This window comes from Chitinophaga sp. GbtcB8 (assembly GCF_019091455.1).
In the GTDB taxonomy this organism is placed as follows: Bacteria; Bacteroidota; Bacteroidia; order Chitinophagales; family Chitinophagaceae; genus Chitinophaga.
Map to the genome: position 1 here is coordinate 1 of NZ_JAGXJN010000019.1, position 57671 is coordinate 57671.

Annotated in this window: 39 protein-coding genes and 6 tRNA genes; 18 read left to right on the forward strand and 27 right to left on the reverse strand. The window is 48.4% G+C overall.

Annotated features, from left to right (window positions below; translation table 11 throughout):
- Both KVT36_RS17180 and KVT36_RS17185 read right to left on the reverse strand, forming a co-directional pair.
- On the reverse strand, positions 1–194 hold a 194-nt coding region (locus tag KVT36_RS17180; protein ID WP_305858578.1), incomplete at its 3' end, for a GTP-binding protein.
- Between the two features lie 21 nt (positions 195–215).
- Positions 216–593, reverse strand: a complete 378-nt coding sequence (locus KVT36_RS17185; protein ID WP_217604704.1) for a MerC domain-containing protein — start codon at positions 591–593, stop codon at positions 216–218.
- 237 nt (positions 594–830) lie between these two features.
- Between KVT36_RS17185 and KVT36_RS17190 the strand changes: the two genes are divergently transcribed.
- Both KVT36_RS17190 and KVT36_RS17195 read left to right on the forward strand, forming a co-directional pair.
- Positions 831–1457, forward strand: coding sequence for an SCO family protein (locus KVT36_RS17190; RefSeq protein ID WP_217604705.1), 627 nt, complete (start codon positions 831–833; stop codon positions 1455–1457).
- Positions 1458–1483: 26 nt separating this feature from the next.
- On the forward strand, positions 1484–1912 hold the full coding sequence (locus KVT36_RS17195; RefSeq protein ID WP_217604706.1) for a Fur family transcriptional regulator: 429 nt from the start codon (positions 1484–1486) through the stop codon (positions 1910–1912).
- 48 nt (positions 1913–1960) lie between these two features.
- On the opposite strand, the gene KVT36_RS17200 is transcribed toward KVT36_RS17195, so the two are convergent.
- Positions 1961–3688 carry a M3 family oligoendopeptidase gene (locus KVT36_RS17200; RefSeq protein WP_217604707.1) on the reverse strand — a complete coding sequence of 576 codons (1728 nt, stop codon included), beginning with the start codon at positions 3686–3688 and terminating at the stop codon, positions 1961–1963.
- Between the two features lie 248 nt (positions 3689–3936).
- Here KVT36_RS17200 and KVT36_RS33010 point away from each other — a divergent pair, with 248 nt between their 5' ends.
- A complete protein-coding gene (locus KVT36_RS33010; RefSeq protein ID WP_256449969.1) occupies positions 3937–4059 on the forward strand; it encodes a hypothetical protein in 123 nt (40 codons plus the stop codon).
- A 244-nt stretch (positions 4060–4303) separates the two neighbouring features.
- Here the strand turns inward: KVT36_RS33010 and KVT36_RS17205 are convergent, their stop codons facing one another.
- Together KVT36_RS17205 and KVT36_RS17210 are read right to left on the reverse strand one after the other, a co-directional pair.
- A complete protein-coding gene (locus KVT36_RS17205) occupies positions 4304–4957 on the reverse strand; it encodes a DUF5606 domain-containing protein (protein WP_217604708.1) in 654 nt (217 codons plus the stop codon).
- A 68-nt stretch (positions 4958–5025) separates the two neighbouring features.
- On the reverse strand, positions 5026–7584 hold the full coding sequence (locus tag KVT36_RS17210) for a lamin tail domain-containing protein (protein WP_217604709.1): 2559 nt from the start codon (positions 7582–7584) through the stop codon (positions 5026–5028).
- 153 nt (positions 7585–7737) lie between these two features.
- Between KVT36_RS17210 and KVT36_RS17215 the strand changes: the two genes are divergently transcribed.
- Both KVT36_RS17215 and KVT36_RS17220 read left to right on the forward strand, forming a co-directional pair.
- Positions 7738–8727 (forward strand): aspartate-semialdehyde dehydrogenase, encoded by a 990-nt coding sequence (locus KVT36_RS17215; RefSeq protein WP_217604710.1) that lies wholly within the window; start codon positions 7738–7740, stop codon positions 8725–8727.
- Positions 8728–9039: 312 nt separating this feature from the next.
- Positions 9040–9291 carry a hypothetical protein gene (locus KVT36_RS17220; protein WP_089906746.1) on the forward strand — a complete coding sequence of 84 codons (252 nt, stop codon included), beginning with the start codon at positions 9040–9042 and terminating at the stop codon, positions 9289–9291.
- A gap of 109 nt (positions 9292–9400) precedes the next feature.
- On the opposite strand, the gene KVT36_RS17225 is transcribed toward KVT36_RS17220, so the two are convergent.
- The 4 genes from KVT36_RS17225 to uvrB form a co-directional block, all read right to left on the reverse strand.
- Positions 9401–10063, reverse strand: coding sequence for a DUF2461 domain-containing protein (locus KVT36_RS17225; RefSeq protein ID WP_217604711.1), 663 nt, complete (start codon positions 10061–10063; stop codon positions 9401–9403).
- Positions 10064–10220: 157 nt separating this feature from the next.
- A complete protein-coding gene (locus KVT36_RS17230; protein WP_217604712.1) occupies positions 10221–11312 on the reverse strand; it encodes a porin in 1092 nt (363 codons plus the stop codon).
- A gap of 357 nt (positions 11313–11669) precedes the next feature.
- Positions 11670–13055, reverse strand: a complete 1386-nt coding sequence (locus tag KVT36_RS17235) for an ammonium transporter (protein WP_217604713.1) — start codon at positions 13053–13055, stop codon at positions 11670–11672.
- A 432-nt stretch (positions 13056–13487) separates the two neighbouring features.
- Positions 13488–15539, reverse strand: coding sequence for an excinuclease ABC subunit UvrB (uvrB, locus tag KVT36_RS17240; protein WP_254640061.1), 2052 nt, complete (start codon positions 15537–15539; stop codon positions 13488–13490).
- A gap of 106 nt (positions 15540–15645) precedes the next feature.
- Here uvrB and KVT36_RS33015 point away from each other — a divergent pair, with 106 nt between their 5' ends.
- Positions 15646–15777 (forward strand): hypothetical protein, encoded by a 132-nt coding sequence (locus tag KVT36_RS33015; RefSeq protein WP_256449970.1) that lies wholly within the window; start codon positions 15646–15648, stop codon positions 15775–15777.
- Positions 15778–15793: 16 nt separating this feature from the next.
- On the forward strand, positions 15794–16597 hold the full coding sequence (locus KVT36_RS17245; protein ID WP_217604714.1) for a S1/P1 nuclease: 804 nt from the start codon (positions 15794–15796) through the stop codon (positions 16595–16597).
- Positions 16598–16718: 121 nt separating this feature from the next.
- Here the strand turns inward: KVT36_RS17245 and KVT36_RS17250 are convergent, their stop codons facing one another.
- The 4 genes from KVT36_RS17250 to KVT36_RS17265 form a co-directional block, all read right to left on the reverse strand.
- On the reverse strand, positions 16719–17642 hold the full coding sequence (locus KVT36_RS17250; RefSeq protein ID WP_217604715.1) for a PfkB family carbohydrate kinase: 924 nt from the start codon (positions 17640–17642) through the stop codon (positions 16719–16721).
- 639 nt (positions 17643–18281) lie between these two features.
- Complete coding sequence (locus tag KVT36_RS17255; protein ID WP_217604716.1) at positions 18282–20306, reverse strand: OmpA family protein; 2025 nt, start codon at positions 20304–20306, stop codon at positions 18282–18284.
- 18 nt (positions 20307–20324) lie between these two features.
- A complete protein-coding gene (locus KVT36_RS17260) occupies positions 20325–21332 on the reverse strand; it encodes a PorP/SprF family type IX secretion system membrane protein (RefSeq protein ID WP_217604717.1) in 1008 nt (335 codons plus the stop codon).
- A gap of 70 nt (positions 21333–21402) precedes the next feature.
- A complete protein-coding gene (locus tag KVT36_RS17265; protein WP_217604718.1) occupies positions 21403–31680 on the reverse strand; it encodes a gliding motility-associated C-terminal domain-containing protein in 10278 nt (3425 codons plus the stop codon).
- 820 nt (positions 31681–32500) lie between these two features.
- On the opposite strand from KVT36_RS17265, the gene KVT36_RS17270 reads away from it, so the two are divergent.
- From KVT36_RS17270 to KVT36_RS17290, 5 genes are all read left to right on the forward strand, one after another.
- Entirely contained in the window at positions 32501–35065 is a 2565-nt protein-coding gene (locus tag KVT36_RS17270; protein WP_217604719.1) for a hypothetical protein, read from the forward strand.
- 47 nt (positions 35066–35112) lie between these two features.
- Positions 35113–36021: a transglutaminase-like domain-containing protein gene (locus KVT36_RS17275; RefSeq protein ID WP_217604720.1), complete on the forward strand. Its 909-nt coding sequence runs from the start codon at positions 35113–35115 to the stop codon at positions 36019–36021.
- A 64-nt stretch (positions 36022–36085) separates the two neighbouring features.
- Positions 36086–37939 (forward strand): chloride channel protein, encoded by a 1854-nt coding sequence (locus tag KVT36_RS17280; protein WP_217604721.1) that lies wholly within the window; start codon positions 36086–36088, stop codon positions 37937–37939.
- A gap of 80 nt (positions 37940–38019) precedes the next feature.
- Positions 38020–38625, forward strand: a complete 606-nt coding sequence (locus KVT36_RS17285; protein ID WP_217604722.1) for an NAD(P)H-dependent oxidoreductase — start codon at positions 38020–38022, stop codon at positions 38623–38625.
- 38 nt (positions 38626–38663) lie between these two features.
- Complete coding sequence (locus tag KVT36_RS17290) at positions 38664–40601, forward strand: monovalent cation:proton antiporter-2 (CPA2) family protein (RefSeq protein ID WP_217604723.1); 1938 nt, start codon at positions 38664–38666, stop codon at positions 40599–40601.
- A gap of 20 nt (positions 40602–40621) precedes the next feature.
- Here KVT36_RS17290 and KVT36_RS17295 read toward each other — a convergent pair whose 3' ends face one another.
- Positions 40622–40912: a hypothetical protein gene (locus KVT36_RS17295; protein ID WP_217604724.1), complete on the reverse strand. Its 291-nt coding sequence runs from the start codon at positions 40910–40912 to the stop codon at positions 40622–40624.
- 57 nt (positions 40913–40969) lie between these two features.
- Here KVT36_RS17295 and KVT36_RS17300 point away from each other — a divergent pair, with 57 nt between their 5' ends.
- A complete protein-coding gene (locus tag KVT36_RS17300) occupies positions 40970–41518 on the forward strand; it encodes a cupin domain-containing protein (RefSeq protein ID WP_217604725.1) in 549 nt (182 codons plus the stop codon).
- Positions 41519–41522: 4 nt separating this feature from the next.
- On the opposite strand, the gene uxuA is transcribed toward KVT36_RS17300, so the two are convergent.
- On the reverse strand, positions 41523–42686 hold the full coding sequence (gene uxuA / locus KVT36_RS17305; RefSeq protein WP_217604726.1) for a mannonate dehydratase: 1164 nt from the start codon (positions 42684–42686) through the stop codon (positions 41523–41525).
- A gap of 83 nt (positions 42687–42769) precedes the next feature.
- On the opposite strand from uxuA, the gene KVT36_RS17310 reads away from it, so the two are divergent.
- The 3 genes from KVT36_RS17310 (at position 42770) to KVT36_RS17320 (ending at position 46304) form a co-directional block, all read left to right on the forward strand.
- Positions 42770–44029 carry an ectonucleotide pyrophosphatase/phosphodiesterase gene (locus KVT36_RS17310; protein WP_217604727.1) on the forward strand — a complete coding sequence of 420 codons (1260 nt, stop codon included), beginning with the start codon at positions 42770–42772 and terminating at the stop codon, positions 44027–44029.
- Between the two features lie 69 nt (positions 44030–44098).
- Positions 44099–45727, forward strand: coding sequence for a RagB/SusD family nutrient uptake outer membrane protein (locus tag KVT36_RS17315; protein ID WP_217604728.1), 1629 nt, complete (start codon positions 44099–44101; stop codon positions 45725–45727).
- A gap of 163 nt (positions 45728–45890) precedes the next feature.
- A complete protein-coding gene (locus KVT36_RS17320) occupies positions 45891–46304 on the forward strand; it encodes a hypothetical protein (protein ID WP_217604729.1) in 414 nt (137 codons plus the stop codon).
- Positions 46305–46378: 74 nt separating this feature from the next.
- Here the strand turns inward: KVT36_RS17320 and KVT36_RS17325 are convergent, their stop codons facing one another.
- The 9 genes from KVT36_RS17325 to KVT36_RS17365 form a co-directional block, all read right to left on the reverse strand.
- On the reverse strand, positions 46379–47479 hold the full coding sequence (locus KVT36_RS17325; RefSeq protein ID WP_217604730.1) for a slipin family protein: 1101 nt from the start codon (positions 47477–47479) through the stop codon (positions 46379–46381).
- Positions 47480–48165: 686 nt separating this feature from the next.
- A complete protein-coding gene (locus KVT36_RS17330) occupies positions 48166–48651 on the reverse strand; it encodes a ribonuclease H-like YkuK family protein (RefSeq protein ID WP_089906768.1) in 486 nt (161 codons plus the stop codon).
- A gap of 23 nt (positions 48652–48674) precedes the next feature.
- A tRNA-Phe gene (locus KVT36_RS17335) sits at positions 48675–48746 on the reverse strand.
- Between the two features lie 15 nt (positions 48747–48761).
- Positions 48762–48833: transfer RNA gene (locus KVT36_RS17340), tRNA-Asn, on the reverse strand.
- Between the two features lie 64 nt (positions 48834–48897).
- Positions 48898–48972, reverse strand: a tRNA-Lys gene (locus tag KVT36_RS17345).
- Between the two features lie 123 nt (positions 48973–49095).
- Positions 49096–49167, reverse strand: a tRNA-Ile gene (locus KVT36_RS17350).
- 10 nt (positions 49168–49177) lie between these two features.
- Positions 49178–49250 (reverse strand) — tRNA-Ile (locus tag KVT36_RS17355).
- Positions 49251–49274: 24 nt separating this feature from the next.
- Positions 49275–49346 (reverse strand) — tRNA-Asp (locus tag KVT36_RS17360).
- A 492-nt stretch (positions 49347–49838) separates the two neighbouring features.
- Positions 49839–50567, reverse strand: a complete 729-nt coding sequence (locus KVT36_RS17365; RefSeq protein ID WP_254640062.1) for a phytanoyl-CoA dioxygenase family protein — start codon at positions 50565–50567, stop codon at positions 49839–49841.
- Between the two features lie 244 nt (positions 50568–50811).
- Between KVT36_RS17365 and KVT36_RS17370 the strand changes: the two genes are divergently transcribed.
- Positions 50812–51573 (forward strand): murein L,D-transpeptidase catalytic domain family protein, encoded by a 762-nt coding sequence (locus KVT36_RS17370; protein ID WP_217604731.1) that lies wholly within the window; start codon positions 50812–50814, stop codon positions 51571–51573.
- A gap of 78 nt (positions 51574–51651) precedes the next feature.
- Here the strand turns inward: KVT36_RS17370 and KVT36_RS17375 are convergent, their stop codons facing one another.
- The 3 genes from KVT36_RS17375 to KVT36_RS17385 all read right to left on the reverse strand — a co-directional run bounded on the left by KVT36_RS17375 (position 51652) and on the right by KVT36_RS17385 (position 55111).
- Positions 51652–53277: a murein L,D-transpeptidase gene (locus KVT36_RS17375; protein ID WP_217604732.1), complete on the reverse strand. Its 1626-nt coding sequence runs from the start codon at positions 53275–53277 to the stop codon at positions 51652–51654.
- A 2-nt stretch (positions 53278–53279) separates the two neighbouring features.
- A complete protein-coding gene (locus tag KVT36_RS17380) occupies positions 53280–53744 on the reverse strand; it encodes a hypothetical protein (protein ID WP_217604733.1) in 465 nt (154 codons plus the stop codon).
- Positions 53745–53920: 176 nt separating this feature from the next.
- On the reverse strand, positions 53921–55111 hold the full coding sequence (locus tag KVT36_RS17385) for a DUF5009 domain-containing protein (RefSeq protein ID WP_217604734.1): 1191 nt from the start codon (positions 55109–55111) through the stop codon (positions 53921–53923).
- Between the two features lie 127 nt (positions 55112–55238).
- Between KVT36_RS17385 and KVT36_RS17390 the strand changes: the two genes are divergently transcribed.
- Positions 55239–57536: a GH92 family glycosyl hydrolase gene (locus KVT36_RS17390; RefSeq protein WP_217604735.1), complete on the forward strand. Its 2298-nt coding sequence runs from the start codon at positions 55239–55241 to the stop codon at positions 57534–57536.
- Positions 57537–57671: the final 135 nt, after the last annotated feature.

The following is a 57671-nucleotide window of genomic DNA, read 5'->3' on the forward strand; positions in this document are numbered from 1 at the left end:
TCCACCAGCTGCCCCTCCGTAGGGTGTAATACCTGTTCATTTTTTACCAGCTGTGCATCTATATTCCCTTCGCTCTTGTCATTCACTATAACGGCTACAGGTAAATGTTCGCGGTTAGCCAGCACATGGTTAAGCAGCGTGGTTTTACCGGCGCCTAAAAAGCCGCTCAGTACCGTCACGGGTAATTTTTTCATGGCAATATGTGTGTGGGTGTATTAATGCCTGCACTTATGCAGGTTCCATATGTGTGCAATGATGATGAGTAAAGCGCCTGCTGTAATAACAATGGGCTTCCATACCGGCGGCATTGCATAGTGCCCCAGCAGCAGGCCTGCAAAACCAGCCAGGAACAATAACAGCGGCAGCAGCTGCCGGTGCTGGTGGCGGTATCCCCTGAACAATGCCAGGCATCCGATCGCAAACGTGCAGGCCATTAACCCATACTCCAGCTTTTCATTTTCCAGCAGGTGGGAACCCAGCAATGGTAGCAGGGTAATCAGCACCGGCAGCAGCGCACAGTGTATGGCACAAAGCAAAGAGGCGCCAATACCCAGCACATCCAGGTTCAATTTTCGCAATAACTTCTCAGGCATATCATTCAAATTATACCACGGGCAAAAGCTTCTCTACAGCGGCCCACAGCGGGCCGTAATCAATTTTAATGTTAACCGCACTTCTCTTTCACTACTCCGGCAAAGCTACATATTTATTTGCAACATTGTTGCAAATAAATTCCCGGTGTTATTTTTTACCGGCTGAACGGCCGGTTTACACCCTCCCGGAATGGATGTTTTTGTTGTACCTTTGCATACATTAAAGCGGGGATATTTATGTCAAAAAAGGCCGTATTCTTAATAACTTTCTTTGTGCTGCTTAGTGCAGCTTTCCTAACCTATGCCGGCTACGTGATCATGGATGAAACAGGCAGTTTTTTCGGGAAGGAGAAATTACCGGTGCTGGGTAGCCCCGGCCATGTGGTAGGCGGTTTTTCTTTTACCAACCAGGAAGGCAAAACTATTACCAGTAAAGATGTAATGGGTAAAATATATGTATCAGAGTATTTTTTTACTACCTGTACCGGCATTTGCCCCAAGATGAACAAGAACATGGAAAAGGTGTATGCCAGGTACAAGGATAATCCAAACTTCCTCATTCTTTCCCATACGGTAGATCCGGAGCATGATAGTGTGCCGGTGCTGAAAGCCTATGCTATTAAACATGGTGCAGATGCCCGCAACTGGTGGTTTATGACCGGTACCAAAAAAGAGTTGTATAAGCTGGCGCGCCAGGGTTATATGCTGGATGATGGTACCTATGCCGGTGAAGAAGATTTTGTGCATACCCAGTGGTTTGCCCTGGTGGATGGTGAAGGCCGGGTACGGGGCTTGTATGAAGGAACAAAAGTGACCGACGTGGATAAACTGATCAATGACATTGACCGGTTAATGAAAGAGTAGTTGTTGTAATTTAATTTTTCATCATCATGAAAAATACGAAAGACCAGATCAGCGATATATTACGAAGCAGCCATTTGAGCGTAACAGATACCCGGGTAAAAATACTGGAGCTGTTCATGAAAAGCAATGGTGCGCTTGAACACAGTGATTTTGAGAAAAAGCTGGCGGGGCAAGCCTTTGACCGGGTTACTATTTACCGTACCCTGCAGGCTTTTATTGATAAAGGTATTATTCATAAGATCCCTACTACGGATACCAGTGTACAGTATGCCCTGTGCAGGTCAGAATGTTCCGCAGAAGACCATCACGATCATCATGTGCATTTCAAATGTGAAGAATGTGGTAATACGCTTTGCCTGGATGACACAGACATTCCTGCTATTCAATTACCCAAAGGATATGCAGCGCATAATATAGAAGTAGTGGTAAGCGGGGTGTGTAAGCACTGTAAATAATGTGCAAATGAATGATACCATTCATTTGCACATTAGCATATCAGCACATTAACTAATTGTAATTGCATCCAGCTCTTTCTGCACAAAATCCGCCAGCTCTTTCACATAAGCGGGTGAAAAATCAAAACGGATACCGGCCGCTTTATACAGCTCCGGTAAGGTGCGGGTGCCACCCAGGCTTAACGCTTTCACATAATTGTCCAGGGCCTGCTGCTTATTCTCCTTATACTGTTTCCACATAGCAATAGCCCCTAACTGCGCAATACCGTATTCAATATAATAGAAAGGCACTTCAAACAGGTGCAGCTGCTTTTGCCAGGTAATAGCGCGATAGTCTTCCAAACCGCTCCAATCCACCATGCTGGTGGCAAACTCATTCAGGATATTTACCCAGGCTGCCGTACGTTCTGCTACGGTATGCTGCGGATGTTCATATACCCAGTGCTGGAATTTATCAATGGTTGCTATCCATGGGAAAATGATGATGGCGCGTTCCAGCTGCTGTACTTTAGCACGGCGCAGCTCTTCTTTATCATAAAAGAAAATATCCCAGTGGTCCATGGTGAACAGCTCCATGCTCATGCTGGCCACTTCGGCAATTTCCATCGGGTATTCCTTAAATGCGCTTAACGGTAAATAATGGCTCAGGAAAGAATGTACTGCATGGCCGCCTTCGTGCACCATGGTGGTCAGGTCTTTCATTTGCCCGGCAGCATTCATGAAAATAAAGGGTACACCGGTTTCTGCCAGCGGGCAGTTATAACCACCAGGGGCTTTGCCTTTGCGGCTTTCCAGGTCCAGCCGGCCCATTTGCTGCATTACGCGCAGGCAGTTGCCAAAGAAAGGTCCCAGCTCATCAAAACAGGCAATGGCTTTATTAATCAGCTCAGTACCGGTTTGGAAAGGTTCCAGCGGTTTGGTGCCAGCTGCTTCTGCATCAGCATCCCAGGGTTTTAAAACCTCCAGGTTCAGCTTTTTGGCCTGGCGTTTTTGAATGCTTTCTACTAAAGGTAAAATGTGCTCTTTTACCGCAGTATGGAACTGGAAGCAATCCTCTTTGGTATAGTCAAAGCGGCCCAGGTCCTCAAACTTATAATCACGGTAATTGGCAAAACCGGCATTCTTAGCTACCTGGTCGCGCTTTTCCACCAGGGTGGTGTACAGCTTGTCCATGGTTTCCTTATCCTGTAAGCGGCGCTCATTAGTTTTACGGAACACCTCTTCCCGCAGGGCGCGGTCGCTGTTCTCTAAAAATTTGGCGGCTTGCTGTAAGGTATATTCCTGGCCATTTACTTCAATGGTCATTTTACCGGATATTACACCGTATTGCTGGGCCATTACGCTCAGCTCTGCCAGCAAGGGCACATTCTGTTCGCGGAACAGCTTTACCTGCTTACGTACGCTGCGCAGGTAAGTTTCATAATTATCGCCCAGCTGTTTGGAAAGATCGGTATCCAGCAGCTTACGGTTCAGCGCATCTGCATAGGGCTGCAGCTTGGGCTGTATTTCCATGCAGAAATAGGTAAAGGCTTCTTCCAGCTGTTTATCTGTTGTATCGCAGGTCATGCGGATCTGCCGCCAGCAGGCATCTTCACTCACCACGGCTTCCAGCTCGCTCACATCCTTTAACCATTGCTCCAGTTCAGGCAGGGTATTCAGCGGACGTTGTTTCAGCTCCTCAAAATAAGGCTGTAACACCTCCCAGGTGGTAACGGTAAAGTTATCGGGTAAAAACCGGCGGGGCAGTTTTTCAATATTTGCATTTAAAGTTTCCATCCCACTAAGATAATTACGAATTGGCAATTACGGATTGGAGAGAGAAGGGAATTACGAATTATTCAATTACGATCCCGCCAAAACGGGACATGAGCACCATTGAAAAATAGATATGAATGCGAATAATTGAGGGGGTCGTGGAGGACGATGAGCATGAAATTATAGGCAGGAGCGGGTAAATTATGAAACGAAAGCGTTCATAGCCTGCCCTGCAAAGACGGGGAATACTATTGAAAGTAATTTATGATATGAATGATTATGATTGGGTCGTACGTAAAGGAGGGCCTGAAATACAGGCGGATGAGTTATTACAAATGTTCAATTGCGAAAGAGGAACACAGTCTGCCAAAGCAGAAGGGCTTAAAGGCTAATTGAAAGAGCAAGGTATGGGAGATATATTAATACGAATTGTCAATTACGAATTAGAATGGAAATATGCAATGTTAAGTTGTATTGTAAGGAATGAGTGCATGTAATGGAATAATGTGTACTCACTACATGCACCCCACCTTTTAGCACCGCTGCATTTTAATTACTCATATCATAATTAATTTTCAACGGCATTCATGTCCCGCTTTGGCGGGATCGTAATTGACAATCCGCAATGCTGAACTGTTATTCTTCAGTCTTTTTCTTCTTTGTAGTTTTCTTCGGCGCAGCTTCTTCATCACCGGCGGCTTCTTCCTTCTTAGGTTTGGCAGCAGCTTTTTTAGCCGGCTTTTCAGCAGGGGCTTCAGCGCTGGCTTCTTCCTTAGCGGCAGCCTTCGGCGCTTTCGCTTTTTTGGCTGGTTTTTCCTCTGCTACCACTTCCGGTGCAGCAGCGGGTTCGCCTACCAGTGCTTCGGCATCTTCGTCGCCTTCTTCTGCCGGGTTCAGGATCTCGTCAAATTTCAGGAGGTCATTCGTCTTCAGGATGGCATACCATTTTACCATCTTCTTCATATCGCTTACGTATACCTTATCTTCATCAAAAGAAGGGTATACTTTCCGGAAATAGGTCTTAATCGCAGTATTATCTGCATTAGCGGCTACTACTTTGTGGTCCGCTTCCTGTTCCTGCATGGCTTTAAATACCTCTGCCAGGTTTACATTATCACCAGTGGTAAATACTTCAATACTTTCCAGCGGGGTAAAGTTGTGTACACGGGATGAAACAAAGCGGGTGCTTTTGTCTTCCAGTGAACGAACGATCGCGCCGTCCTGTTTACTGGCTAATAATTGAAACAATCCGCCGAGACCGGTTACTGCAACAATTTCTCTGTACTGCATGTTCAAATTTTTAGGAGCGCAAATATAAATAATTAATTTAAGATGGTTACCCGGTGATTTACAGTTTTTTAGTTTAACCGCCGGGCCACTACCACAGGGAGTTTCCAGCGTTTTACGCGTCCCTGCAGGTCAAAAACCTCAGTAAATGCAATATAAATGCCAACCGGTAATTGCTGTTTATTTTCTCCCAGCCCGTCCCAGATAATATTATTCCGGTTACCCAGCACCCCGTTTTGCAACAGCTGCCGTACCGGCCGGCCCTGCGCATCAAATATAGTAATGTTGCCTATATAACCAACTTCCGGCAGCTGGCAGGTGATCACTGCCAGGTCATCCATCCCATCATTATCCGGCGAAAATACCTGCGGCTGCAGGCTTACCTCTCCTGCGGCCTGTTTCAGGTTAAGCTGCTGGGAATTCAGGTAACCTGGCGTAGCATCGCCGGCCGTAGTAGCGGCAGGGTGCCAGTTGCTTATATCGCTGGCCGGCTGCGCAGCGCTCAGGCGCTCCAATGACACGCCCTTGGTGTTACTGGCCAGGGATAGCTGCATATCCGGCGTGTAAGAGAACACATCTACCACCCCATTGGCTGTATTATATAATCCAATGGTGCCGCCTTCATTGGGAAAAGCCGGCAGGTTATTAATCTCCAGCAAATTTTCCCAGGCCTTGCAGGTATAGTTCCGGCACAATGCATCGGCATTGCGGGTAAGGGCCAGGTATTGGCCCGGCAATAGCAGGCGGGGTGTAGCGCTTACCGCCACGGGCGCACCCGGCTGCCCGTCCCGGTCTATTATGGCAATGTAGAGCTGCTGCACATCAATGGCGCGGCTGCTACGGTTATAGAGCTCCACAAACTCCGGGGCAGTGGGTTTAGGATCAAAGAGCAGCTCATTGATCACGATGGTACCGCTATCCGCTACTGTGGGCAGGGCCAGTATAACACTGTCACGGCCCATGGGCTGCCCGGCACAACCGGTAATATCCTTGACCCTAAGTGTATAAATACCTTCCGGCTGCAGGGGTGCGGAAAGCTGCAGCTGTACTGTATTAAATAATGGCGCCACCACATTAGCTGCTGCTACCGCAGGCGTTAGCTGGTAATGATCCGGGGTAGCTGCCAGCGTACTATCCAGTGTTTTGCTGAAATACAGCACCAGGTGCAGGCTATCAATTACGTAGGCGCGTAACAGGTCCGTGAAAGCGGTATCCGTCACTGGCGCCACTACGGAATTAGGATGCCCCGGTGTGCTGCCGGTAGCAGCAGTAGCTGCTTTCCAGTTAGTGCTGCCATTGCAGGGCGCAGCAGGCGAGATCATTTCCAGGCTCCAGCCGCCGTCCTCTTTTTTTGCATCGGCATACCAGCTTTTATCATAGGCCACTGCATGCATTACGCTGCCCGCAGCATTATACAGGATCAGCGTATCATCCTCATTCCCCAGGGCCGGAAAATCACTTAAGACTAAACTATTACCTCCCGGCAGCATTTTTTTAGATAACAGCAGCAGGCTATCCGGCTGCAGCTCATAAAAAGGCAGTTGCACCTGCCCGCTGTTGGAGGTAAAACGCCAGCCGTTTAATTGCACCGGGTGAGGCCCCGTATTCCGGATTTCTACAAATTCTGGCAATTCGGCCCCCATTGGAGGTTCCGGATCGGGAAATATTTCGTGAATTATTACCTCATAGCGGAAGGGCTGATAATACAAACATGGGATAGAAGCCGTCTGCATTAGGTTTCCGGCCAGGTCAGCAACACCTGTTACCTGTAACTGCACCGTATCGCCGTTTGGAAACGGGCTATTAAAAAACAGGTGCATTCCTTCTGCTGTTTGTTGCACAGAAGCGGGGCTACCCATACTTCCTGCCTGGTAATGGCTGGCCAGCAGGGCTGCAGTACTGTCTACCGGTTCTGAGAACCGCAACAACAGCTCCCGGTCATTGAGCGCTGTTACCGAATTTACTACCGGGGGCAGGGTATCTTTTACGAACCGCATTACCTGCACCTCATCAAAGAAATGTTTCTGGAAAAAGCCAGGAGTGGATTGGCGTACCAGGATGCCGAAACAAGGGCTGGCATTTAACGGGGCCGGGGCAGCGGTACCTTCCAGTATATAATACTGCCCGGTGCCGGTAGTATCTGTCCATAAATGCCAGGCGCCTCTGTCATCACAGGTCACTTTTAGCTTCAGGATAGTAGCCGAATGGTTGGTAATTCCATTCCGGCCATTTATGACCATCTCCGGCTCATTTCCGGCAGTTTTACGGTACAGGCATACTTTGTCATCTTTGTCGCCTATCCGCACAAAATAGCCTGTTAAAGCGGTGCTCAGCAAGTTACTGCTATCCGCCTGCAGGTACACCTCCACATAATTATTGGAAGAGGTGTTGAAATCCAGCTGCATCCACCATTCCCAGCTGGCGGGCAGTCCAATGCCGGCCGGGGCCCATAGGCCAAACCGGCTGTTCGGTTGCAGATAATTGCTTTGCAGCCGGCTATTTTTTACCTGCCAGGCAGTATCTATTCCCTTCCAGGGAACAGATGGTAAAGCATCAAAATGTTCAATGATCTGACTATGAGAGAGAGAGGAGAGCAACAGCAGCGCCACACAAAATTTGAGTGTGCGCATAATAAAATAATTGGTTGGTTAAGCTGCGAATATAGAGAATAAGATAGTATTTTTGCACCTCCAAAAATCGTTCTTTTTCTGATCATATTGAGGCCCATACAGTTATATTATCAGGCTTCGTCCATATGATCGCAAAACCAAATTATTCCCACAATGAAAGTTACCGTAGTGGGCGCTACCGGACTGGTAGGCTCTAAAATGTTACAAGTGTTAACGGAAAGAAATTTCCCGGTTACAGAACTCATTCCTGTAGCTTCTGAGAAGTCTGTTGGTAAGGAAGTAACATTCAAGGGTAAGCAGTATAAGGTAGTAACTGCCGAAACGGCCATTTCCATGAAACCCAATGTGGCGCTGTTCTCTGCCGGAGGCAGCATCTCCCTGGAGTGGGCGCCTAAATTTGCGGCTGCCGGTATTACGGTGATCGACAATTCCAGCGCCTGGAGAATGGATCCCAGCAAAAAGCTGGTAGTACCGGAAATAAACGGTAAGACCTTAACAACTGAAGACAAGATCATAGCAAATCCCAATTGCTCTACCATACAAATGGTGTTGGTGCTGAGCCCTTTGCATGAGTTATATAAAATTAACCGGGTGGTAGTTTCTACCTATCAATCCGTAACCGGTACCGGCGTAAAAGCGGTGAACCAGTTAATGAATGAAAGAAAAGGAATAAGTGGTGAAATGGCTTATGCATATCCCATTGATCTGAATGTAATTCCGCAGATAGATGTGTTCCTGGATAACGGATATACCAAGGAAGAAATGAAGATGGTGAACGAAACCAAGAAGATTATGGGCGATGATCGTATACGCGTTACCGCTACTACGGTTCGTATACCCGTGATCGGTGGACACAGCGAATCAGTGAATATTGAATTTGAGAAAGACTTCGAACTCAATGAAGTACGTAAAACTTTAGCCGCAACACCGGGTGTTATTGTGGTGGATGAGCCATCTGCACAACAGTACCCGATGCCTAAAGATGCGCATGATAAAGACGAAGTTTTTGTGGGCCGTATACGCCGTGATGAAACACAGGCTAATACGCTGAATATGTGGATAGTAGCGGATAACCTGCGAAAAGGCGCTGCAACAAATGCAGTGCAGATAGCAGAATATCTGCACGCGCAAAAAATGATTTAAACTGGCAATTATACATCTCAACTGCTCATATATGTATCTTTCATTAATGCATATACGATTTTTGAGTATAAGTGATTGAAAGCCGCCGGATTATAACGAAGCTTTTTGATTAAATTTTAGTAAAAGCAAAAAGGTACAAGCGTAAAAATTACACGGAAGTAGTATTGATTACTGCTGTATAAAATTGGATTTTGGTATCATAATCCTATGCCGACTTGCTTCTTATGAAAAATTATCAACTTATGCCAATACAAGAGAGAGTGCTACGCAGCAATCGTATATTTTGTCTAATCTGTAAACACCCTTAATCCTATGAAGACCAACACCAATCGCGAGCTTTTATTGATGCACAAATTCACAGAAGAGTGGAGCAGCAACTTCTCTTCCCAGGTATCCCGTATTATGAACATCGTAGATCAGCAGGATACGCTGGATGGCATCATTCCAATTATTGAAGTGGCTAATGTGTACAACCAGAAATTTGCACACACACGCACTGACAAGGAAAACTTATTAAAAAACCGTAAAGCCCGCCCGTTTGAGTTTTTGATACACAAAAATTAATTTAAGGGAATTACAGAAGAAATTGATAAGGAGAAAAGGACTGTTGAGCCTTTTCTCCTTTTTCCTCTCCATGCGCCACGTCCTGCAAGATGGCGCACAGATCCGGGCATTATTCATGCACGGCCCGGTCCAAAAATTTTACAAAAGGCTGCATTACTGCAAATACTTTCAGTATTTCACGCACCAGGGCTGGTTGCGTACAGGTTTCATCTGACATGCTGTGCCATACGGTAAAGCTTTTCAGCTTGAGGTAGGCAATGGCAGGGTTATCCGGCTGGTAGCCCTGTGGCGCTGTTTTAAGGGCCTCCCCGTCTATTTTACCGAAGTACTTAATAAATTCTTTATTGCCGATGATCTGCTGAAATTCAGGGAAGTTATAATCTATTTCCTGCCGTACCTTTTTCAGCACCGGGGCTTCCGGCATCCAGATACCGCCGCCGGCAAAACTATTGCCGCCCGGCTCCAGGTGAAAATAATAACCCGGCCGGGGCGATTTGCGGCCACCTGGTGAAAAGGCAGCGCCCATATTTGTTTTGTAGGGTGTTTTGTCTTTGGAGAATCTAACGTCTTTGTATATACGAAAAGTGCAATCCTTTACCTGCAAGCCGCTCACCTCCGCATCCTGGCGGCTAAGGCCGTCAATCAGCTGCTGTACCAGGGTATCATAATCTGATTTTGCATCCTGGTATTCTGGTTTGTGCTCATCAAACCATTCCTTGTTATTATTCTTAGCGAGGTTCTTTAAAAATTTCAACGTGGTGGCTTGCAACATGCTCGGTGAATTTGGCGTACAATATAATAAAAAAAGGTCCGATGGACCTTTTTTCAATTACGAATTATTCAATTACGAAATGCGAATGGATTGGTGCAGAAATAATATTTAATAATTCACCTGATAACATTTCACACAACAGCTGCATTACGCCTAATTAAAAGTGGTATGCTGCTGCCACCAGTACATTGGCCGTGCTGCCGGTAGGGGCGCCGGAATGTTTGTTGAAAATATCAACGGAAGCGTTATCCAGCCGGAATTCCGGCATAATGGTAAGGTTGCCTACCTTATAGTTGAATGTGAGCGTGCCTGCCATTATATGGCCTCCATCCAGCGCGCTGGCAAAAGTTTTCAGGCCATCCTTATCTTCAAAATATTCACCCCGTAATGTTAAACCAAAAGTTTCTGTGAAGTCAAGATTTACATAGAGTGCAGAACCCCACCATTTCACGCTTTGCGATCCTTCCTCTCCGTTCTTTAAGTGGGAGTTCCTGTAGGTGCTGAAGGTACCATTATAACCCAGGCCCAGGATGGAGTTCACCTGGTAGGTAGCTACAAGGTCCAGCTGGTGGTTTTGTACGCCGGCAGTATCCTTACCTTCCAGGTAGTTCAGGTATAATTTTGCGGGCGTGTTAACGGGCGTAAAGCCAACCTGTGCGCCTATATATTTATGATCGCTGAAATCTACTGACTTCAGGTCTGTTGGGTTAAATACCCCCACCATGGCGCTTAAGTAAGGAGTAATAGCAAAATCTGCTTTTACGCCGGTGTTAAAGAAAGGCCCGTTGCTGAACATATAACTCATGCTGTAGTTGCGGTTCAGGTAAGCATCTACCAGCTCATAGCCTACATGCGTAGCAAAACTTCCCAGGCTTACTTTTATTTTATCTGTTACCTGGTAGCCCACGTATAATTGTTTAATGGCCATGGCCATTCCATTCTTACTATTCAGCGTATCGTTATAGGAAAATTCTGCAGCACGGCGGCCAAAGCCAAGATCAGCTACTATGCTGCCTTTCTTAAACCCGTGTTCCACCTTCAGGGAGATCATTCCCAGCTCAAAAGAATTCTGCGAGTTGGTGAAGCTGGTTTTGTTATCCGTTACATTCCTGTTGAAATTATACTTGTAATACACATCTGCAGAGCCGGAGAGCTTAAAGGATTCCTGCGGTTTTGTAGTATCTGCCGTTTGGGCAAACGCAGCAAAAAAAGTGCAGGCAGCAAAGGTGGTCATAATGGTTTTTTTCATCCTTTTGTTTTTGCGTTCTCAAAGGCACACAAAGCCCCGTACCTGTTTTTTGCAGGCAATTGGAATTTAACGGGCATGACTGAGCTGTTTCAATCATACCGGCTTCATGGCAAATGAAACTGGTTGATAAAAATTTGGTGGAACAGAATTAATAAATGAATGTTGAAATGCGTCTAGCGTGCTACCTTTCTTCTAGTGTTGTGTTGCTTGCTTTGCTTGCTTTGCTTGCTGCTTGCTTTGGGTGTAGGAGGGATAATTAATAATGAATAATTAATAATTAACTGGAATACTTCACTGTGGTGTACTGATTAATTATTAATTATTCATTATTAATTCAATAGTTGTGTTATATTCTGATTAGTGTAAAATATCTTCTTCTCTGAGTGTGCCTATACCGTTCACGCTCATCAGCGCAGGGTGATAGTGTTCGTTGTGCTGAGAGGCATCCAGGCCCAGTGTTTCTTCTTCGTCGCTTACACGCAGCGGGTGGATGAAGTTGATCAGCTTAAAGATGCCGTAAGATACGGTGAAGCTGTAAGCAACTACCAGCAGTAAACCTAATACCTGGTTCTTGAACAGGTCAAAGTTACCATAGAACCAGCCATCGTTACCAGCGCCGTTAATGGCTTTGGTAGCAAAGATACCGGTCAGCAGCATACCCGTCATACCACCAATACCATGGCAGGGGAATACATCCAGTGTATCGTCAATGCTGGTTTTGGATTTATAATGTACCATCAGGTTAGAAACGATGGCTGCAATGAAACCAATGAACACGCTTTGCGGTACGGCTACATAACCGGCGGCAGGCGTAATGGCTACCAGGCCAACTACAGCGCCTATGCAGAAACCTAAAGCAGAGGGCTTGCGGCCGCGGATCACATCAAAGAACAACCATGACAAACCAGCGGCAGCAGCAGCGGTGTTGGTAGAAGCAAAGGCAGATACTGCCAGGCCGTTAGCGGCTACTGCAGAACCGGCGTTAAAACCAAACCAGCCGAACCACAGCAAACCGGTACCCATTAAAACAAAAGGAATATTGGCGGGCTGCAGCTCTTTCTTTTCTATATGATCTTTTCTGCGTTTCAGCACAATGGCGCCTGCAAGGGCTGCGCAACCGGCAGAAATATGTACCACGGTACCTCCGGCAAAATCCAGCACACCCAGCTTAAACAGGATGCCATCCGGATGCCAGGTCCAGTGGGCGATAGGTGCGTATACCAGCAGGCTGAATAACACCATAAATAATACGTAAGAAGTAAAACGGATCCTTTCTGCAGTAGCACCTACTACCAGCGCGGGAGTGATGATAGCAAACTTCATCTGGAACAGCGCAAACAGCAGCAGGGGAATGGTGGGTGCACCAGCCCAGGGAGCTCCGGAGCCTACACCTTTAAAGAAGAAAAAGGTGGAAGGATTCCCGATCAAACCATGCCAGGATTGGCCAAAACAAAGGCTGAACCCTACTATTACCCATAATACGCTTATTAAGCCGGTGGCTATGAAGCTCTGCATCATGGTATTGATCACGTTTTTGCGGTTTACCATGCCTCCGTAAAAGAAAGATAAACCCGGTGTCATTAAAAACACCAATGAGGTAGCCACTAAGATCCAGGCAATATCACCATAGTTATACTTGCTGGCATCAGCATAAGTAGCCACTGTAGGCATAAATATGCCAATTACTGCTATTGCAGCAAGGACGATAAAGGGAATGTAATCCTGAAAGGCAGTTTTCTTCATAGCGTTGCGTTTTTAGGTATTTTCTCCAATAAAAGTATTTATTTATTCTAAACACTCAAACAAAAGCGAGAAAAATAGAAATGATTGAATAAAAAACAGCATTATTGATCTGAAATTAACCACATTACGTTTTATTATAATATTATAGTGGATTTACTAATTACTTACGTAGTGCACGTAGGTACTTTAAATGGGTTAAGCAGCTGGTAAACAATCAATTAGTGAATAGTTGGTATAGGATTTAACAATTTTCTAACCTTAGGAGTTGGCTTGTTACTGTAAAGTGTGGCAAATTACTATAATATATTACATTTCAAACAAGTACGTATAATATAAAACTTGTTGCATGCTAATCAAAATAGCTACCCCAAAAACACATGTCATTATTTATAATATTAAAAAGGGCCGGTAGCCGGCCCTTTTTAATATTCCTTATTTCATTTCTTCCAGCTCCCGCTGCAGGGCAAACATCTGGTCGCGGAGACGGGCAGCCTCCATGAAATCCAGGTCCTTGGCGGCTTTTTCCATCTCTTTCTTTACCCGGGTAATGGCTTTTTCCAGCTGCGGGATGGTTTTAGCATTAGCAGCCTCGCCTTTTGCGTACGTAATGGCGTCTTCTGCCACTAATGACATTTCCTGGTGCACGGCGTAAGGTGAGTGCTCATCATAATTCTTGATCTCCAGCACAGAGGTTTGCCCCATGATCTGCTCAATAGACTTACGTACCGTTCTGGGTGTAATGCCGTGTTTTATATTATAGGCCACCTGTTTTTCCCGGCGGCGGTTGGTTTCATCTATCGTGCGCTGCATGCTATCCGTGATCTTATCTGCATAAAAGATCACCAGGCCATCCACGTTACGGGCGGCACGGCCGGCAGTTTGGGTCAGGGAGCGCTCATCACGTAAGAAGCCCTCCTTATCGGCATCCAGGATGGCTACCAGGGATACTTCCGGCAGATCCAGGCCCTCACGCAGCAGGTTTACGCCTACCAGCACATCTATTTTACCCAGGCGCAGGTCGCGGAGGATCTCTACGCGCTCCAGGGTATCTACTTCGGAGTGTATGTAGCGGGACTTAATATTAATACGTCCCAGGTATTTATCCATTTCCTCCGCCATGCGTTTGGTAAGGGTGGTTACCAGCACGCGGTCGCCTTTTGTTACCCGGCGGTCTATTTCATCCAGCAGATCATCTACCTGGTTCACGCTGGGCCTTATTTCTATGGGGGGGACCAGCAGGCCGGTGGGGCGCACTACCTGCTCTACCACTACGCCTTCTGTTTGCTGCAGCTCATACTCGCCAGGGGTAGCGCTTACAAACACTACCTGGTGCACCAGGTTCTCAAACTCATAAAAGTTCAGCGGGCGGTTATCCATGGCTGAGGGCAGGCGGAAACCAAAGTCTACCAGCGTAAGCTTACGGGAACGGTCGCCGCCATACATACCGCTGATCTGGGGAATGGTCTGGTGGCTCTCATCCACCACCAGCAGGAAATCATCGGGGAAGTAATCCAGCAGGCAGAAGGGGCGGGTACCCGGCATACGCCGGTCCAGGAAGCGGGAATAGTTTTCTATGCCGCTGCAGTAACCCAGTTCCCGGATCATTTCCAGGTCGTAGTTCACCCGTTCGGAAAGGCGCTGCGCTTCCAGGTGCTTACCCTGGGCGCGGAAATACTCTACCTGTGCCAGCAGCTCGTCCTGGATCTCGAAAATGATCTGCTGCATCATATCCTTGGGCGCCAGGTACAGGTTGGCCGGGAAAATGGCCGCATTGTCCATGAGCATAATACGCTTGCCGTTGGCGGTATCAATACTTTCTATCTGCTCAATCTCATCTCCAAAAAAGGTAATACGGTAGCCGTAATCCACGTAAGGCAGGTTCACATCCACGGTATCGCCCTGCACCCGGAAGGAGCCACGGGTAAAATCGCCGGTGGTACGGGTGTACAGGGAATTTACCAGGCCATGCAGCAGGGCATTGCGGCTAATGGTCTGGCCCTGGTTAATACGCAGGATACCGTTTTCCAGCTCCGTAGGGTTACCCATACCATATATACAGGATACGCTGGCTACCACAATAATGTCGCGGCGGCCGGAGAGCAGGTTGGAGGTGGCCCGTAAGCGCAGCTTATCCAGCTCCTCATTAATGGACAGGTCTTTTTCTATATAGGTATCGCTTACAGGCATGTAAGCTTCCGGCTGGTAGTAATCGTAGTAGGATACAAAGTATTCTACGGCATTTTCCGGGAAGAACTGGCGGAACTCGCCATACAGCTGGGCTACCAACGTTTTGTTATGGGTAAGCACCAGTGTGGGCCTTTGGACGTTCTGGATCACGTTGGCCATGGTAAATGTTTTACCGGAGCCGGTAACTCCCAGCAGGGTCTGAAAAAGATTGCCTTCCTGAATTCCTTCTGTTAACTGTTTAATGGCAGCGGGCTGATCGCCAGCCGGTTCGTATGGTGAATGTATCTTAAATGGCATGTTTATCTAGTAATGGCGCTTATTGTTATTGGATGTATCAAATTTACAAAACTTGTAGCGTTCCACCTTACGGGGAGATGGGCAGATGAGTAATGTGCAAATGGTCATGAAGAAGATCTGCGGCGCTAATGCTCTATTGAAACACGGCAGGCATCCCTGCCTGCCCACCGTTATTACCGGCTATGGTACCAGTTACATGAATGGCGCTGGTTATCCGGAGTTATTTTTACATATTTGAGGCTTACAATTTGTTTATGCGCTCAACAATTCTTTACCGGCTGCTTTTAAGCTGTTTATTATTACCGTTGTTACCCCTGGCAAGCTTTGGCTGGGGCCCTACCGGCCACCGTGTGGTGGCGGAAATTGCCTGGCAGCACCTGACCCCACAGGCCCGCAAAGCCGTTATAGCCCTGCTGGGCCGGCAGCCTTTGGCCATGATCGCCAACTGGCCGGACTTTATTAAGTCGGATACTACGCACAAGTACGATCATACTTCACCCTGGCACTACATGGATTTTCCGGGAAATATTTCCCGGGAGCGGTTTAATGCGCTGCTGCCTGCGGGCAAAGGTGAAAACCTGTACGTGGAAACAAATGCTATGGTACAGCAGCTGAAATCCACCACCGCTACCAAAGAGGAGAAAGTATTTGCGCTTAGCTTTTTAGTGCACCTGATAGGCGATATGCACCAACCCCTGCACGTAGGCCGCGATGAAGACCAGGGTGGCAACAAGGTGAGCGTGTTCTGGTTTGACCGGCCTACTAACCTTCATCGTATGTGGGATGAGCACCTGATAGAGTTCCAGCAGCTGAGCTATACAGAATATGCCAAAGCCCTGGATATAACACCTGACGCAACCGTGAAGAAGCTGCAGGGCGGCAGTATTGCAGACTGGATGTATGAATCGCATATACTGTCTGATAAGATCTACGCTAAGACCAAAGAAGGTGATAAGCTAAGTTACCGGTATAATTACTGGTTCCTGGACGATCTGAACCAGCAGCTGCTGAAAGGCGGGTTAAGACTGGCGGCAGTGCTGAATGCAACGTTTAAGTGAGCTGAAAGCATAAAGCTAAAAGCTGGCAAAGAACCAATCAACTAAATAAACAAAAAGCTGAAAGCCATCGGAGAAACTGCTCCGCGCTTTCAGCTTCGTGTTTTATCCTTTCAGCTTTCTGCTAAACTAAATCAATATCAAAATTCACCAGCTCCACAAACTGCTCTAAACGGGCGCTGATATCTTCGTGGGTAATTTCTTTCAGGCGGCTGGTGCCAAACTTCTCCACACAAAAAGAAGCCATTGCAGAACCTACAATGATGGCCGTTTTCATGTTCTCAAAAGAAATATCCTTGGTTTTTGCCAGGTGGCCTATGAAGCCGCCGGCAAAGGTATCGCCTGCACCGGTGGGGTCAAACACATCTTCCAGCGGTAAGGCAGGTGCAAAAAATACGTGGTTCTCATGGAACAGCAGCGCACCGTGCTCCCCTTTCTTAATAATTAAATAACGAGGGCCCATGGTCAGGATCTTCCTGGCGGCTTTAACCAGGGAGTATTCGCCGCTCAGCTGCCGGGCTTCACCATCGTTGATCATCAGCACATCTACCATGGTCAGCACTTTCTTCAGGTCGTCCAGGGCTACTTCCATCCAGAAGTTCATGGTATCCAGCACAATCAGCTTGGGACGTACTTTCATCTGGTTAATAACGCTGATCTGTACCTGGGGCGACAAGTTACCCAGCACCAGGAACTCACTGCCCTGGTAGCTTTCCGGGATCACCGGATCAAAATCACCCAGTACGTTCAGCTCTGTTACCAAGGTGTCGCGGGTGTTCATATCCATATGGTACTTACCGGACCAGTAAAAGGAAGGGCGGTCTTTTTTGATCTGTACCCCTTCCAGCGCCACGCCTTTGGCAGCCAGGGCATTCAGGTCAGCCTGCGGAAAATCGCCGCCGACAACAGACACCTGGTTAATGGGCTGTACGAAATTGGATGCGGTCCATGCAATAAAAGTTGCAGAACCACCAATGATCCGTCCTGATTTTCCGAAAGGCGTTTCTATTTCATCAAACGCCATAGAGCCTACGACAATGAGCGACATATTTGCTTTTAGTTTACTGGTTTATAGGTAAAACAGGGGCAAAGGTAATAAAATAATATGCTGTTATAACAACCGTCAGATGCCTGCATGAAAAGAATGCCCTCTGCATATAAACGCAGTATTTGTATACGTAAACATCGTATGCATTTACCGGGTACCCGGCAGCATTTTACGTATATACATGTGCGTTATAACTATCAGCGCTTTCCCCTGTAACCCACAATATTTGTTGCAACTACGAACCCGCTACAGTAGCGCCTATGCGGGCAAAGCGGATCTGGCATATTTCAAAAAGAATGTTTGTGTTTTTTTATGTACTCTTGTAACCTTTTACGTAAATGCCCGTTTAACATACACATTCTGCAAGGGCAAACTGAGCTAAACCGTTGACCAGAAAATACAGAAAAAGACCTTTTATATAAACAGGAACCATGCTTATGTTTCAGCTATTATTTAGTTAGTAAGTAACCATTCTACCTATATTTTGTACTCGTTTATTGAACAACCGGAAACCATTATCAGTAAGTAGTCAAGGAGTGATGAAAAAAGCGAATAGCCGGCAAATAATGCCGGCTATTCCTTTTCGTGGTAGGTGTGCTGGTTATAGGATATGGTTCCAGCTTCTTTTGGGACTATCCATTACTGTAACTGGGGCTGGATACGCAAAACCTTAAATTCCGTGCGCCTGTTTAGCTGGCGTCCATCGGGGTTATCTTTTCCATTAGGCATTGTATTGGGGGCAATTGGCCTTGATTCTCCATAACCCTTGGCCACCATCCGGGAGGTGGGAATACCTTTACCTGCCAGGTAATCCACGCAGGACTGTGCCCTGGCCTGTGATAACTTCATGTTATACACATCGGTGCCTTTACTATCAGTATGTGATCCCATTTCTATAATAATATTCGGGTTATCCTGCATAATAGATACTACAGTATCCAGTACGATCAGCGACTGCGGCCGTAACACGGCTTTGTTATAGTCATAGTAAATATCTTTCAGGATAATGGGCTTGCCTATCTCATAACGTTTTAAGCACAGGGAGGGATTCATGAGGGAATCTACACTCACCAGCTCATCCGTATTGAAATAGATGGCTTTGGAAAAGTAGTTCTCTTTCTCTGCCATTACCTTGTAATCTTTTTGTATGTCCACATCAAAGCTGTAATGCCCGCTTTCATCTACTGTTACCTGCTGCAGTACTTTCTGCTGCACGGTATCCAGAAGGGTAACGGTGGCGCCGGTAAGCGGCAGCTGCCCATCGCAATCCAGGATCATACCCCCGGCGCTCTTGGCTTTCCTTTTAAGGCTGAACAGCTCCAGGCAGCATACGGATTCCCGGTCGGAGCTGATGTAACCGCCGTTCAGCGGATGATTCTTATCTAAAGGTGTATAGTAAATATCATCTTTGGATGAGTTCAGCGGCAGTCCCATGTTCTTAGGGGCTGACCAATTACCTAAAGCGCCCTGGCTCACGAAGAAGTCCAGCCCGCCAAAACCTACCCGGCCATCTGAACTGAAAATGAGGGTGCCGCTCCGGGTATCATAATAAGGCGCCTGCTCTTCATCGCGGGAGTTAATACCGGTACCCATGTTCTTGGCGGCGCCGGGTGTGCCGCTTTGTAATGGGCTGTACCATATATCGTTCTTTCCCATACCACCGGGGCGGTTAGAGGCAAAGAACAGGTATTTATCGTCCGGGGTAACAAAGGGCTGCATGGAGCTAAAACCGGGTACATTCACTTCCTGCCCTAATGGTTTTGGCTCAGACCAGCCTGCACCCTGCCGGGTACTTACGTAAATGGAGGCCTGTTTTTCCCCGTTCACGCGGGTCCAGCGGGTAACGAATAGCATGCTTCCATTGGAGGTAAGCGCCGCCACGCCCTGATCCACCCCTTTAACGGTGGGTATGGTTACTTTCACGCTGCTATCAAAATCAGTACCCCGGCCTGCTGCGGTAAACAGGTCATTTACATAGGGATTATCTTTTTTCTTTTTGTCATCATCAGTATTCACCGGGTTTTCCGGGCGTGATGAGGTGAATAACAGCAGGTTGTTATCCACTGCTACCGGTGCATAGTTAGCGCCGCCGGTATTTACATTGCCCCCTACCTTGCTGATGCTGTAACGGGGATTCATTTTTTCTGACAATCCAAATTCACAGACCTCTATTTCCAGCGCCAAACGGGTGCTGATAGCATCTGCATTGGTATAACTTTGCTTGAACTGGTTGAACTGGTCCAGCGCTTCCTGGTACTTGCCATTGGCGCGCAAACACACGCCATACCAGAAGCGGGCCAGCGGAAATGCCGCGTTATTATTATAGCTGACGGTTTGTGCATAATAAATTTCTGCATTGCCAAAGTCATTGTACTGGCGGTAAGATTCCGCCAGCCGGTATACAACCGTTTCATAATCCTTGATCTTGTTGCTTCTTTCCTTGGGTGCTGCATTCACGCCGCCATTCACGGCATAGGGCAATACATGCAGGGGAGGGCTTTTATACGTACCTAATGCCTTGCTATAATATTGCGCTGCAGAGTAATAATCCTTTGCATTGTAATACACATCGGCAGTGCGCCGGTAATCATACACCAGCTGTGCATGTACGGCGTTGATACTCCATAACAGGATGATAAGCCAACAGCGTATAAATTTTTTCATCTGACGGGTTTTAATCTTTTACAGCCTTGGACAAATAAAATATTCTTCTGTCATTACTCTTCTCTTACGACTTATAAATGACAGGGAGAGCTCAAAACTATTGTTGCTGCCAGTGGTCAGCCGGTGCAGGCCGGATGTATTGGCATCATAGCTCAGGCCCAGTACAAAGTTCTTGTAATGGAAGCCGGTAAAGGGTATTACGGCATCATTAAAGCGGTAGGTGGCGCCGGCCAGCAGATCAAACTCCGGGTTTACCGTATACTGGCCATATACCCCCAATACCTTTTCTTCTGCATTGCCCTGGCGCATGTACAAACCATGCGGGGTAATGCTTACCTCTTCCGTTAATTTTATTTTGGTACCGCCATGCGCCAGGTAGCGCAGCGGGTATTTGCGGTTATCATTGGCTACGAACGGATCTTCCGGCTGCGTTAAGTGACCGGCAGAGACGCCTGCAAAAGGGTTAAAGCGATGGTTGGGATTACCATCAAAGAACAAAACACCTGCTGCTGCATCAAAGGCGGTAGAGGATGTTTTATTCAGGTTTTCGCCATTATACATGCTGGGATCAAAGCCCATTACCGGGTTCCACTGGCTGCCGGTCTGGAACTTGGAGGGGTCTACCTTGCGGCTGATAATACCTGCCTGGATGCCAAAAACAACGCGCGTAGTTTGTGTAGCGCCCAGCTTTACACCGCTATAGGAGAAGCTGGCCATGGCATTGAAGTAATTATAACCTGCATCACCGGCTGACATGTTCAGCACATTTAAGCCTACTCCCATATTCTTATCCGTAGCGGCATCTACTGAAACGCCGGTGGTGGCAAAAGCCTTACCATAGTTGGTCCACTGGTTGCGGTAGTTAGCGCTAACGCGGTAATCGCCATCCAGCACGCCGGTTAATGCGGGGTTTAACCACAAGGGATATGCATAGTATTGGGAAAAATGCGGGTCCACCTGCGCCCATGCAGACCTGGGCAGTACAGCGCTTATTAAAAGCCCCAGAACAATTATACTTTTCCTCATTGGAAATCTTTTTAGCATGTTATTGAATCCCCGTTCCGGTGTTCCCGGAACGGGGCATGAATAATAGGTTTTAACGTATCAGCGTAATGTTTCCTTTCTTTTTCACCGTTGCGCCATTCTGCAGCTTCACGTTTATGATATACACATATACACCGGAGGGTTGCGGTTTGCCGCTCATACGGCCATCCCATCCCTGGCGCAGGTCTTTAGACTGGAATACTTCCTGGCCCCAGTAGTTGAAGATGTGCAGCTCCAGGGTGGCAATGGTATTACCATACACCATCAGCACATCATTCACACCATCACCGTTGGGGCTGAACAGGTTGGGAACAAATACCTGGTCGCCTGCCGGGTTGGATGCCCTGCCGGTTACAGCTGCTGACAGCTGACTGGTTTGGCAGCTATTTTCCGCTATGGCCCTTACCTGCAGCATTACTATCTGGTTAGGTGTTAATCCTGTTATGGTATGTGTGGTGCCATTGGCGCCGGAGCTGGGAGAGGTAAAGGTGCTGCCGTCTGTGCTTACCTCATACCGTATAGCGCCTGCAACAGGGCTCCAGCTAAAGGTTACGGAGGTGGCGGCAGAATCACTTACGGTTACTACCGGTGTGGCCAGCTCCTGTAATACTGCTACGGTTACCTCTTTGCGGGTGGCGCTTACACAACCGGTACCTGCAAACACTTCCACATAATAAGTAGCCGTGCTATCCAGCGGCGGCGTGGTGAAAGTGGCGCCGGTGGCCAGCTGAGTGCCGCCCGTGGCGGTGCTGTACCAGCGGAAATCAGCACCTGGTACGGAGGCTGCTGATGCGGTAAGCGTTACCGCTGATCCCGGGCATTGCGGATCCGGCGCATTTACAATGATATCATTTGCATCCGGTGCGCCTACTGTAACGCTTACGGCAGTACGTTGTGCGCTGGCGCATCCACCTGGATTTACTGCTTCTACATAATACTGCTGGTTTGCGCTCAGCGGGCCGGTAGTATAAGCAGGCCCGGTAGTTACTGCGGTACCACCGGTGGGTGTGGTGTACCAGCCATAGGTAACATTGGCTGCAGGGTTCTGTACCTGCAGGGTTGCTGTCTGGCCGGGGCATACCGTTATAGCGGCGCTGGCTACCGTTGGTGCAGCAGGTGCGCTATTTACCGTTACGCTTACCGGTGTGCGGCTTACGCTTACACAACCGCCGCCACTGGCTGATTCCACATAATAAGTAGTGTTGCCGGATAATGCCGGTGTGGTAAAGCTGGTGCCGGTAAAGAGGGCCGTGCCGCCGGTAGCGGTACTATACCACCTGTAGAATATGCCTGCCTGCGGGCTGCGTACGGTGAGCACCGCGGTTTGGCCGGCACAGGAAGTAACAGCATCTGCCAGCGGGGCATCAATGGTGCTTACCACGGTAGCGGTTACGCCTGTACGCGCGGTGCTTACACAACCGGCGTTATAGGCAGCTTCCACATAATAGGTAGTGGTGCTGTTCAATGCTGCTGTAGTGTAGGCAGTGCCTATGGCCAGCAGGGTACCGTTAGCCGGTTGGTTATACCAGCGGTAGGTAACTGCGGGATCCGGGTTCAGGATGCTGAAGGTGGCAGTACCTCCTATGCAGGTAATTACGTTATTGGAGGCCACCGTTGGCGCTGCAGGCGCGCTGCCTGCCTGTATGCTTACCCTGGTGCGGGTGGCGCTTATACATTTGTTATTTAATACGGATTGTACATAATAATCGCGGTTGCCGGTTACAGCTGCTACGGTGAATACCGGCCCTGTAAATACCTGGGTGCCGCCGGTGGGCGCATCAAACCACTGGTAGGTGAAGCCGGGGAGCGGGTTCTGTACTACCAGCACTGCATCCTGCCCGGAACATACTTTCACCGTTGCTGCGGCTACTACCGGTGGTGTGGTGTTATTGCTCACCGTGATAATGTATACCTGGTTGGTATCTTTTGTACCGCCAGGCAGGGTAGACTCTACCAGGTAAGTGATGGCTGCGTTAAGCACCGGTGTGGTAAAGCTGGTGCCGGTAAATACCAGGCTGTTGTTAGCGGTATTGTACCAACGGTAAGTAACCCCAGCCTGCGGGTTCACCGCGTTCAGTGTAAGGCTGGTAGCTGCGCAGATGGTAATGCTGGTAGTATCACCGGTATCGCCACCGCCATTGTTGCTGTTCTTCACCGTTACTACGGCGCGGGTGCTGCTTACGCAGGCGCCTACACTGGCTTCCACATAATACTTCATACTGTCGGCCGTTAACGGCGGGGTGGTGAAGCTGGTGCCTATTGCCAGCGGCGTGCCGCCGGTAGCTACATTGTACCATTTGTAGGTAACACCGCCCTGCGGGTTAGCTATTGTAAAGGTAGCGGTGCCACCCAGGTTAGTGCTTTGTGAGCTGGTTACCAGCACCGGCGGCTGCAGGTTGTTCACAACCCTTACCGTAGCGGTAGCCCGGCTGGTGCTGGCGCAGGTACCTATTACAGCGCCTGCATAATATTTCACGCTGTCCACACCGGAAGGCGGTGTTACGCTTAAGGTGGTACCGGTGCCTAACAGCGTGCCGCCGGTGAGCGCATTATACCAGTTATAGGTAACGCCGGGTTGCGGATTAAGAATGGCTAATTGTACGGGACCGCTGCCGCAGGTAACTACTGTGCTGTTCACCAATACCGGCACTACCGGCGGATCTGTTACCGTAATGGGGAAGATGCCCGTGGTATCGCGGAAACCGCCGCTAAATACTGCTTCCAGGCGGTAAGTGGTATTTGCATTCAGCGCTGGTGTGGTAAAGCTGGTGCCGGTACCAACCTGGGCGCCGGTGGCGGCATTAAACCACTGGTAGGTGGCGCCTGCCTGCACACTGTCTACTGTGAGCGTAGTGCTGCTACCCCTGCAGATGGTAATGGCTGTTGTATCCACTGTACCGTTTCCACAATTGATGGCCAATACGGTTACGGATGTACGTACCGGGTTGGGACAACCGTTACGGCTGGTTTCAATATAGTAGGTAGTGCTGGCCTGGTTTAATGCGGGTGTATTAAACACAGGGCCGGTAGCCAGCGGCGTGCCGCCGGTGGCGGTGGCAAACCAGCGGATAGTTACACCGGCTGTATCTGTTGCTGTCAGCTGCGCGCTGCTGCCCCTGCATACCTGCAGGGAGGAGGAAGCAGCAGAAGGTTTGGCCGGCACTAATCTTTGTTCTGCAATAAATACATCCATGGAGGTAATGGCAGTTAACACCCCGCCAATGCTTATGTACACTGCATCATAATCAACCGGTGCTGCAAAGGTGGCGTTGAACTTATTACCGTTCAGCAGCTGCAGTTTCACTACGCCCAAACCTCCGTTCAGGAAGATGGCGTTGCCCACCGGGCTGCCATTCTTATACATTTGTGCGCGTACGCCTCCCAGCACCTGCACATCTGCCAGGCCGCCGGGTAATGCCAGTGTTAAGCGGATGCTATCCCCTGCAAGACCTGGCTGGCGGAAATGTAATACCTGCCCTACATAACCAATGCCTACGCCCGCAGTTACCCTGGCGGAAGTAGTGCTATCAGCATCTACTGCGTTATCAGGGCTAGTTACACCGCACAGCAAACAAATGCTTACGGGCGCGGTATATACCGGGCTTTGTGCTGTATTGGCCACATAACAAGGTCCGTTACCGCCATTGCTGGCACGTACGGTAGCTACGCCCCGTGCGCTGCTTACGCATGCGCCGGCGCTGGCCGCCACATAATATTTAGCACTGTCGCCTATAAGGGCCGGCGTGGTAAAGCTGGTGCCGGTGGCCAGCGGCGTGCCGCCGGAAGGTGTGTCGTACCAGGTATAAGTTACCCCGCCCAGGGAGCCGGCTACTGTAAAGGTGGCCGTACCACCTGGCGTGGTAGTGATATTGCCGGTTACCAGGGCCGGTGTGGCCAGGCTGTCCTGCACTGTTATTTCATATACGCGGATGGTATCTTTTGCACCGCCGGTGAATGTAGCTTCCAGGCGATACATGATATCTGCATTCAGGGCCGGTGTGGTAAATGAGCTGCCGGTTGCGGCCAGGTTGTTATTAGCAGCGTTATACCACTGGTAAGTAACGCCTGCCTGCACACTGTCTACCCGCAGGGTTACCGTACCGCCGTTACAGATAGTAAGCGTAGCGGTATCGCCGGTATTACCACCACTACATTTAGTGAATATATATGCGGTGCCTGCTGTACGGCTGCTGCTGGTGCAGCTGCCTGCGCCGGCTTCTACATAATAGCGTGCGGTATCTACACCGGTGGCTGCCGGTACTACATTTAGCACGGCGCCGGTATCTACCAGGTTACCACCCGTTGGCGCATCGTACCATTTATAGGCGATGCCTGCCTGCGGATTCTGCACGGAGAAAGTAGCGGTTTGCCCTACGCATACATTTACACCGGTAGCTGCAAGCTGCGGTGCTGCCGGTTGCGGCACTGTTTTAACAGTAACGGGTATACGTATCGGATTGGGACAGCCATTACGGCTGGTTTCAATATAATAAGTAGTACCGGGCTGGTTAAGTGCCGGGGTATTGAACACTGCGCCAGTGAATACCGGTAACCCGCCGGTAGCCGTAGCATACCATTTCACAATTACACCGGCAGTATCGGTGGCTTCCAACCGTGCGCTGCTGCCCAAACATACCGTGAGCGAATTGCTTGCTGCGGTTGGTTTGGCGGGCAACAGCTGTTGCTGTGCATTATATATTTCCAGGGTGGTTAAAGCAGTTAATACACCACCAATGCTTACATATACTGCATTGTAATTAACCGGTGCGGTAAAGGTAACGGCAAACTTATTACCAGTTATGACCTGCAGCTTCAACACGCCCAAACCATCGTTCAGGGAGAGGGCGTTACCTGCTGCGCTACCGTTATTATACATTTGCACCCTGATGCCGCCCAGCAGCTGCGCATCTGCCAGGCCGGTTGGTAAGCCCAGTATCAGGCGGATGCTGTCGCCGGCCAGGCCGGGTTGCTGGAAGTTTAATACCTGTCCTATGTATCCTATTCCAATATTTGCACGTACCTGTGAGGCTGTTGTGGAATCGCCATCCACTGCCATATCAGCATCTGTTACGCCACACAGCAAGCAAATGCTGATTGGTGCGGTGTAAACAGGGCTTTGGGTGCTGTTGGCAATGCTGCAGGGCACACCCGTACCATTGCCGGTTCTTACGGTGGCTACACCACGGGCTGCGCTTACGCAGGCGCCGGCACTGGCTTCTACATAATATTTAGCGCTATCGCCGGTTAATGGCGGTGTGGTAAAGCTGGTACCTGTATCCAGCGGGGTACCGCCAATGGGGGTGCTGTACCATTTATACATTACACCTCCCAGGGAGTTGGCTACCGTAAAGGTGGCCGTACCACCCGGCGTGGTAAAGGCTTCTGCTGCCAGTAAGGCTGGTGTGGCCAGGTTGTCCTGCACGGTAATATCATACACACGCACTGTGTCGCGGATGCCGCCGGCAAAGGCAGCTTCCAGGCGGTACATAATATTTGCATTCAGGGCTGGTGTAACAAAGCTGGCGCCGGTAAATGCCAGCGTATTATTGGCGGCATTGTACCACTGGTAAGTGGCGCCTGCTTCTATACTGTCTACCCTGAGCGTTATGCTGGCGCCTTTACAAATAGTAAGGGTAGCTGTATCGCCGGTATTACCGCCATTGCAGCGGGTTGATACATATACGGTTCCGCCGGTGCGGCTGCTGCTGATGCAGGTAACCCTGCCTGCCTGTACATAATAATGCAGGGTATCCACACCGGTTGTAGCAGGTACTACATCCAGGGTGGCGCCGGTATCTACCTGGTTGCCGCCGGTTGGCGCATCGTACCAGGTGTAGGTAATGCCTGCCTGTGGGTTTAACACAGACAATGCAGCTACCTGCCCAACACAAATATTGATAGCTGCTGCTGTTAGCTGTGGTGCTGCAGGCTGTGCTACCGCTTTTACGGTAACGGGTATACGCTGTGTATTGGCACAGCCATTCCGGCTGCTGCCTATGTAATAAGTAGTGCTGGCCTGGTTAAGCGCCGGGGTGTTGAAAATGCCGCCGGTGAACAGGGGCGAACCACCTGTGGGGGCTGTATACCAGCCTACTGTTATGCCGGTAGTATCCATTGCTACAATGCGTGCGCTGCTGCCTAAGCATACTGTGAGCGAATCACTTTCCGGGCTGGGTTTGGCCGGTAACATCACCTGTTCTGCGTTGTATACATCCAGGGTAGTTAAGGCAGATAATACACCGCCCAGGCTAATCCTTACTGCATCATAGGCAGTTTGTACCGGTACAGTGGCTATAAATTTATTAGCGTTTATAAGTTTCAGGGTCAGCAGGAAGTCGTTCAGGAAAACGGGGTCACCTACCGGGCTGCCGGCATTATAGGTTTGTACCTGTACGCCGCCCAGCAGCTGTGCATCTGCCAGACCGGCGGGCAGGCCCAGTATCAGGCGAATGCTATCACCCGCCATACCAGGATGCTGGAACTGCAGGTGCTGGCCTATATAACCAATACCTACATTAGAGCGGATGTGGGAAGCGGTAGTGGTATCCCCATCTATAGCATTACCCGGGTTGGTAACACTGCACAACAGGCAAATGCTGAGCGGTGCGGTGTATACGGGGCTTTGCTGCGCATTGCTGTAGGTACAGGGCAAACCACCGGGTGCATTTACCAGCTGTATAACGCCTACTGCACGGGTGCGGCTGGCCTGGTCAGAGGCATTCACCGCCTCTGCATATATCTTTCCATTTGCAGTTATGGCAGGGGTAGTATAGATAGTATCTGTAGCCAGCACCACGCCGCCGCTATCCACACTATACCAGCGGTAAGTAAGCGCCGGATCAGGGTTAGCAATGCGGAAGGTGGCTCTTTGGCCGGTGCTTACATAGGCTGTATCCGGAATAATATCCGGTACCGGCGGTAAGGTGGAGATAATAACGTAAACGGGAGTACGCTTACTGCTGCAGCCACTGGAATCTGCCTGTGCATAGTAAACGGTATTAGAATCCAGCGCAGCAGTTATGAATTGTGCGCCGGTGTGAATGGCTGTGCCGCCGGTATTTGCCGTAAACCAGTGGTAAGTATAATTAGGGTTAGGAGATACTACATTGAAGGTGGCTGTATGCCCCTTGTCTATTGTAATGGTAGACGGGTTAACCGCAACATCGGGCAGCCCCAGCTTCACCTGAACCGGTGTGCGGGTATTGCTGCCGCAGGCATCTGCCCCGGTGGATACTGCTTCTACATAAAAAGTAGTATCTGAAGTAATGTTGTTAGCGTTAAATGTTGCGCCGGTGAATAACAGGTTACCACCGGAATAGGAATCGTACCAGCGGAATGTGCTGCCTGCCGGCTGGGTAGCCGTTAATGTTACGCCGCTGCCGGGGCAGGTCCTTACCACGCTATCTGCCACCACCGCATTGGGCGGGGTAAATTTAGCGTAGTAGAGCTTGAAGGAGCTGATGGCTGCCAGTAATGCATTGAAGTCTACTTTTACACTGTCGAATGCTACGCCGGGTGCAAAAACAATTTCTGCACGGGCAGTATCATCCAGCAGGCGCAGATCCAGTAGGGCTGCGTTATTAACCTGCGCTACCTGGGTATTACCGCTATAAAGTGTAAAGGTTAAGCCGGATAAAGCGCCCAGGTCTATCAGGCCGGAATTAACGCCTACGCCTACACGCAATGTATCTTTGGTGCCACTTAATGCGCTAAAACCTAAACCCTGGTACACCCCGCCCAGCAGGCCAATGCTTACACGCAGCTCTGATGCACTATTCACATCGCCATCAATAGCCAGTAAGGGATTTATTACGGAACAACCCAAACAGGCTATACCGCTGGTGCCGGTGGATTGTGTGGCGGCAGCCCCGCACAGGAGGTTATTCACTGCCTTGGCAAAAATAGGTACGGCTGTACGTATCAGGCTATGCAAGCCATCGTTGGGTGAAAATGCTTCTACATAATACACCTTGTTATCCAATATGTCAGGGGTGGTAAAGTTAGCGCCGGTAAATACAGGGGTACCGCCCGTAGGTGTTTCATACCAGCTGAAGGTGGCATTGGGAATACGCGGAATGGCGGCTGTAAAGCTGGCCGTTTTGCCCACTTCTACGGTATCGGATGCAGGGTTTACCCTGGTTACCTGTACCGGCATCATGGCAGCGGCTTCGTATACATTTAAACCGTCTAATAAACCTACAGTGGATGTGAGGTCTATACGGGTACCATCAAACGGCTGTGTAGCGGCAAAGGCTACGCGGAATTTCTGGATACCACCGTCTATGCCCAGCAGGTCCAGCTTAATAAGGTTATTGTTCAGGAAGGTGGCGTCTCCATTGGGAGTAGCGCCATTGAACGTTTGTACCCGGATGCCGTTCAGCAAATTGGCGGTAGCCAGGGGATTATTCCGGGTGCCTAAGAAAAATACCACACTGTCGCCGGCCTGATATTCAGCCGGGAAGCGGATCTGCTGACCTACGTAGGTAGCTACGCCTACGGGCAGCACCAGGCGGGAGGCGGTAGTGGTATCCTCATCCACAGCCAGGTTAGGGTTGTTAACGGCGCATAAAACACAGGCAAGACCGCCGGTTATGGGGCTTTGCTGGTCCACACCATACGTCCACAAGGGGCCGGCGCCACCGGCTACTATTACGGGTACGGCGGTACGTTTAAAGCTGGTTTTACCCAGCGGGTCTACTGCTTCTACGTAATAGGTTGCATTGCGGGTAAGCGGCGGGGTAGTAAATGTACCGGTGGCCAAAGGTGCGCCACCGGTGGGAGATGCATACCAGTTGTAGGTAGCGCCTGCTATACGGGATGAGGGTGTTAAAGTAGCGGTTTGATGATAAGCCACTGTGTCGGGCGAAGGGGTAACCGTTACCGGTACCATAGCCACCGCTTCATATAATTGCAGGTTTTGCGCCAGTGAAAGCGATACGGTAGATCTCAGGTTCACCTGCACTGCATCGCAGGTATCCTGTATAGGCAGGGTAACCCTGAATTTACGGTTGCCGCCGGAAAGACCTAACAGGTCTACCCGCGCCAGCTGAGCATCCAGCACCGTTGCATCATCATTTGCTACCGGAGTGCCCAGGATAGCATCATGATAGGTCTGTACAATGAGGTTAGGTAATAACTGCCCGGTGAGGAGGTTCTCCGGTGTTTCCAGGATCAGCACCAGGCTATCGCCGGGGTAGTACACACCCGGGAATATCACCCGCTGGCCTAATGTGGTGGCCAATCCCAGCGGCATTGAGAAAGCGGATGCGGTGGTGGTATCGCCATCTGCTGCCTGTGCAGGGTTGCTTACCGAACACAATACGCAGGCGGCGCCGCCAACAAAGGGACTTGCCTGTTCATCGCCATACGTCCAGATAGGGCCGGGTGCACCGGACACTCTAACTACAACGGGCGTACGTATATAGCTGCTTAAATTATCGGGAGTGGTAGCCTCTACATAATAGGTAGTTGCTGCTGTAAGGGCCGGGGTATTAAAGGTAGCGCCGGTGTGCAGGGCAGTGCCGCCGGTGGGGGTGCTGTACCATTTGAACTGCGTGCCTGATAAGCGGGAGGCAGCGCTGAAAGAAGCGCTTTGCCCGGATACGACCACTGCACTATCAGGGTTCACGGTTACCGGTACAATAGCCGCAGCCTCATAGATCCTTAAGGAGCCTAAAGCTGCCAGCGTAGAACCGGTAGTTACCTGCACGGCATTAAAGGCCTTGGTTACCGGTAGTATTGCACGGAACTTATTAGCTGCGCTGCCTAACAAATTTACCTGGACCAGGGATCCATTTAAAGTGGTTGCATCATTATTCAGCGTTCCGTTATTGAGTGTTTGTACGGTAATGCCGGACAATAAGCCACCGGCCAGCAGCTGGCCGGGCACTTCCAGGTCCAGCGCTATCTGATCACCGGCCTGGTAATCGCCGGCAAAAGTAAGCCGTTGTGTTACGGTACCGCCTACACCCACCAGTGTTACCAGGGCAGAGTAGGTGGTGGTATCGCTATCAACAGCGCGGGCGGGGTTGGTTACCCCGCAGCCCAGGCATATGCCGGTAACAAAATTGCTTTGGGTAGCTGCAAAGCTCCATAAGGGGCCGGGTGCGCCGCCAAAAAAGCGTATAGCCGTTTCCTTTAGTGCAAAGGGAGCAAAGGGATGATCCTGCAGGTAAGCCTGCTGCCAGCTGTTATAGGTTTGGCGGGAAAATACAGCCTTTGCAGGAGCAATACGGGCATAGGCTCCCATAACCAGGAGAAGCGGGATACAGGAGATAACAGCAAAAATAAAAGCTCTTAAAGAACCTTTAGGAGTAACTTTTAAATGCATAGACAGCAAATATTAGTTTGGTAGATATAATTGTGCGTTCTGGTTTTACATAGTGATCACTATGCATCTAAATCTCTGGCTAGGTTATGAACGGGGAGTAAGGTTTCAAACGGATCTTAAATTTCTTACTGGCGGTATAGCATTTCTCACAATCTGTTAAAGAAGTGTTATTGTATTCGCGTAACGAAAGTACTCTCAAAAGGGAGGAAACGAAAATTCATTTCATTCATGTGAGCGCTTATATTCAGCATTATTCAGTAAATAATGATTTGTTCATTTTGTTCATTTCAGGTTGTTGGGAGAGGATCTACATCCGGGAGTTCGCTTTTATAGCAAGAGAGCAGGAGAGATTAAATGCAAACCCCGAAAAATGATGTAGGGTTTTATGTAGGGGGGAGGAGTTGCGCAGCAATGTCGCAGCAATTACGGGGCCTTTTTAGGAGGGAAGCATACCAATAACACCCGAATCAAACTGCCATTATACTACTTAAAAATAGTGGCCGCCTGCGGCTTTAGCGCAGTTGCGCTGCTGCCTGCAGCTATTTTATAGCTATTAAGAATAAATGGATCAGTCAATTCAATCACCGGTATTGATTGCAGAAATTAAGCTTCACGAAATATAATAGTGTAATCAATGCTGTTAGACATAATGAATTTCTTTCTAAGCCCTGCAACAGTTTAGCAGCCGATCATATATAACATTTGCCACTACTAATATTACAACCGATCTATTTTGCTAAATAAAAATCTAAATGTGTAATCTATACGTAACTATTCTTGAAATCTAAAGTCAATCACCTAAAATCCATTATTGTTCCCTATGATAGATCTATCCTATGATTTTATCGTAGCGCTGCAAAAAGAAGTGCTGTATAGATTTGGCGTGGAAGTAATGTTACCGGGAGACTGTAAGCATCTCTCCCAATCTATCCTGGACGCCACTACTAAGCTGGTAAGTGAAACCACACTTAAACGTGTATTTGGTTTTGCTGTTGCCCAGCATAGTTTTTCGCGTTATACGCTGAACACCTTATCGCAATACTGCCGGTATAAGGATTGGGAAGATTTTCAAACCCATCAATACAAACAGCTAAGCGGAGATATTATTGTTGATAACGACAAATGGTCTGATCTTAAGAATAAGGCAGACGCTGTTTCCTATTACACAATTGTAACCTTAAAGAACCGTTCCGGTATTCCTTTTAACAACACTGTACCGCGGCAATACTGCACTGCGCATATAGAACGTTTCCTGGAAAGCGACTATGCAGCTACTGCGCTTATTGCACCTTCCGGCTGGGGTAAATCCGTTTCGCTGGTTCATTTAGCTGAACATTTCTGGTTTGGCCGGGAGGCCCGTTACAAACAGGATATCTGCTGGTTCATACATGCGCATGCAGCGGGCAGCCTGCTGTTAAAAGGCTTCTCCCTTTCCTCCTGGCTGGATAACCAGCTGAATCTTGGCAGTGGTGAAAACTTCCGGGAATACTTTGCGCGTAATTTTGATAAGAAGGGCGGCCGCCTGGTGCTGATCATTGACGGCTTTGATGAAATAGCTGTGGCGGGCGATAAGCTGCGCCTTATGTACACCAAGCTGGAAGATTTTGTGTATTCCAACGACCTGTTCCCCTGGGTGAAAGTGATCCTTTCTATCCGCAGCAATACCTGGTCAGAGATCTTCCAGCACTCCGTGCAATACCCTGCATTTCGCCGCTACTGGTATGTGGGCGCTGAAATGGATGAAGAAACCAATACCAACCTGCCCCTGCTTACTGAACAGGAAGTAAAATCCGTTTTATACAGCCATCAGCTTAACCCGGCCACTGTACGTACCTTCAGTGAGCCGTTCCTGCAAAAGCTGCGTTACCCTTATTACCTGCAGCTATTTTGCCAGCTGAATACAGGACCCGATCAATCGTTTATAGATGAACGCCTGAGCCTTTTTGAGATCGTATCGCGGTTTGTGCAGCAGCGGGTGTTTAACTCACAGAATAATTCCTTTAAGATCAGGATCCTTGATCAGCTGCTTGCCCTGCTGGACTATGGGCGTAACGGTCAGTATACGGATAAGCTGCTGTTGCTGAACCAGCAGGACCTGGCTCTTGCACAAGCGTATAAAGAGCTGCTGGCAGATAATATACTGGTGGAGGAAAACCTGAGCCAGGAGATCATGTTCCATGTGAAGGTGCGCTTTGCGCATAATTTTCTGCTGGAATATTTTACCGCCATGCATTTTATGCGTGAAAGCGGGCAGCAGCTTACGGATGATATGCTGCAACAAATTCTTACACATTTCCCGGCATCCGCTTACCGGGGCAGCATCTTTAAATGGCTGCTGCGTTATGCTATTAACCAGCGGCAAACAGACAACACGCATAAAATACTTTGCCTGCCGCTTTCCAACCTGGAAAAATCTGTGCTGCTGGAATACCTGGTGCTGCATTACCAGCAGGAAGGCGACCGGCAGCCGGACCTAAAGCATATTTTTCCGCCTGGTTATTTTAAAAAATACCCGCTGAACAGCTTTATCAGTGATGACTTTTTACACCCCGGCAAACGTAAGGTGCTTACAGCATTACTTACACTGGCAGAGGCACCGGAAGACCGGCTGAAGATACGCAGCATCCTGTTCCGCCTGGCGCTGCTGCAGCTGGATGCGGAACAGTGCGAGGCGGAGCTGAACAACATTAAAAAGATCTGCGGCAAAGAACCGCAGGATGAAGGGCTGTGGGTAAGCCCCTATGAAATATGCCTGTTCATTTATGAGTACCTGAAATTCGGGATCGTGAATGAAGGCATCCGTGAAAAGATCTACGATTACGCACGTTACTGGAATGGCAGCAGCCGGCAACCTATTACTGTGGCACAGGAAGTTGTGTACCGTAATATGGGATTTATATTCCTGCTGCTGGAAGATTATGAGCACCTGTTTAACTTCAGTAAACGGTTGTTTGCCTATCACCCCACCCTGCCCTACCGCACTACAGACAGCTTACGCCAGGTACTGCTTTGCTGGCAGGCCTATGCACAGCTGCAGCTGGGACATCCGGACACTGCTTCCAGAATATGCCGCCATGTGGACATAGTTCTGAGCAAAAATGCTACGGACCGTTACTGTATACGGCATGTGGAAACACTGCAAAAGATCATTATGGCACATGTGTATAATAACCGGCAGGAGTATAACAAGGCCCTGCGTGCGACTGAAGGGGCTATGGAAATAGCGCTGAAGCAGGACATGAAGCTACTGGCGCTCCTTAACTTTTCCCTGCTGCGGAAGATCTATAAACAGCTGCAGCTGGAAAAACAGCTGGATCAGGCGCAGCAACAGGTAGAACTTTTTCATAAAAGCACCTCCTTTAAACAAACGGCCCGGTTATGGTAAAGAGGTAGAATGATTACATTTGTAATTTACATTTTACCTTCATATGAATGGCGATTGATGAAAGCAGATACTCCGGCCTGCAGCAATTCCTGCTCAACCTTTTGAGCCTGTTAACCGTGCTGCCCCTGGCGCCGTACCTGAACCGGTACCTGCCACAAATAGTGGCCGGTGGCTGGCACTTGGATATGATGGTGGCCATTATCCTTTCCTTTTTATTTACCCGCCTGCTGTTATGGATCTTTAAACCGCTGATCATACCGGCATTTTTGCTAGTGTGCGGCGTATTGGTATTCAACTACTTCACTGATAGCTACAGCTTTGCCAACGTTTTAAATGATTATAAAGGCGTGGTACAGGGCAACTGGGGCGCCAAGGACAGCAAACAGCTGGATATTTTAAGCCTGTACCCCCGCCGTGTGGAAACCTACCGGGATAAAACCGTACGGGGTATAAAGTCGCGGGTGGATTTCCAGGATTCTGTGGTACGCAATTTTTCTGTGCGGCACTCCCTGGAAGATTTTGATGAATATTTTCCAAAGTATGGGAGGGTGGTACGCTTTCTTTCCCTGTTCCGCTACATTAACACTCATTTCAAATATGTGCAGGATACCCGGCGCGATGAATATTTTGCCACAGCCCGGGAAACCATCTTAAACGGGCTGGGCGGGGATTGTGATGATCACTCCATTCTCATGGCCGCCTGCCTGCAATCTATTGGCGCCCAATGCCGTATTGTACTGATACAGGGGCATGCCTACCCGGAGCTTTACTGTGGCAGCAAAGAAGATTTTGAAGCCATGAAGCAGGCTATAATCACGCTTTTCCCCCGGCCGGCAGTAAAGGAGATCTACTACCACGAAATGAAAGGTATGTACTGGATAAACCTGGATTATACCGCCCGCCACCCCGGTGGCCCTTATATGAATGATAAGGTGTATGCGCTCATAGAGTTATGAGCGTGATCCATGGCCGATGACCGCCCGCAAGCCACGGCTAAACATACTTTATTACATTTGCACCATGAGCCAATATAGCCGGATACGGAAATACCATAGCTTTTTCAGATTTAAACAGGATTTTGAACGGTACAGCCTGAAAAAGGCCCGGAGTTACGAGATCATTATTCATTGGCTGCACAGTAAAATGAGCCGTAGCCAGTTCCTGATGCTGTCCGGTATACTGGTGGGTACTGCTGCCGGGCTGGGCGGGGTAGCGCTGAAAATGCTGGTACATTACATCCATTATGTTATTACGTATAAAGTGCACTTCAGCACGCAGATCATATTTTATGCGCTGTTCCCTTTCCTGGGTATTGTGCTCACCACGCTGATGGTGATCTGGTTCTTCAAAGGGCAGTCGCGCAAGGGCATACCCGCTATTTTGTATGAAATAGCGCAGAACAGCAGCCTGGTGCCGGCTGTAAAAATGTATTCACAGATCTTACAAAGTGCGGTAACCGTGGGCCTGGGCGGCTCTGCAGGGCTGGAAAGCCCCATAGCGGTAACGGGCGCGGCCATCGGCTCCAACTATGCACGCATTTACCATTTAGGCTATAAGGAAAGAACGCTGCTGCTGGCAGCCGGCGCTACGGCCGGTATTGCTGCTGCCTTTAATGCGCCTATTGCAGGTATGATGTTCGCGTTTGAGATATTGCTCACCGGCGTAGTGTTCTCTGATTTTATTCCGCTGATACTGGCGGCCGTATGCGGCAGCCTTTTATCCAAAGTTATTTTGCAGGAGGAGGTATTGTTCCACTTTCAATCGCGGGAGCCGTTTAACTATCATAACCTTCCTTATTACATTATACTATCCATCTTATGCGGGTTGTATGCCCGCTACTTTGTAGTGTTTTCCCAGTGGGTGGAGCATTTTTTTCACCGCCGGCAATGGAGCAAGCTGCAAAAAGCCATGCTGGGCGGCGGGGTAGTAGCGCTGCTGTGCGTGATCATGCCACCACTGTTCGGGGAAGGTTATACCTCTGTAAAGCTGCTGGTGAACGGCGATGCCGGGAATATTATAGAGCATAGCTTTTTACGGTACGTACACCTGGAAAACTGGATCGTGCTGCTGTTTGCGGGCAGCGTATGCCTGCTGAAAGTGTTTGCCACTTCCTTTACCATTCATAGCGGGGGTAATGGCGGTAACTTTGCACCATCCTTGTTTGCAGGCGCTTTCCTGGGTTACTTTTTTGCCATGGTATGTGAGCAGGCAGGTATGAAGGATGTGCCGATAGTGAACCTGGTAATTGTGGGTATGGCCGGCGTAATGAGCGGTGTGCTGTATGCCCCGTTAACGGCCATTTTCCTGATCGCAGAATCCAGCTCCGGGTACGACCTGTTTATTCCGCTGATGCTGGTATCCACTATTTCCTTCCTGATAGGCAAATGGTTCTCCCCCATTTCACCGGACCTGAAAGAGCTGGCAGATGCGGGCAAGATCTTTACCCGCGAGCATGACCGCAACATATTATCCATCCTGAAAATTGAGCCGCTGATTGAAAAAGATGTGCAGCAAATAGATATACAATGTTCCCTGCGGCAGCTGGTGGAACTGGTGAAACAGGGCAAACGTAATATGGTGGCGGTGGTGAACCAGCAGCAATTCCTGGAAGGCATTATTACACTGGAAGATATACGGCCTATTATGTTTAACCCGGCCCTGTACGATAGCACCACCGTAGGGGAGCTTATGAAAGCGCCGCCCGCCCTGGTGCACCCGGAGGACAGCGCTGCTTTTGTAATGCAAAAGCTGGATGAGACCCATAGCTGGAACCTGCCGGTGGTGGAGCAAAACCGCCTGCTGGGATTTGTATCGAAATCAGGTATCTTAAATCGCTATCGCCAACTGTTACAGGAGTACTCGAATGATGATTAATTAAAAATGAAGAATTAATCATCGTGGAGAAACTCTTCGCGTGATTATTAATTGTTCATTTTTAATTGTTAATTTATTGTATGGCCAAAATACTTATCCTGTTTGCGCATCCTGCGCTGGAGAAATCACGCATACATGCCGGCTTGCTAAAGAATATCAAAGGCACGCAGGGTGTTACCCTGCATGACCTTTACGAGGTATATCCTGATCTGAATATAGATGCAGAGCGGGAGCAGGCGCTGTTGCTGCAGCACGATATTATTCTTTTCCAACACCCGTTCTACTGGTACAGCGCACCTGCTATTATTAAACAATGGCAGGACCTGGTGCTGGAACATGGCTGGGCCTACGGGCATACCGGCAAAGCTTTAAGCGGCAAACGGATAGGCAATGTGATCAGCACCGGCGGCTCACAGCAGTCCTATACTGTTGGCGGGCACCATGGCTGTACCATTCATGATTTTTTGCTGCCTTTCCGGCAAACAGCCCGCCTTTGCAACATGGAGTATTTACCGCCTTTTGTAATACATGGCACGCACCGCCTGAAACGGCAGGACCTGCCTTTTTGCTGCATGCAGTACCGGGAAACGCTGGAAGCCCTGCGGGATGATAAGTATACCCCGGCCATGCTGCAGGAAGCGGCCTACCTGAATGACCTGATAGCACAAACCAGCGATAGTAACTGATAGCAGCCATTTGCCAACCTTCTTAAACTTTTGTACGGATGAACGAGCATTCCTTTTTCTTTACTGCCATGATATACCTGGCCGCAGCGGTAGTATGTGTGCCGGTGGCTAAAAAGCTGGGGCTGGGATCTGTGCTGGGCTACCTGCTGGCGGGTATTTTCATAGGGCCGAATGTAATGGGGTTCATTGGAGCTGAAGGGCAGGACATTCTGCACTTTGGGGAGTTTGGCGTGGTAATGATGCTGTTCCTCATAGGTATTGAGCTGGAGCCCTCGCTGCTCTGGAAGCTGCGCGCGCCTATTGTTGGTCTGGGCGGTATGCAGGTGCTGATCAGCACCGCTGTGATCTCTGTTATTGCCTGGTGGATGGGGCAACCCTGGAATGCAGCGCTGGCGTTGGGTATGACCTTCTCCCTTTCCTCTACCGCCATTGTATTACAGATCCTGAAAGAAAAAGGCTGGATGCCTTCTGCTGCGGGACAAAGCGCATTTTCCGTGCTGCTGTTCCAGGATATTGCAGTAATTCCCATGCTGGCTATTTTCCCATTACTGGCGCCGGTAGGCGCTGTTACCAGCACCGGCGGGCATACGTTCAGGGATGGCCTCCCCGGCTGGATGCAAACGCTGATGGTATTTGGCGCAGTGATCACCATTATACTGGCAGGGCGTTACCTGGTAAGGCCGCTACTGCGGCTGGTGGCGCAGGTACGGGTGCGGGAGCTGTTCACCACCTTTGCGCTGCTGCTGGTAGTAGGCATATCTGTACTCATGACCTTAGTGGGCTTAAGCCCTGCGCTGGGCGCGTTCTTAGGCGGGGTGGTGCTGGCCAACAGCGAATACCGGCATGAGCTGGAAAGTGATATAGAACCGTTCAAAGGTTTGCTGTTAGGACTATTCTTTATTGCCGTAGGCGCTTCTATAGATTTTCACCTGATACTTTCCCAACCCCTGGTAATGCTGGGATTAGTGCTGGCCCTGATGATGGTGAAATGCCTGATCTTAATGGGGCTGGGAAAAATATTTAAGCTAAGCACGGATCAGAACCTGCTGTTTGGTTACAGCTTATCGCAGGTAGGTGAATTTGCTTTTGTGCTGCTGTCCTTTACCCGCCAAAACGGTATACTGCCGGATGCCACTGCCAGTATGATGACGGCTGTAGTGGCGCTCAGCATGGCCTTTACGCCGCTGGTGATCCTGCTTTATGAAAAGTTATTGCAGCCCCGCTTTACCATTACGGAAAGCAGTACCCGGGAGGCAGATGCCATTGATGAAAAGAACCCGGTAATACTGGCGGGCTTTGGAAAAACAGGGAATGTAATAGGCCGCTTTTTGCTGGCCAATGGTGTGCCCACTACTATCCTGGACCTGGACTCTGACCGCATAGATATGCTGCACAACCTGGGCATACGCGCTTATTACGGAGATGCATCCCGCCAGGATCTGCTGCATGCCGCCGGTGCAGCAGAGGCTAAAATAATTATTATTGCTACAGACACTATTGACCAAACAACGGAAATAGTAAAAGTGGTGCGCCAGCATTTTCCCAACCTGCAAATGCTGGTAAAGGCAGCTACCATACCGGATACCTTTGACCTGATGGAGCTGGGCGTGCTGCATATTTACCGGGAATCGCTGGATACTTCCCTGCGCATGGGAGCCGATGCGCTGCATATGCTGGGTTTCCGCGCCTATAACGCGCGCCGCGCTGCCAGCACTTTCCGGCAGCATGATGAAAAAGCGTTGAAAGAACTATCAGCCCTGCGCGATGACCGCAAAACCTATCTGAATACTTTTAAGGAACGTATTGAAGAAATGTCCACGCTCATTCAAACAGATAAGGTGAAACCCTGGAACGATGAAATACTGAGCTGGGATGAGCGCTCCCTGATGGAGGAAGAAGGAAACCCCGAGATAGAAGGGATCCCGGATGCCAATAGTAGTGCAGAAATATTGAATGTGAAAAAAGAAAATACGTAGTATTTATTTTCCGCTTCCGGTTATTCATTCGTTGCGGTTCCTTCGCCATTTACGTGCGCGGCTATACGCTGCGCTACATCTTCCACTAAGCCGGCATCTATATTGCCCGCCTGGGCGTGATTGTCTGCAATGGCGCGCGGGTAGCCTTCTTCATCCGGTTCAAAGGTAATTTCATGCTCCTGTATGATCACCTTATAAACGGTTTTATATTGCTGGTCCCAGGTCTTTACCTCAAGGATATGCGGGTGACCTTTGTATTCAAATTTCAGTGTAAAGTAGTCCACGGCATTAGGTTTTTTCTGTTGTTTCAAAAGTAACCGTTTTTGTGGTACAAGAGTTGAGGCTATTTAGAAAAATCTAAGTGTTTTATGGCCCAGCTTGTTTTATTATCCAGCGAAATACAACCATATGCCTTCCGGGACGATGGCATTTTTCCCAATAACCCACACCTGCCGGCTTTGTTTTATGAAGATTGTTTGCAGGTACCGGATGACTTTACTGCAGCAGCTGCTATAGAAGCATTGTTCACCAGCAATGGGTGGACAGGCATCTGGGAAAGCGGTATCTATAATTTTCATCACTATCACAGCACCTCGCACGAAGTACTGGGCGTTTGCAGCGGGGAAGCCACCGTACAGCTGGGCGGCCCGCATGGCATTAACCTGGAAATAAGAATGGGCGACGTACTGATCATACCTGCCGGTGTGGCGCATTGCAGCCTGAATAGCAGCGCTGATTTCAGCTGCATTGGCGCTTACCCCCCCGGGCAGGAGCAATATGATGTTTGCCGGGGCGATACCAGTGAAAGGCCGGAGGCAGATGAACGCATTGAGCATTTACCGCTGCCTGTTATAGACCCGGTGTACGGGGCCGATGGCCCGATGCGCCAGTACTGGTTAGAGTGGCGGCTGGCCTAGCGCTTTAGCGGCCGCCTGCAATGCCCCGCTGTAACCCAAGCAGGGCTGCCAGCCCCTTCATTCTACCAATAACGGTATAACCGGGGTTGCAGTGTTTTTGCAGATCATCCAGCATACGATGCCCGTGGTCCGGGCGGAATGGAATGGGCAGCGGTTGCTGCTGCTGCAATTGCAGCAGGGTTTTCATAATGGTGTACATGTCTACGTCTCCCTGCAAATGATCCGCTTCGTAAAAATTGCCGCTGGTATCCTGCTGTACATTACGTAAATGCACAAAGTTTACGCGGTTGCCTATCATGCGCAAAATAGCCGGCAGATCGTTATGCGTGCCGGCGCCCAGGGAGCCGGTGCAGTAACAGATACCATTGGCGGGGCTGTCTACCATCTGCAGTATAAAAGCAATATCATCATGGCTGCTTACAATACGGGGCAGGCCCAGCACATCAAACGGAGGATCATCCGGGTGAATGGCCAGCTTAATGTCCAGCTTTTCTGCCACCGGCACTACCTGCTGTAAAAAATATTGCAGGTGCTGCCGCAGCTGCTGGCGGGTAATATGTTTATAATGCTGGAGGCGCTCCCTGATGCCGGGTATATCCAGCTTTTTTTCACTGGGAATGCCCAGCAGGATGGTATCTGCAATGGCCTGCTTTTGCGCATCCGTGTACTGCTGCCAGCGTTGGGCGGCAGCAGCTACGGTGGCCGCATCATAATCATTAGCGGCATTTTTTCTTTCCAGTAAGTGAATATCAAATAAGGCCAGGTCGGCTTTATCAAAATACAATGCTTCTGCACCATTGGGCAGGCGGTAGCTGATATTGGTACGTACCCAGTCCAGCACCGGCATAAAATTGTACGTTACAATGCGGATGCCGCAAGCCGCCAGGTTCTCCAGTGTAAGCTTATATTTTTCTATGTAACCGGTATAATCGCCGGTTTGTGTTTTAATGGATTCATGCACGGTTACGCTTTCCACCACATCCCAGCTAAGGCCTGCCTGCTCAATTAATTGTTTGCGGGCGGCAATAGCAGCCATGGGCCACACTTCGCCATGCGGAATATCATGTAAGGCTGTTACAATGCCGGTGGCATCTGTTTGCCTTATTTCCTGCAGCGTTACAGGATCATCCGGCCCAAACCAGCGCCAGGTAGGTTTTAATAGTTTCATATAATGCGGAACCATGTTCATAACTAAAAAGTAATCTCTAAAGTAACAAAGGATATTTAAATTTATAGCTTTAATACCGGCGTATGATTCAACGATCTTTTTTACTATCCTGCATTGGCTGTTTTTTTACCTTATTATCTTTTGCGCAGGATACTTCCCTGCATACAGTACCCAACCGCAGCAACAGCGCCGTACAGCAGCAGAAACCTTATGTGATCCTTATTTCCATTGACGGCATGCGGTATGATTTTGCAGAGAAATATCATGCAAAAAATTTACTGCGCCTGTCGGCCAATGGTGTGCGTGCAAAGAGCATGCAGCCCAGTTTTCCTACCTTAACATTTCCCAACCATTATACGCTGGTAACAGGTTTGTATCCCTCCCACCACGGCCTTGTTGACAATGATTTTTATGATCCGCAACGGCGTAAAAGATATTATGTGCATGACCGTGATGTGGTGGAGGATGGCAGCTGGTATGGCGGCACGCCTTTATGGGTGCTGGCGGAAAAACAGCAAATGGTAAGCGCCAGTTATTTCTGGGTAGGCTCAGAAGCTGCCATACAGGATACCCGCCCTACTTATTCATTTACCTATAATGAAAAACAAGGCATAGATCAGCGCATACAACAGGTAGTGGACTGGTTAAGCCTGCCGGCAGATAAGCGCCCGCACCTGGTAGCTTTTTACTTCCCGGAAGTAGACCACGCAGCACACCATGCAGGGCCAGATTCAGACAGCGCCCGCAAAGCCGTTCAGTTTGTAGATGAAAGCATTGGCAAAATGGTGCAGGCAGTAGCTAAGCTGCAATTGCCTGTAAATTTTATTGTAGTATCAGATCATGGTATGGCGCAGGCGGATATACAACATCCTATTTACTTAGACAGCACCCTTAATCTCAGTGACTGTAACCTGTCACTGGGAAATGAAAAGATCATGATCTATAACAGTGATACAACACGCATCCGGCAGTTATATGATACGTTAAAGGCAAAGGCCCATCATTACCGGGTATTCCTGAAAAAAGAAACCCCTGTCCGCTGGCATTACGGACAGGAAGACCGTTACAACCGTATTGGCAACATCATATTAGTTGCGGATGCAGGGTATGTTTTTGGTAAGAAAAATATGCGTACCTACCCCGGCCATCATGGGTATGATAATAATGACACCCGTATGAATGCCACTTTTATGGCCTGGGGGCCAGCCTTTAAAAAACATTATACGCAGCCTGCTTTTGCCAACGTGCATGTGTACCCGTTAGTAACCAGCATCTTAGGATTAAAGATCACAGAACCGGTAGACGGAAAAGCCGAAGTGCTGAAAAATATATTACAGAAATAACGCTTAATACATATAAAAAACAATTAATGCGATTATCTTTGTGGGTTATAAAAAATAACCCTATTATCCATGAAGAAAATTGCACTGTATGCTTTTTCGCTGGCTGCCCTTTCAGCCTGTTCGAAAAACGACGACAAACCTCAGCCTACCCCTGAGCAGGACAAACAATCACTGGAAGTACAAGTTTACAACACCTTAACCTGGAGCGTGGATAAACCTGTTGGCTCACCCGCCACCAACGCCACCGTAAAGCTGTTTAAAACAAAGGCTGCATTTAACAGCGGCACAGCTGCGTACACACAAGCCACCGATGCCAACGGTAAAGCCAGTTTTGCCAGCATTGATACCGGCCAGTATTTTATTGTGGCCACCAGTACCGATGGTGATAACCTTTTAGGCGCAAAACAGGTAGATGGCGCGTATGTAGGTTATGTGGCAGATTCCCTGTACCAGACCACCGCAGAAATTGCCAACTCGCCTCTTAACAAGTATGCAGCGCCCGGCAACTTCCGCTTAGAAGACCTGAACATGGACGGGATAGTAAATAGTAATGATGTTACAGAGCTGCCCGCACAATCCATTCACATAGCAGCCAAAAGCAGCAACAGCAAACGCATCCTGATCGGCAAGCTGGATAACCGGCCTATAGGCTTCAGTAATAAGGCAGCAGTAGCGGCCGCCCTGCAAAGCAGCATTACAAGCCTGAATAACTTTCATGAGGTGCAGGTAACCCTGGATGCCGTGTATACGGACGATGCAGCCTGTGGCAGCATGGGCCCTGACTGGTGCGGTATAGATGCCTACACCGCTATGAACGCTGCCAATAGTACCGCGCTCCTGCTCTGGCAAACTGGCTACCAGATTATATCGCAGCTGAATAAAGTAATTAATTATACCAATGCGGTAAGCGATATGCAAACCGCCGAAAAAGAGCTGGCCATTGCACAGGCCAAAGGTGTAAAAGCATATGTATATTTTCAGCTTACTGCTTATTTTGGCAATGTACCTATGCAGAACGACCTTGCATTACCTACCACCGCAGGCCGGCCCAATACCAATGACATCCGCACCTATATAGATACGCTGTTAACAACTGCAGCAGCAAAGCTGGGCAGCAATACAGATATTATTTCTGCTGCGGCCTGTAAAGCCATACAGGCTAAGCTGGCCCTGGAAGCAGATGATTTTGTGAATGCAAAAACCTATAGCAGCGCAGTGATTGCCAATACGGCCTATGCGCTGGTGGATACACCTTTGATATTTACCCAAACCGGTAATAAAGAGCTGTTGTGGAACACCTCCAACACCCTGACAAGCAGCTGGGTGCAGAGCGTATTTAAGAGAGGTACTTTTTTACCTGAGCTGCGCTTAACAGAAATGTACCTGATCAATGCAGAAGCTAACCTTCATGCAGGCACTATGAACGATGCGGTTAGCAGCCTGAATAAAATACGCCGGCGCGAAAAGTTAGCAGACCTGGCAAACACTATCAGCCCGGACAATTTCCGTACAGAGCTGATGACCGCCTGGAAACGCAATATGCGTACAGAAGGCAACCGCTTACTTGCTTTACGCCGCTGGGATGCTGATCTGACAGTGTTAGGACCACTGGGTTATCAGAAGTATAATGAGCTGCTGCCCATTCCCATCAGCATACTGGAGACTTATCCCAACTTATATCAAAACGTAGGATATTAAACTTTTCCCTGAATAGGGCTAAAGGTTACAAATTAGATAAACATGCAACAGGCTGCCTTTCCAGGCGGCCTTTTTTGTTTTATACCGGAGTGTTAAACAACGTTAACGGTTTAAACTCTTGTTACCTGCGCACATCTAACTATTGGATCAAAAATTTGCGAACATGAAACGCTTAATACTTGTAGCCCTGCTGTTCACTGGCAGCATCGCCTTTCACAAAAATGCCAACGCACAGGTAAGAGTTAACGTAAATTTTAACATTGGCAGCCAGCCTGAATGGGGCCCTGCAGGATATGATTACGCGCAGTACTACTATTTACCTGATATAGATGCTTATTATAATGTGCCTGCACGGCAGTTCGTATATGCGGATGGTCCGCGCTGGATCACTGCTGCCAGCTTACCGGCACGCTATCGCGGGTTTGATCTGTACCATAGTCACAAGGTAGTGATCAATGAACCCAGGCCTTACCTGCACCATGATGTGTACAGGGCGCGTTATGCGCACGACAATCATAGGGATAACAGAAGAGGAAGAGGCCGGGTGATCAACAGGGGCTGGGGCCATGGACGATAAGAGAAAGGGAATATTCTTTACCTGCTATACACACAACAACAAAACGGGTTGGCTGCCTTTTGCAGCCAACCCGCTTATTTTTGAGGCGTAAAGATCTGCCGCAGCTGATCAACCAATACTCCGCTACCACTTACACTAATGCTGCTGATCTTCTCTGCTATCTTTTCCACGTATTCCATTTCCTTCAGCTTCCACAGCATCGGGTTATCTTCCATCAGTTTTGCAGTGTTCAGCAAGCTACGTGTGCTGGCGGTTTCTTCCCGGCGCATAATGGTGTTGGCCTGCGCTTTCTTTTCCGCTACCAGCACCTGGTTCATGATGTCTTTCATTTCACCCGGCAGTATAATATCGCGGATACCGAAGCCGGTTACCTGCACACCCAGGCCAGCTGCTTTATCGCTTACCGCTTGCAGAATGAAGGGCGCCAGGGTATCTTTCTTTTCCAGCAGCTCATCCAAACCCAAACCGGCAACGTATTCACGCAGCGCCAGCTGGAACAGGATGTACAATTGTTTATCGTACTCCTTGTGCTGCAAAATGGCTTTTTCAATATCAGTAACCCTGTATTGTGCCCAGGCGTTAATACGCAAAGCTGCTTTGTCTTTGGTTAGTATTTCCTGGCCATTCAGCTCTGTTTGCAGCTGCCGCGTATCTACTTTACCTATAAGGATGGGAATGTGGTTCCGCCAGAAGTAGTACACACCACCTGCCAGTGTTTGCGCATACTTACCATCAATGAACAGTACTGCACGCTCATAACTTTCCACACTGAAGGTGCGCACGTAAGGCGCTACCAGCCGGTGCTGCAGTGTGGTACGGTCAAGGTTTTCCGTTATCTGCACCTTGTTCAAACCGGCACGTACAAATTTGTATTGTACAATACCTTTCCAGAAAACGTGGCGGCCGGTAGTAAGCACCTGTTTCAGCAAACCGTTTTCATATTGCAGCACTATTTCATCTTCCTTTACCTCTACTACGTGCAGCCTTGCTGCCAGCGCTTCATCCTGCAACAGGATGTTGAGCTCATAAGCTGTTTCAAACGGCGCAGTAGTATCGTATATCCGCACAGTATCAGCGGGCATCAGCCAGTAGCTGCCCTCTGCCAGCATGCGTTTGTACACGCCATTTTTAAACACCAAACCAAGCTGGTAGGCGTTAATTGTTACCCTTTTCATTTTTTCAATTTTATTGCTGTTTTAAAAAGACCAGCGCTACGTTGCATTCAATACATACGGAGGTGGATTTCCGTTACAGGGGACCGTTAATGGAACAGGTGCGGTGTGCATAACCTGTTTTAATCATTGGCTGCCTGTAACGGAGCATTCACCCGCTGGTATTTACCAAACCGCCTGTCGCCTATACCTTTTGCATAAGCCGGCCGGGTAACGCTGGTTTTGTTGGTGCACTTTTTAGGGAAGGAGTGCGCTTCCGGATTGTTGCATTACCTATTATGCTATCCTTAAAAGGAGCGGGATTTGAACCCACATGTAACTGTTGCTCTAACCAATTGAGCTAACGGTGCTTTAAACCGTGAAGGAATCGAACCTTCGACCCACAGGTCAGGACACTACCATAACGCGAACAACAGCATACAGCAAGCTACGGCCGCTGCACTGCGGGGCTTCTAAGACCACGCCCGGGTTGCCGGTTAGAGGGATATCCGCTTCCCCTTTCAGGGGGAAGATCTTTTACTGATGCTTTCCATCAGTCATATTTTATAATCTGTTTTGGCAGCTCATCCAACATAGGTGAAGAATTGCCTGCTGTCCGGCAGCTATATTTTATACCCGCACCTTTCCAGTTTTAACAGCTCATCCAAACATGGAGAGCTATCTGCTGTAGCGCAATTATTTCTGTCTTCTCAATGCACGGCTTTATCTGCGCAGCTGCTGCTGGCAAAGGCATGCGGCTTAGCTTTAAAGGCAAAACCCATCCCGGTGATATAACCCATTGCTTCCTTTAAAGCATCATTACTTTTAAAGTTGGGCTGCGTGTTAATATCTGCGTGCACTTCCATGTCTACATTGTAAGTAGTGAACAGGCCACATAATTCGTAGGCTACTTCAATACTTTTAGTTACTTCCGCCAGCATCCTTTCTCTTACAGACATTTTGCGTACCGTGGTTTCATTGTGTATATACATGAAACCGCCTTTTCCTTTGCGGATAAATACAATTACGGTGGCAAACTCCGTGGTGCGGCCTTTCACCTGGCTGTCTGTACCTATACAAACTTTCATGGTGTAACCATTGTGGATGGCTTGTACCAGCACATCCCTTATTTCATCTTCGATCGGTGTTTTTACAATGGCGCCGTTTAACCGTCTCCATTGTCTTTTGTGGTCCATGACATTCTGTTTTTATTGGTCCGTGGCTGGGGCAGGATTCGAACCTGCACAGGCGATGCTTCAAACCGCTGCTCTACCATTGGAGCTACCCAACCGTTAATTATGTTTTGCGGAGCGGGAAAGATTCGAACTTTCATCCTGCGGCTTAACAGGCCGCTGCTTTACCATTAAGCTACCTATCCGTACTGGTGTGAGCTTGTACCACTGTCCAGAAGTGGTAAGGGATAAATAGCACTCACACCATTGTTGGCCCGGTGAGACTCGAACTCACAACTCCCGGTGTAAAAGACCGGTACTCTAAACCAATTGAGTTACGAACCAATTTTGTTTTGGGCGTCATTAAACTACAGACGTCATTTTTATTCAGTTGCCGGATTCAGAATCGAACTGAAACTATCACAGCCAAAATGTGATGTGTTGACCATTACACTATCCAGCAATTTGTGGTGACTGACAGATTCGAACTATCAACCTTTACGGTATCAGCGTAGTGCGCTACCATTGCGCCAAGTCACCATTTGTTTTGTTGGCCTGACCGGGTTTGAACCGATAGCCTTCTGCGTATAAGGCAGCTGCTCCTACCATTGAGCTACAGGCCAGTTTACTTTCGTATAGAGACACAGCGGTTCGTACGGGAATCGAACCCGTAGCTGCAGATCGACAATCTGAGATGTTAACCATTACACCAACGAACCATAAAAAAAGCCCGGCCGCTTAGTACGACCGGGCTTTTTAACTGCACATAGGGTTACTTATGTGCGGGCATACCAGGGTCGTTTATATGACGAGTGCCATTCAATATGTTTATCATTCTTCTGCTGATCACTATACACATAACAGGGGTTTATGAGTGATAACCATTGATCATTCATACCTGTAAATCGTATGTTTGTTATGTGTAGTGAATGCATTTTCATGTTTGTGTTTTATATAAAATAAAAACCCCGCAATCTCTTGCGGGGCCTCTGTTATATCGAATTCGTTGTTTCAACTATTCTGTAGCATAACATGCCCCGCAAACGCTATCATCCTCCATGGGACTAAAGCCTTTTTTTGCGTTTGTATGTAATTGTATACGTGACATGTTTTTTATTTTTTGTTTTCTTTAACAGTGCAAAGATGAAACTAATTTTTTGATAAAAACAACTTTTGATAAAAAAATTGCATAAAATTTTTTCTTGTTACGACTAACGTGTACGGCCGATGTATTCATTCCATTGTAAACCAGCCGGTAATGTGCGGTTGCAAAATTCTATATGCATCACCCGCCTGTTACTATTGCTGGTGGCCCTGTCAGAGGCATGCAGTAATAAAGGGCGCATCAGCATAACACCTCCTTTAGGCACATTACACATTACTTCCGTTTCAGTTTTCCAGTCAATTGTTTCTGGCCGATAGATGCCTTTGCGATGAGAACCGGGTATTACTTTTAATGCACCATTGGCAGCATCGGTATCATCCAAATGAATGCGGATGGTGTAAATATGTTCCAATATTTCCAGTGGTGGTTGTACTGCAAATTGCTGTTGTTTGATGGTCCACGATGTATAACCGGGTAATGATATTTTCTGATCAACAGAAATCGTAAGATCCTGATGCCAGGCTACCCACCAGTTGGATTGAGGCGGCTTATCAAAATAAATAGACTTCACTACAAAATAGTCATCTCCGAGAAGCTGCTGAATAATTTCATGAAGGTTATTTGTGAAGATCAATGATTGCAGCTTAGGTATTTCTTTCAAACATTGCCGGATGGCAAAAAGATCGGCCGTTTTACGGAAAGTGGGAGATGTGGTATCCGCTGTAGCGAGTGCGGCACTAATGGCCTCTGTTTCATGGGCTGAAAAAACATCCGGTATAACCGTGTACCCGGCCCGGGCTAATTGATCCAGGTAAAGAGGCATGTGCTCCTGCATAAATAACAGATAAGGCCGCTAAGATAATACCCGGCCCGTCAATGTCAAATCGTTTAAAATGTCTGAAAAATGTTAAAAAAACAGCAAACAAGGGACTTCAGCCGTGTATTTTAGTCAAATTTTACCGATATTTGTTATACAAAACAAAACACTACAACTATTCCTAACTATTTTTAATCACCACAACAGGACCATATACCTGTGGAAAAACTTATGGCCTGTGTCAACTTGGAGAACTGTGAAAATGAAAAAACCTATCCATCGAAGAGCTAAACTATTTATTATTCCAATTGTACTTTTTTCGTTTTTATTTGCCGCTAATGCCTCTACCAGCCGTAAGAGAGCAAAATTTATGCCGGTACCTGCTGCCGCAAGCAGCAGTAAAAGTATGGTATACGACAGCTTACAGCTGGGTACGATGGGACTTTCCCAGGATGCTTTTATGTATGGCATGATTGGTTTTAACCGCCTGTTAAATAATGGCAGGCTGCATAACGACAGCCTAATTGCTATTGTGGACTTCAGCCTTCCCTCCACCCAGAAACGCTTATTCGTTATTGATGTAAAGAACGGCCGGCTGCTGTTTAATACACTGGTATCCCATGGGAAAAATACCGGTAAGCTGAATGCTACCAGCTTTTCCAATGCCACTAACAGTAATAAGAGCAGCTTAGGATTTTATATCACGGATAATACCTACCTGGGTGAGCATGGCTTATCACTACGTTTGCAGGGAACGGAAAAAGGCATTAATGATAATGCTATGCACCGGGGTATTGTGATGCACGGCGCCAGTTATGTGAATGAAGATTTTATTAGTAACCAGGGCTACATTGGCCGCAGCCTGGGTTGCCCGGCTATTCCGGACGACATACACCGTGAAGTGATTGAAGCGCTGAAAGGCGGCGCCTGCCTGTTTATTTACAGCGCTAACAAAAATTATATTGCACGTTCCAAGATGCTGAAACAGGACAAAACTTTAGCTATGAGCACCCCGGTGCTGTAAGCGGTATTACCTGTTATACTACCTATGTTTATTGAAAAAGTTAATGAAGACCTGGCATAACCTGCCGGTCTTTTCTTTTTAGTTGGCGGAGGTGAGCGCCTGGCCCTGCTGTCCGTCTGTAAACATCTTTTGCGCCAGGCGTGCATCGTGCCCATAAATATCATCGCGGAACTGTAAAGCGCCCTGCTCATCCACCCAGGCGGTATAATAGGTTACCAGTACGGGTACGGAATGCTTCAGCTCCACATATTTTTCCTTATCGCCTTTGTTAATAGCGCTGTCTACTTTTTCAGGTGTCCATTTTGGCATATCCTGCAACAGGTAATTAGCCATTTTTACGGGATCGCTTAAACGTATACAGCCATGGCTGTATGCACGTTTATCTTTTTCAAACAGGCTTTTTACCGGCGTATCATGAAAGTAGATATTAAAGCTATTGGGGAACAGGAATTTTACATGGCCCAGCGCATTCTTTTTACCCGGGCGCTGCCTTATTACGGGCACGCCGTTGCGCTCGCCAGTGATCTCCATTTCATTTTCTGCCAGGTAATTTTTGTTCTTAGCAATGTGCGGCAATATTTCCTTGCGTACTATGCTGCGCGGCACATGCCAGTAAGGGTTAAATACAATCTGGTTCAGATCGCCGTAGAACATAGTGGTGCTGCTGCCTTCTTTGCCTACTACTACCGGCATATCAAATACCTTGTTTTTGCCTTCCCATACATGCAATACGTATTCGGGTATGTTTACTATGATAAGCTGTCCTTCCGGCGCTGCGGGCGCCCAACGCATACGTTCCATATTCATTACCAGCTGTTGTACGCGTGCCAGTACGGGTACATTCATATCGTGCAGCAGTGTATCTGTAAGCAAACCGGTGGGGGTATAACCATGCGTTTGCTGAAATGTTTTGATGGCTGCTTCCAGGGTGTCGTCAAATAAGGTGCTGCTGTCAGCGCCAGACAGCTCGCCGGTAGCCTGCAATCTTCTTTTTACCAGCTGTATAGCCTCTGCATTATCTCCTTTTTTATACTTTTTCTTGTCGGCTGTAATGGCCGGCCAGCCGCCTTTTTTGGCAATGTCCACATACTGCTCCAGCTGCTTTTTCATGGCGGCGTATGCCGGGGTGGCTGCTTCGTAATCTCTGTGTTCCCGGCTGTTGTTTGCCAGTATAGAATCTGTGAGCTGTAGCAGGCGCTGTTTCTGAATGGGAATAAATTGCTGCAGCTGCGCAGTGTTCAGATCTGCATAATTTTCCTGCGCAAACTGTAAAAAACGTTGTGTTAGCTGTAGTTCTGTTTTTATAATACCGGCTTCATTGCCTGTGATAGTGGTATCATTGTCGTTCATTAATTCATCGAGGCGGATCTCCATTTGCCGGCTGCCGCTGGTGTCTTTGCTGTAATGGTACAGGCTGCGGAAGCCCAGCGCCTGTTCTGTTAACCCCTGGCTGTCGAACCAGGCATATTCAAAATTTCGGACGTTGTAAAAGCTGCGCATAGCATTAGCGGTAGTATCCCCTATTTTTTGCTGCGCTATAAATTTCTCTACGGCTGTGCTGTCCAGGAACAGGTCGTTGTAGGCGTTACTTTTGTTCACCGCGGTATTGCGGGGTGTGATCTCCGGTTTGCTTTTAGTACCCTGCCGGCATCCTGCAAGAAGCAGGATTAAGCCGGCGGGGATGAATAAGATCAGCCATTTCATTTTCATGGTGTTATTTCTTTCTTTATGTACGAGGACCAGGGGGAGAAACGTTTCACTTTCTCCATCCAGTAGCTGTTGTTCATATCCACATCGGTGTATGGCAATCCGTCTGATAACTCTATGGTAGCATCTACCAGGTTCCAGTCGTCTTCTTTAAGATGCCATTTAAAACGATGGGATACGTTCTTGTTATACCCTCCATCTCCTGCAACTAACGTGCCTGCCACAAACTTATTCCTTTGGGCTATGGGCTGTTTCAATTGGGCATTGATTTCCGCAATGAGGGTAGTATTGGTATCAGCTACGGCCACTACAAAAGTGGTATCCTGCCATTTCCAGCCAGGTTCCCCGCCGTCGCGGTGCATCCCTACTTCATAATAGCGGTAATGTACAGGTGTTGGATCATTGTCTTTTTTACAGGAGAAAGCAAGCAGCAATAAAAATGCTACGCAGCATGATTTCAGCATGGTTAAATGGTTTTAATGTGATATGATGTTACAATACGTATCCGCCTGGCAGCATGGATGCCACAGCAGGTATTTTCGTATGCTATAAAAAACGTTTGTTGAAGAGATTAAGTTACAGGGATGGGAAATGTAAAAGTCTATGGCAGACCCATGCGAACGAGCCTATAACGTTTATATTACAATTGCAATTTTATCCCCGCTTTATTCAATCCTTTGGCAATGCCCATCACGATCACGGCATACAGAATGCACCATAACATACCGGGATAACCCTGCTGCAGCAGGTCCGGTAAATGGATGCCCAGCAGGTGCAGGAGGGCATAGATTATAAAAGGGATGATGTAGGTAAGCAAAGGATTGGCGGCGGCAGGTCGGAAAAAATTTGTCCAGCCGCTGATCTGTTTGCGGTCAATAAGCCAGTATAAAAAAGAGAACAAAATACAACAGATAGCTGCGCTGTATAAACACCAGGTAGGGGTGGCGTAGATCTTGGATATTTTAAAATAAGGGCGCAGGAAATAACCGGTCACCAATAATATCAATGCAAAACCACCAGCCTGTATAAACCGCTGCTGCACGCTTTTATTACTGGACTGGTCAAAGAAAATGAGAGAAAGCACAATACCGCATAATACAATAGAGGTATGCGCTGCATTGCCGCTTTGGGAGGTGATCCAGTGCCAGCCGGATTGCTGTATGGCCGGTTGGTGGCCTATAATATAAAACAGCGTACAAATACCGATCATGGCCAGCAACCCATATACATTCCCTTTATACAGCTGGTAAAAAATACAGCTGTATAAATAGGCCCAGCCAATGAGCCCCAGTATACCCCACCAGTGTGGCTGTAAATATTCCGTACCATCCTTTCCACCGCGGTAAATAAATGCCAGCACCAGCAAGCCTGCAATGCCAATGCCTTTTAACACATATACCAGCGTGGGTTTTGAAAGCTTGTACACATTCCACACCAATACCACACATATATAAAACAGCAATGACCATACATGAATAGACATGCCCATTGCAGCTTCATTATAATCGTCTTCTGCATTTACCATAAACAACCCTAATACCAGCAGGCCCAGTGTGCGCCAGCCAATATGCTTTTGCAGCTGCACAAAACTATCGCCTTTAGCCAGGCGGCGGTTAATAGCAAAGGGAACAGACATGCCTACAATAAACAGGAAGGCCGGGAACACCACATCCACAAAGGTCATTGCATCCGCATCAGCCGGCATATGTTTCATCCAGGGGGAAATACCGCTTACGCCGGACAGCTCATTTACAAAGATCATTACCAGGATGGTAATGCCGCGGAGAGCATCAATAGAAAGTATGCGCTGCGTAGATAGTTGGTTGATCATGTAGGTATTGGATTGTTTAGAAAAATAATACATAGTGCTGATAAAAGCAATTTTATAGATCCGTTCACATAAAAACTACTTGAAAAGTAAGTTCCAGCACGTATCTTGGCAGTTTAAAGCAGCTAATATGACTTTGAGGTTTAAGAATGCTTATCTGCTGGCCTTCTCAGGGCTGGTGATGGCAGGCGCGCAGGTGAAAGCGCAGGTAGAGCAACCCCGGAAAATACAGGGACAAAAATTACCGGAAAGCAAACCACTTTCTTATGTAGATCCCTATATTGGTTCCGGCGGACACGGGCACGTTTTTGTAGGCGCCAGCGTTCCTTTTGGCGCAGTACAGGTAGGACCGAATAATATTGTTAAAGGGTGGGACTGGTGCTCCGGTTACCATTATTCCGACAGTGTGGTGATCGGGTTTTCACAAACACACCTGAGCGGTACCGGCATTGGCGACCTGGGGGATGTGCTGATAATGCCCTACACCGGCGATGTAAAGACCAGCCATGGCTCACAGGAAAATCCTACTACCGGTTACGGCTCCCATTACTCCCATAACCGTGAAACGGCAAGGCCGGGTTATTATGCCGTGCACCTGGACGATCATGATATACAGGTAGAGCTAACCGCATCTGAGCGCGTTGGCTTTCACAGGTACACTTTCCCTAAAGGCAAACCGGCTCACATTATTGTGGATCTGAAAGAAGGTATTGGCTGGGATGCACCCGTGGAAACATTCATCCGCCAAAAAGATGAATACACCCTGGAAGGTTACCGCTTTTCCAAAGGCTGGTCAGAAGATCAGCGCCTGTGGTTTGCCATTAAGAGTAATGTACCGGTGAAAAATTTTGCCGTATATGATGGCGATGAAAAGAAAGAAGGCAAGGAGCTGAAAGCCAAATACACCAAAGGCATTATATCCTTTGACAATGCGCCTGCGCAGGTAATGCTGAAAGTAGGCATCTCGCCCGTGAGCAGTGAAAATGCGCTGGCTAACATTAACGCAGAAATTCCCGGATGGGATTTTGCTGCAGTAGTGAACAGCGCCAATAACAAGTGGAACAAGGAGCTGGCCAAGATCAATGTACAAAGTGCAGATGAAGCTAAAAAGCGCGTATTCTACACGGCTATGTACCATACCATGATAGGCCCGGCCCTGTTTAACGACCATGACGGCAGCTACCGCGGTACGGATAAAAAAGTGTACACCAAACCTGGTTTTGATAACTACACTACTTTTTCCCTGTGGGATACTTACCGCTCTGCAGCGCCGCTTAGCACCCTGCTGCACCCGGACCGTATGAGCAGCTTCATTAACTCCCTGCTGGCTATTTACCAGCAACAGGGTAAGCTGCCTATCTGGCCGCTGATGGGCAGTGAAACCAACTGTATGGTGGGTTACCATGCCGTGCCCCTGATTGCCGATGCTTACCTGAAAGGGTTTAAAGGTTTTGATGCGGAAGCTGCGCTGGCCGCCATGAAAGTATCCTCTACCCGCGACGACCTCGGCGTGAACTACGTGAAAGAGCGCGGTTACATTCCTTCTGATAAAGAATATGAGTCCGTATCCAAAGCCATGGAATATGCCATTGACGATTGGTGTATTGCAGCGATGGCCAAGAAAATGGGTAAAACGGATGATTATAATACCTACGCCAAACGTGCTGCTTACTACAAGAATTATTTTGACAGCACCATCAAATTTGTTCGTCCGCGTATGAGCGATGGCAGCTTTAAAACGCCGTACGATCCTTTCCAGTCCAAACATGAAAAAGGCGATTTTACAGAAGGTAACGGCTGGCAGTATACCTGGCTGGTGCCGCAGGATGTGGAAGGCCTGATCAGCTTAATGGGTGGCGATGCGCCTTTTACCCAAAAGCTGGACAGTCTGTTTGAAGCTAAAGGCGATATGGGTAAAGAAGCTTCCAGCGACATATCCGGCCTCATTGGCATGTATGCGCATGGTAATGAGCCCAGCCACCATGTTACCTATATGTACACTTACGCCGGCAACCAATGGAAAACGGCAGAAAAAGTACGGCAGGTAATGCAGGAGTTCTATACCACTAAGCCGGATGGCCTGGCTGGTAATGAGGATGTAGGCGCTATGTCGTCCTGGTATGTATTATCTTCTGTTGGTTTTTATCCTGTAAACCCGGCCAAGGGCATTTATGTTTTTGGCAGCCCGGTATTTGATAAGGCCAGCCTGCAGCTGCAGGGCGGCAAAACCTTTACCGTGCAAACGCTGAACAACAGCGCTGCTAACAAGTATATTCAAAGCATTACCCTGAACGGTAAGCCTTATACGAAAAGCTATATTAAACATACTGATATTGTGAAAGGCGGTACGCTGGTGGTTAAGATGGGAGATAAGCCGAACTATGAGTTTGGGAAGCTGCCTGCAGACAGGCCGGACTCCAAGCTTTAATTACGAATTGTCAATTACGAATTAGAATGCAGCGAAAGGTAGTGTGATGTTGAATAAAATATAAAAAACTAAAAAGTCCTGCACTGAGGCAGGACTTTTTTTTATGTGTTGATATGAATGTATCGTGGATTGTGC

Coding starts and splice junctions, on each gene's coding strand:
- KVT36_RS17185 (WP_217604704.1), bottom strand. CDS start 593: ATGCCTGAGAAGTTATTGCGAAAATTGAACCTGGATGTGCTGGGTATT.
- KVT36_RS17190 (WP_217604705.1), top strand. CDS start 831: ATGTCAAAAAAGGCCGTATTCTTAATAACTTTCTTTGTGCTGCTTAGT.
- KVT36_RS17195 (WP_217604706.1), top strand. CDS start 1,484: ATGAAAAATACGAAAGACCAGATCAGCGATATATTACGAAGCAGCCAT.
- KVT36_RS17200 (WP_217604707.1), bottom strand. CDS start 3,688: ATGGAAACTTTAAATGCAAATATTGAAAAACTGCCCCGCCGGTTTTTA.
- KVT36_RS33010 (WP_256449969.1), top strand. CDS start 3,937: ATGAATGATTATGATTGGGTCGTACGTAAAGGAGGGCCTGAAATACAG.
- KVT36_RS17205 (WP_217604708.1), bottom strand. CDS start 4,957: ATGCAGTACAGAGAAATTGTTGCAGTAACCGGTCTCGGCGGATTGTTT.
- KVT36_RS17210 (WP_217604709.1), bottom strand. CDS start 7,584: ATGCGCACACTCAAATTTTGTGTGGCGCTGCTGTTGCTCTCCTCTCTC.
- KVT36_RS17215 (WP_217604710.1), top strand. CDS start 7,738: ATGAAAGTTACCGTAGTGGGCGCTACCGGACTGGTAGGCTCTAAAATG.
- KVT36_RS17220 (WP_089906746.1), top strand. CDS start 9,040: ATGAAGACCAACACCAATCGCGAGCTTTTATTGATGCACAAATTCACA.
- KVT36_RS17225 (WP_217604711.1), bottom strand. CDS start 10,063: ATGTTGCAAGCCACCACGTTGAAATTTTTAAAGAACCTCGCTAAGAAT.
- KVT36_RS17230 (WP_217604712.1), bottom strand. CDS start 11,312: ATGAAAAAAACCATTATGACCACCTTTGCTGCCTGCACTTTTTTTGCT.
- KVT36_RS17235 (WP_217604713.1), bottom strand. CDS start 13,055: ATGAAGAAAACTGCCTTTCAGGATTACATTCCCTTTATCGTCCTTGCT.
- uvrB (WP_254640061.1), bottom strand. CDS start 15,539: ATGCCATTTAAGATACATTCACCATACGAACCGGCTGGCGATCAGCCC.
- KVT36_RS33015 (WP_256449970.1), top strand. CDS start 15,646: ATGAAGAAGATCTGCGGCGCTAATGCTCTATTGAAACACGGCAGGCAT.
- KVT36_RS17245 (WP_217604714.1), top strand. CDS start 15,794: ATGCGCTCAACAATTCTTTACCGGCTGCTTTTAAGCTGTTTATTATTA.
- KVT36_RS17250 (WP_217604715.1), bottom strand. CDS start 17,642: ATGTCGCTCATTGTCGTAGGCTCTATGGCGTTTGATGAAATAGAAACG.
- KVT36_RS17255 (WP_217604716.1), bottom strand. CDS start 20,306: ATGAAAAAATTTATACGCTGTTGGCTTATCATCCTGTTATGGAGTATC.
- KVT36_RS17260 (WP_217604717.1), bottom strand. CDS start 21,332: ATGAGGAAAAGTATAATTGTTCTGGGGCTTTTAATAAGCGCTGTACTG.
- KVT36_RS17265 (WP_217604718.1), bottom strand. CDS start 31,680: ATGCATTTAAAAGTTACTCCTAAAGGTTCTTTAAGAGCTTTTATTTTT.
- KVT36_RS17270 (WP_217604719.1), top strand. CDS start 32,501: ATGATAGATCTATCCTATGATTTTATCGTAGCGCTGCAAAAAGAAGTG.
- KVT36_RS17275 (WP_217604720.1), top strand. CDS start 35,113: ATGGCGATTGATGAAAGCAGATACTCCGGCCTGCAGCAATTCCTGCTC.
- KVT36_RS17280 (WP_217604721.1), top strand. CDS start 36,086: ATGAGCCAATATAGCCGGATACGGAAATACCATAGCTTTTTCAGATTT.
- KVT36_RS17285 (WP_217604722.1), top strand. CDS start 38,020: ATGGCCAAAATACTTATCCTGTTTGCGCATCCTGCGCTGGAGAAATCA.
- KVT36_RS17290 (WP_217604723.1), top strand. CDS start 38,664: ATGAACGAGCATTCCTTTTTCTTTACTGCCATGATATACCTGGCCGCA.
- KVT36_RS17300 (WP_217604725.1), top strand. CDS start 40,970: ATGGCCCAGCTTGTTTTATTATCCAGCGAAATACAACCATATGCCTTC.
- uxuA (WP_217604726.1), bottom strand. CDS start 42,686: ATGAAACTATTAAAACCTACCTGGCGCTGGTTTGGGCCGGATGATCCT.
- KVT36_RS17310 (WP_217604727.1), top strand. CDS start 42,770: ATGATTCAACGATCTTTTTTACTATCCTGCATTGGCTGTTTTTTTACC.
- KVT36_RS17315 (WP_217604728.1), top strand. CDS start 44,099: ATGAAGAAAATTGCACTGTATGCTTTTTCGCTGGCTGCCCTTTCAGCC.
- KVT36_RS17320 (WP_217604729.1), top strand. CDS start 45,891: ATGAAACGCTTAATACTTGTAGCCCTGCTGTTCACTGGCAGCATCGCC.
- KVT36_RS17325 (WP_217604730.1), bottom strand. CDS start 47,479: ATGAAAAGGGTAACAATTAACGCCTACCAGCTTGGTTTGGTGTTTAAA.
- KVT36_RS17330 (WP_089906768.1), bottom strand. CDS start 48,651: ATGGACCACAAAAGACAATGGAGACGGTTAAACGGCGCCATTGTAAAA.
- KVT36_RS17365 (WP_254640062.1), bottom strand. CDS start 50,567: ATGCAGGAGCACATGCCTCTTTACCTGGATCAATTAGCCCGGGCCGGG.
- KVT36_RS17370 (WP_217604731.1), top strand. CDS start 50,812: ATGAAAAAACCTATCCATCGAAGAGCTAAACTATTTATTATTCCAATT.
- KVT36_RS17375 (WP_217604732.1), bottom strand. CDS start 53,277: ATGAAATGGCTGATCTTATTCATCCCCGCCGGCTTAATCCTGCTTCTT.
- KVT36_RS17380 (WP_217604733.1), bottom strand. CDS start 53,744: ATGCTGAAATCATGCTGCGTAGCATTTTTATTGCTGCTTGCTTTCTCC.
- KVT36_RS17385 (WP_217604734.1), bottom strand. CDS start 55,111: ATGATCAACCAACTATCTACGCAGCGCATACTTTCTATTGATGCTCTC.
- KVT36_RS17390 (WP_217604735.1), top strand. CDS start 55,239: ATGACTTTGAGGTTTAAGAATGCTTATCTGCTGGCCTTCTCAGGGCTG.